The 56342-nt window shown below is 62.9% G+C and carries 53 protein-coding genes, 1 pseudogene and 1 riboswitch (2 of these 55 running past the window's edge); of the genes and pseudogenes, 27 read left to right on the forward strand and 27 right to left on the reverse strand.

Going from position 1 to position 56342, the window contains the following annotated elements; genetic code table 11:
• From NKH38_RS05750 to NKH38_RS05765, 4 genes are all read right to left on the reverse strand, one after another.
• A protein-coding gene (locus tag NKH38_RS05750) for a diacylglycerol kinase catalytic domain-containing protein (protein ID WP_352761519.1) crosses the window boundary here: on the reverse strand, window positions 1-14 show its start. 937 nt of this gene lie to the left of the window's left edge; the window shows 14 of its 951 coding nt (coding positions 1-14); its start codon is at window positions 12-14; its stop codon lies beyond the left edge, outside the window.
• A gap of 13 nt (window positions 15-27) precedes the next feature.
• A complete protein-coding gene (locus NKH38_RS05755; RefSeq protein WP_352761522.1) occupies window positions 28-912 on the reverse strand; it encodes an SPFH domain-containing protein in 885 nt (294 codons plus the stop codon).
• Between the two features lie 34 nt (window positions 913-946).
• Window positions 947-2662 carry an NAD+ synthase gene (locus tag NKH38_RS05760; RefSeq protein ID WP_352761525.1) on the reverse strand — a complete coding sequence of 572 codons (1716 nt, stop codon included), beginning with the start codon at window positions 2660-2662 and terminating at the stop codon, window positions 947-949.
• 62 nt (window positions 2663-2724) lie between these two features.
• Window positions 2725-3441, reverse strand: a complete 717-nt coding sequence (locus NKH38_RS05765; protein WP_023805294.1) for a DNA-3-methyladenine glycosylase I — start codon at window positions 3439-3441, stop codon at window positions 2725-2727.
• Window positions 3442-3532: 91 nt separating this feature from the next.
• Between NKH38_RS05765 and NKH38_RS05770 the strand changes: the two genes are divergently transcribed.
• Window positions 3533-4096 carry a DUF1003 domain-containing protein gene (locus NKH38_RS05770; RefSeq protein WP_023805295.1) on the forward strand — a complete coding sequence of 188 codons (564 nt, stop codon included), beginning with the start codon at window positions 3533-3535 and terminating at the stop codon, window positions 4094-4096.
• Entirely contained in the window at window positions 4093-4701 is a 609-nt protein-coding gene (locus tag NKH38_RS05775) for a DedA family protein (RefSeq protein ID WP_023805296.1), read from the forward strand. Before NKH38_RS05770 ends, NKH38_RS05775 begins: the two co-directional genes overlap by 4 nt.
• A 3-nt stretch (window positions 4702-4704) precedes the next feature.
• Here the strand turns inward: NKH38_RS05775 and NKH38_RS05780 are convergent, their stop codons facing one another.
• From NKH38_RS05780 to NKH38_RS05790, 3 genes are all read right to left on the reverse strand, one after another.
• Window positions 4705-5292 (reverse strand): hemerythrin domain-containing protein, encoded by a 588-nt coding sequence (locus tag NKH38_RS05780; protein WP_023667553.1) that lies wholly within the window; start codon window positions 5290-5292, stop codon window positions 4705-4707.
• A gap of 43 nt (window positions 5293-5335) precedes the next feature.
• Window positions 5336-5695: a diacylglycerol kinase gene (locus NKH38_RS05785; protein WP_023681553.1), complete on the reverse strand. Its 360-nt coding sequence runs from the start codon at window positions 5693-5695 to the stop codon at window positions 5336-5338.
• 75 nt (window positions 5696-5770) lie between these two features.
• On the reverse strand, window positions 5771-6190 hold the full coding sequence (locus NKH38_RS05790) for a GFA family protein (RefSeq protein ID WP_352761529.1): 420 nt from the start codon (window positions 6188-6190) through the stop codon (window positions 5771-5773).
• Window positions 6191-6528: 338 nt separating this feature from the next.
• Here NKH38_RS05790 and NKH38_RS05795 point away from each other — a divergent pair, with 338 nt between their 5' ends.
• The 3 genes from NKH38_RS05795 to NKH38_RS05805 all read left to right on the forward strand — a co-directional run bounded on the left by NKH38_RS05795 (window position 6529) and on the right by NKH38_RS05805 (window position 8833).
• Window positions 6529-7599, forward strand: coding sequence for a GGDEF domain-containing protein (locus NKH38_RS05795; protein WP_023681555.1), 1071 nt, complete (start codon window positions 6529-6531; stop codon window positions 7597-7599).
• Between the two features lie 105 nt (window positions 7600-7704).
• Window positions 7705-8103, forward strand: a complete 399-nt coding sequence (locus NKH38_RS05800) for an MbcA/ParS/Xre antitoxin family protein (protein WP_023681556.1) — start codon at window positions 7705-7707, stop codon at window positions 8101-8103.
• On the forward strand, window positions 8063-8833 hold the full coding sequence (locus NKH38_RS05805; protein WP_352761532.1) for an RES family NAD+ phosphorylase: 771 nt from the start codon (window positions 8063-8065) through the stop codon (window positions 8831-8833). Before NKH38_RS05800 ends, NKH38_RS05805 begins: the two co-directional genes overlap by 41 nt.
• Window positions 8834-8891: 58 nt before the next feature.
• On the opposite strand, the gene NKH38_RS05810 is transcribed toward NKH38_RS05805, so the two are convergent.
• From NKH38_RS05810 to NKH38_RS05830, 5 genes are all read right to left on the reverse strand, one after another.
• On the reverse strand, window positions 8892-10265 hold the full coding sequence (locus NKH38_RS05810; RefSeq protein ID WP_352761534.1) for a class II 3-deoxy-7-phosphoheptulonate synthase: 1374 nt from the start codon (window positions 10263-10265) through the stop codon (window positions 8892-8894).
• 136 nt (window positions 10266-10401) lie between these two features.
• Complete coding sequence (locus tag NKH38_RS05815) at window positions 10402-10836, reverse strand: DUF3995 domain-containing protein (RefSeq protein WP_352761536.1); 435 nt, start codon at window positions 10834-10836, stop codon at window positions 10402-10404.
• 1 nt (window position 10837) lies between these two features.
• A complete protein-coding gene (locus tag NKH38_RS05820; RefSeq protein ID WP_352761539.1) occupies window positions 10838-11170 on the reverse strand; it encodes an Mpo1-like protein in 333 nt (110 codons plus the stop codon).
• A gap of 135 nt (window positions 11171-11305) precedes the next feature.
• Window positions 11306-14803 carry a transcription-repair coupling factor gene (gene mfd / locus NKH38_RS05825; protein WP_352761541.1) on the reverse strand — a complete coding sequence of 1166 codons (3498 nt, stop codon included), beginning with the start codon at window positions 14801-14803 and terminating at the stop codon, window positions 11306-11308.
• A gap of 10 nt (window positions 14804-14813) precedes the next feature.
• Complete coding sequence (locus tag NKH38_RS05830) at window positions 14814-15101, reverse strand: FAD assembly factor SdhE (RefSeq protein WP_023681561.1); 288 nt, start codon at window positions 15099-15101, stop codon at window positions 14814-14816.
• Window positions 15102-15415: 314 nt separating this feature from the next.
• Here NKH38_RS05830 and recG point away from each other — a divergent pair, with 314 nt between their 5' ends.
• The gene (gene recG, locus NKH38_RS05835; protein WP_352761544.1) at window positions 15416-17524 is read left to right on the forward strand and encodes an ATP-dependent DNA helicase RecG; all 2109 of its coding nucleotides are present in this window, start codon (window positions 15416-15418) and stop codon (window positions 17522-17524) included.
• Here recG and NKH38_RS05840 read toward each other — a convergent pair.
• The 4 genes from NKH38_RS05840 to NKH38_RS05855 all read right to left on the reverse strand — a co-directional run bounded on the left by NKH38_RS05840 (window position 17476) and on the right by NKH38_RS05855 (window position 22591).
• Entirely contained in the window at window positions 17476-18234 is a 759-nt protein-coding gene (locus NKH38_RS05840; RefSeq protein ID WP_352761547.1) for a DUF502 domain-containing protein, read from the reverse strand. The two genes, recG and NKH38_RS05840, sit on opposite strands and share 49 nt — an antisense overlap.
• Before the next feature lie 92 nt (window positions 18235-18326).
• Window positions 18327-20150: a glutamine--fructose-6-phosphate transaminase (isomerizing) gene (gene glmS, locus NKH38_RS05845; protein WP_023688321.1), complete on the reverse strand. Its 1824-nt coding sequence runs from the start codon at window positions 20148-20150 to the stop codon at window positions 18327-18329.
• Window positions 20151-20345: 195 nt separating this feature from the next.
• A complete protein-coding gene (glmU, locus tag NKH38_RS05850) occupies window positions 20346-21719 on the reverse strand; it encodes a bifunctional UDP-N-acetylglucosamine diphosphorylase/glucosamine-1-phosphate N-acetyltransferase GlmU (protein WP_352761550.1) in 1374 nt (457 codons plus the stop codon).
• A 122-nt stretch (window positions 21720-21841) separates the two neighbouring features.
• A complete protein-coding gene (locus NKH38_RS05855; protein WP_352761553.1) occupies window positions 21842-22591 on the reverse strand; it encodes a cytochrome c biogenesis CcdA family protein in 750 nt (249 codons plus the stop codon).
• Between the two features lie 218 nt (window positions 22592-22809).
• Here NKH38_RS05855 and NKH38_RS05860 point away from each other — a divergent pair, with 218 nt between their 5' ends.
• The 8 genes from NKH38_RS05860 to rpmG all read left to right on the forward strand — a co-directional run bounded on the left by NKH38_RS05860 (window position 22810) and on the right by rpmG (window position 32174).
• On the forward strand, window positions 22810-23187 hold the full coding sequence (locus NKH38_RS05860) for a COG4315 family predicted lipoprotein (protein ID WP_352761555.1): 378 nt from the start codon (window positions 22810-22812) through the stop codon (window positions 23185-23187).
• 316 nt (window positions 23188-23503) lie between these two features.
• Window positions 23504-26170 carry a type I DNA topoisomerase gene (gene topA / locus NKH38_RS05865; RefSeq protein WP_023821402.1) on the forward strand — a complete coding sequence of 889 codons (2667 nt, stop codon included), beginning with the start codon at window positions 23504-23506 and terminating at the stop codon, window positions 26168-26170.
• Window positions 26171-26174: 4 nt separating this feature from the next.
• Window positions 26175-28481 carry a ribonuclease R gene (rnr, locus tag NKH38_RS05870; RefSeq protein WP_352761558.1) on the forward strand — a complete coding sequence of 769 codons (2307 nt, stop codon included), beginning with the start codon at window positions 26175-26177 and terminating at the stop codon, window positions 28479-28481.
• On the forward strand, window positions 28481-28933 hold the full coding sequence (locus NKH38_RS05875) for a DUF983 domain-containing protein (protein ID WP_352761561.1): 453 nt from the start codon (window positions 28481-28483) through the stop codon (window positions 28931-28933). The genes rnr and NKH38_RS05875 overlap by 1 nt, the downstream gene beginning before the upstream one ends.
• An 87-nt stretch (window positions 28934-29020) precedes the next feature.
• Window positions 29021-29761 (forward strand): NUDIX hydrolase, encoded by a 741-nt coding sequence (locus tag NKH38_RS05880; protein ID WP_023825650.1) that lies wholly within the window; start codon window positions 29021-29023, stop codon window positions 29759-29761.
• Between the two features lie 79 nt (window positions 29762-29840).
• Window positions 29841-31016 (forward strand): MFS transporter, encoded by a 1176-nt coding sequence (locus tag NKH38_RS05885; protein WP_352761565.1) that lies wholly within the window; start codon window positions 29841-29843, stop codon window positions 31014-31016.
• 116 nt (window positions 31017-31132) lie between these two features.
• On the forward strand, window positions 31133-31588 hold the full coding sequence (locus NKH38_RS05890) for a YqfO family protein (protein ID WP_023695428.1): 456 nt from the start codon (window positions 31133-31135) through the stop codon (window positions 31586-31588).
• Between the two features lie 418 nt (window positions 31589-32006).
• The gene (rpmG, locus tag NKH38_RS05895; RefSeq protein ID WP_006201775.1) at window positions 32007-32174 is read left to right on the forward strand and encodes a 50S ribosomal protein L33; all 168 of its coding nucleotides are present in this window, start codon (window positions 32007-32009) and stop codon (window positions 32172-32174) included.
• 409 nt (window positions 32175-32583) lie between these two features.
• On the opposite strand, the gene NKH38_RS05900 is transcribed toward rpmG, so the two are convergent.
• Together NKH38_RS05900 and NKH38_RS05905 are read right to left on the reverse strand one after the other, a co-directional pair.
• Window positions 32584-33957, reverse strand: coding sequence for a PleD family two-component system response regulator (locus NKH38_RS05900; RefSeq protein ID WP_352761568.1), 1374 nt, complete (start codon window positions 33955-33957; stop codon window positions 32584-32586).
• 24 nt (window positions 33958-33981) lie between these two features.
• Window positions 33982-34353, reverse strand: coding sequence for a response regulator (locus NKH38_RS05905; protein ID WP_023667574.1), 372 nt, complete (start codon window positions 34351-34353; stop codon window positions 33982-33984).
• Between the two features lie 240 nt (window positions 34354-34593).
• Between NKH38_RS05905 and NKH38_RS05910 the strand changes: the two genes are divergently transcribed.
• On the forward strand, window positions 34594-34893 hold the full coding sequence (locus NKH38_RS05910) for a DUF3572 domain-containing protein (RefSeq protein WP_352459089.1): 300 nt from the start codon (window positions 34594-34596) through the stop codon (window positions 34891-34893).
• Entirely contained in the window at window positions 34890-35543 is a 654-nt protein-coding gene (locus NKH38_RS05915) for a hypothetical protein (RefSeq protein ID WP_027050372.1), read from the forward strand. The genes NKH38_RS05910 and NKH38_RS05915 overlap by 4 nt, the downstream gene beginning before the upstream one ends.
• A gap of 25 nt (window positions 35544-35568) precedes the next feature.
• Here the strand turns inward: NKH38_RS05915 and NKH38_RS05920 are convergent, their stop codons facing one another.
• The 3 genes from NKH38_RS05920 to NKH38_RS05930 are packed head-to-tail and all read right to left on the reverse strand — an operon-like array spanning window position 35569 to window position 37771.
• Entirely contained in the window at window positions 35569-36063 is a 495-nt protein-coding gene (locus NKH38_RS05920; RefSeq protein ID WP_352761572.1) for a hypothetical protein, read from the reverse strand.
• Window positions 35988-37175 carry a hypothetical protein gene (locus NKH38_RS05925; protein WP_352761574.1) on the reverse strand — a complete coding sequence of 396 codons (1188 nt, stop codon included), beginning with the start codon at window positions 37173-37175 and terminating at the stop codon, window positions 35988-35990. Before NKH38_RS05925 ends, NKH38_RS05920 begins: the two co-directional genes overlap by 76 nt.
• 20 nt (window positions 37176-37195) lie before the next feature.
• The gene (locus NKH38_RS05930; RefSeq protein ID WP_023681576.1) at window positions 37196-37771 is read right to left on the reverse strand and encodes a GNAT family N-acetyltransferase; all 576 of its coding nucleotides are present in this window, start codon (window positions 37769-37771) and stop codon (window positions 37196-37198) included.
• Window positions 37772-37838: 67 nt separating this feature from the next.
• On the opposite strand from NKH38_RS05930, the gene NKH38_RS05935 reads away from it, so the two are divergent.
• Window positions 37839-39167, forward strand: coding sequence for a DNA polymerase IV (locus tag NKH38_RS05935; RefSeq protein ID WP_352761578.1), 1329 nt, complete (start codon window positions 37839-37841; stop codon window positions 39165-39167).
• 6 nt (window positions 39168-39173) lie between these two features.
• Here the strand turns inward: NKH38_RS05935 and NKH38_RS05940 are convergent, their stop codons facing one another.
• Window positions 39174-39680, reverse strand: a complete 507-nt coding sequence (locus NKH38_RS05940; protein ID WP_352904332.1) for a hypothetical protein — start codon at window positions 39678-39680, stop codon at window positions 39174-39176.
• 181 nt (window positions 39681-39861) lie between these two features.
• On the opposite strand from NKH38_RS05940, the pseudogene NKH38_RS05945 reads away from it, so the two are divergent.
• Window positions 39862-40744, forward strand: a pseudogene (locus NKH38_RS05945) (DMT family transporter).
• A gap of 7 nt (window positions 40745-40751) precedes the next feature.
• Here NKH38_RS05945 and NKH38_RS05950 read toward each other — a convergent pair.
• The 4 genes from NKH38_RS05950 to NKH38_RS05965 form a co-directional block, all read right to left on the reverse strand.
• The gene (locus NKH38_RS05950; protein ID WP_023725720.1) at window positions 40752-41555 is read right to left on the reverse strand and encodes a potassium channel family protein; all 804 of its coding nucleotides are present in this window, start codon (window positions 41553-41555) and stop codon (window positions 40752-40754) included.
• Between the two features lie 153 nt (window positions 41556-41708).
• Window positions 41709-42107, reverse strand: a complete 399-nt coding sequence (locus NKH38_RS05955; protein WP_023710634.1) for a nuclear transport factor 2 family protein — start codon at window positions 42105-42107, stop codon at window positions 41709-41711.
• A gap of 169 nt (window positions 42108-42276) precedes the next feature.
• Window positions 42277-45804 carry a DNA polymerase III subunit alpha gene (gene dnaE / locus NKH38_RS05960; RefSeq protein ID WP_352761585.1) on the reverse strand — a complete coding sequence of 1176 codons (3528 nt, stop codon included), beginning with the start codon at window positions 45802-45804 and terminating at the stop codon, window positions 42277-42279.
• 260 nt (window positions 45805-46064) lie between these two features.
• Window positions 46065-48077: an acetyl-CoA carboxylase biotin carboxylase subunit gene (locus NKH38_RS05965; protein WP_352761588.1), complete on the reverse strand. Its 2013-nt coding sequence runs from the start codon at window positions 48075-48077 to the stop codon at window positions 46065-46067.
• Window positions 48078-48313: 236 nt separating this feature from the next.
• On the opposite strand from NKH38_RS05965, the gene NKH38_RS05970 reads away from it, so the two are divergent.
• From NKH38_RS05970 to NKH38_RS05995, 6 genes are all read left to right on the forward strand, one after another.
• Window positions 48314-49441, forward strand: a complete 1128-nt coding sequence (locus tag NKH38_RS05970) for an S-(hydroxymethyl)glutathione dehydrogenase/class III alcohol dehydrogenase (RefSeq protein ID WP_023667586.1) — start codon at window positions 48314-48316, stop codon at window positions 49439-49441.
• Window positions 49442-49563: 122 nt separating this feature from the next.
• On the forward strand, window positions 49564-50133 hold the full coding sequence (gene gfa / locus NKH38_RS05975) for an S-(hydroxymethyl)glutathione synthase (RefSeq protein ID WP_023667587.1): 570 nt from the start codon (window positions 49564-49566) through the stop codon (window positions 50131-50133).
• 64 nt (window positions 50134-50197) lie between these two features.
• The gene (locus NKH38_RS05980; protein WP_023667588.1) at window positions 50198-50671 is read left to right on the forward strand and encodes a YaiI/YqxD family protein; all 474 of its coding nucleotides are present in this window, start codon (window positions 50198-50200) and stop codon (window positions 50669-50671) included.
• 20 nt (window positions 50672-50691) lie between these two features.
• Window positions 50692-51384, forward strand: a complete 693-nt coding sequence (locus tag NKH38_RS05985) for a DUF1345 domain-containing protein (protein WP_023667589.1) — start codon at window positions 50692-50694, stop codon at window positions 51382-51384.
• Between the two features lie 136 nt (window positions 51385-51520).
• Window positions 51521-52396 (forward strand): cytochrome b/b6 domain-containing protein, encoded by an 876-nt coding sequence (locus NKH38_RS05990; RefSeq protein WP_023667590.1) that lies wholly within the window; start codon window positions 51521-51523, stop codon window positions 52394-52396.
• Window position 52397: 1 nt separating this feature from the next.
• Window positions 52398-53189, forward strand: a complete 792-nt coding sequence (locus NKH38_RS05995) for a molybdopterin-binding protein (RefSeq protein ID WP_023667591.1) — start codon at window positions 52398-52400, stop codon at window positions 53187-53189.
• Between the two features lie 151 nt (window positions 53190-53340).
• Here NKH38_RS05995 and NKH38_RS06000 read toward each other — a convergent pair whose 3' ends face one another.
• Window positions 53341-54342, reverse strand: coding sequence for a hypothetical protein (locus NKH38_RS06000; RefSeq protein ID WP_352761593.1), 1002 nt, complete (start codon window positions 54340-54342; stop codon window positions 53341-53343).
• Between the two features lie 199 nt (window positions 54343-54541).
• A riboswitch (glycine riboswitch) is annotated at window positions 54542-54628 on the forward strand.
• 149 nt (window positions 54629-54777) lie between these two features.
• On the opposite strand from NKH38_RS06000, the gene gcvT reads away from it, so the two are divergent.
• The 3 genes in view from gcvT to gcvP are tightly spaced (at most 17 nt apart) and all read left to right on the forward strand, a layout consistent with a single transcriptional unit that may run on beyond the window.
• Window positions 54778-55878: a glycine cleavage system aminomethyltransferase GcvT gene (gene gcvT / locus NKH38_RS06005; protein ID WP_352761596.1), complete on the forward strand. Its 1101-nt coding sequence runs from the start codon at window positions 54778-54780 to the stop codon at window positions 55876-55878.
• Between the two features lie 5 nt (window positions 55879-55883).
• A complete protein-coding gene (gcvH, locus tag NKH38_RS06010; RefSeq protein WP_023681591.1) occupies window positions 55884-56252 on the forward strand; it encodes a glycine cleavage system protein GcvH in 369 nt (122 codons plus the stop codon).
• 17 nt (window positions 56253-56269) lie between these two features.
• Window positions 56270-56342, forward strand: the 5' end (the start) of a protein-coding gene (gene gcvP, locus NKH38_RS06015) for an aminomethyl-transferring glycine dehydrogenase (RefSeq protein ID WP_023729867.1). Its footprint extends 2738 nt past the window's final position; the window shows 73 of its 2811 coding nt (coding positions 1-73); its start codon is at window positions 56270-56272; its stop codon lies beyond the right edge, outside the window.

A 56342-nucleotide genomic window follows, 5' to 3' on the forward strand; every position in this document is an offset into this window, starting at 1 on the left:
TGGTCGCTTGCCACCCGAGCTTGCCTTTCAGGACCCGGCTTTCGGCGTGGAAAGCTGGCTGAGCGCGCTGGTGAGCATATCAGGCGTGATCGACAGATTGCCGACCGAACCGCCCTTTTCCGCCCAGGTCTTGAAAGCCATCGCCGTCAGCACGTGCGCCGGCGCCGACGAATAGACGGTGAGTTCGAGCTGTTGGGCCTTGGCTTGCGCCTCGGCAAGCGTCAGCTTGTTGCGCGCCTCGGTATCGACCAGCAGCTTGTTGCGTTCGGCAAGCTCGATTTCGGTCGCCAACTCGCTCTGCTTGATCTCGCGCTCCTTCTCCACGCCCCAGGCACGGCGCCCATAGATCGCGGCATCGGCCTGGCGCTGCAGCGCCTCGCGATATTCGGTCTGGAGCGCCTTGCGGATCTCCGGCGTCGGCTGGACCGAGGTGATGTGGACCTCCTCGATCGACAGGCCTGCGGTCGCGGCAATCGGATCGTTGCGGAGCAGTTCGGCCAGATTGCCACCGAGCTTGGTCACCTCGGCCAGCGCCTGTTCCAGCGTCATGCTCGAAACCACCGCGCGGGCGCGGCTCTGTATCGCAAGCACCAGGCGCTCGGCGATCTTCTCCCGGCCGTCGCCGACGACGTCGGCACGGCTGAGCTTGGCGCTGAAATCAAAACCTTCGGCTGCCTTGAGTGGATCGATGATGCGGTAGCTGACCGACCCCTGGATTGCCAGATCCTGGAAATTCGCCGTCGTCTCGGTGAAGATGAAGGGGTTATCGAGCGACGTCACCGGCACCATCGCTATCGTGGTGCCGAACGTGCCGTACCAGAAGGAGATGCCGCGCCCCTGCTCCCTGATCTTGCCGTTCTTGAAGCGCAGGATGTGATACTCAGGCGTTCCCTTGAAATAGCTGATAAACATGCGCCCCCCAAGGTTCATTGATTTAATCAGATGTTTAGCCGCGATCCCTGAAACGGTTGGTGATGGGATAGCGGCGGTCGCGGCCAAAATTCTTACGGGTGATCTTCACACCCGGCGCCGCTTGCCGGCGTTTGTACTCGGCAATGTAGAGCAAATGTTCGACGCGCGTCACCGTCGCCCGGTCGTGGCCGCGCGTGACGATGTCGTCGACGCCCATTTCGTTCTCGACCAGGCATTCCAGAATGTCGTCCAGCACCGGATAGGGCGGCAGCGAATCCTGGTCGGTCTGGTTCTCGCGCAATTCCGCCGACGGCGCCTTGTCGATGATATTCCTGGGGATCACCTCGCCTGAGGGGCCGAGCGCGCCCGGCGGCACATGGCTGTTGCGCCAGCGCGACAGCGCATAGACCTGCATCTTGTAGAGGTCTTTTATCGGGTTGAAGCCGCCATTCATGTCGCCATAAAGCGTGGCGTAGCCCACAGACATCTCGCTCTTGTTGCCCGTGGTGACGACCATCGAGCCGAACTTGTTGGAAATCGCCATCAGGATCGTGCCGCGCGCGCGGCTCTGCAAATTTTCCTCGGTAATGCCTTCCTTGGTGCCCTCGAAAAGCTGCGTCAGCGTATGCAGAAAACCCTCGACCGGTTCGAAGATCGGCACGATGTCATAGCGGCAGCCAAGCGCACGGGCGCAATCCTCGGCATCCTTCAGCGAATCCTCCGAGGTATAGCGGTAGGGCATCATCACCGCCCGCAGCCGCTCCTCGCCGAGCGCATCGACGGCCAATGCGGCGCAGATCGCCGAATCGATGCCGCCGGAGAGACCCAGCACGACGTTCTTGAAGCCGTTCTTGTTGACGTAGTCGCGCAGGCCGAGCATGCAGGCGCGATAGTCCGCCTCCTCGCGCTCGGGGATTTTCGACATCGGCCCTTCCGAGCAAACCCAGCCGTCGAACTCTTCTGCGTTTTGCGCGCCTGCGGCGACGCGGTTGCGCTTCCAGGTCGTGACGTCGACAGTTTCCTCGAACTGGCTCATCTGGAAGGCGAGCGTCTTGTCGGCGCCGATGGCAAAAGAGGCGCCGTCGAAGATCAGCTCATCCTGGCCGCCGATCTGATTGGCATAGATCATCGGCAAACCGGTCTCGATGACCTGGCGGATAACGACCTGATGGCGCACGTCCATCTTGGCGCGGTAGTAGGGCGAGCCGTTCGGCACCAGCAGGATTTCCGCGCCGCTCTCGGCCAGGGTTTCACAGATGCCGACGTCGCCCCAGATGTCCTCGCAGATCGGAATTCCGATGCGCACACCGCGGAAGTTGACGGGTCCCTGAGCCTCGGGGCCGGCCTGAAAGACGCGCTTCTCGTCGAACTCGCCATAGTTTGGCAAATCGAGCTTGTAGCGCTCGGCGAGGATCTTGCCGCCATCGGCGACGATGATCGAATTGTGGGTGCCGCTCTTGCGCTTCAGCGGCGTGCCGATGATGACGCCCGGCCCGCCATCGGAGGTATCCGCGGCGAAATCCTGAGCGGCCTTCTCGCAAACCTTGAGGAAGGCCGGCTTCAGCACCAGGTCCTCCGGCGGATAACCGGCAAGGAAAAGCTCGGTGTAGAGCACGATGTCGGCGCCCTGGCGGGCGGCATCCGCCCTCGCCTCGCGCGCCTTGGCAAGGTTGCCGGCGACATCGCCGACCGTCGGGTTGAGCTGGGCAACGGCGATGCGCAGAATATCGGGTGCGGTCTTCTGGGTCATCTGTGCGGTTTAGCGCGGCAGAATTGCCCCGGCAATGGCGTTCGTTTGGACCAATTCGGTGATCAGTCATCGCCCATATATTCGCGCAGCGATTGCGGCGAATGGTTCTCTCCGATCGACATCGCCAGAATGCGCGAGATGTGCCGGCGCGGCAGGCCGGTTTCCTGCGCCCATTTGTTGATCTGCGCCTGAATCCTGTCGAGATCCCTCTTCGACGTCGGACTTTCGGCGATGTCGAGGCCGGCGTCACGCAAAGCCGCGACCATATCGGCCGAGATGACGAAGGCGTCCCAGCCCAGCCAGCGCAGGAAATACTGGCCGGTGTTGCCGCCAAGCCGGCTGCCATGCTTGCCGAGATACGCCATCAGCCCGACCTGGTCGTCGTCAGGCCACTCCGCGAGGAATTTGCCGAAACCGCCATGTTCCTTCGACACACGCTCAACGAAGGCGGCGTTGTCGCGGACGGATTTGATCTTCTGCGGGTTGCGCACAATGCGTTGATCAGCCGTCAGGTCGTGCCAGAAGTCATCAGGTTGAAACAACAGCCGTTTCGGCTGGAAATGGAGAAACGCGTCCTCGAACCCGGGCCATTTCTGTTCAATAACGCGCCAGACGAAGCCGGCGGCAAACACCCGCTCGGCCATCGTCGAGAGGATACGATCGTCCGTAATGTCAGCCACGGCGGCATTTTCAGGCGCCGGCCCGAGCAGCGACATCAGCACCGCGTCGCCGCCTTTGCGTTTTGCAGCACGGGCGCGAATCTTCGCGAAATCGGGCATCCTGCATCCTCGCGCCGCGCTTTTGACGAAACGCCATCTTCCTATATGCAAACGAGGCTGCCAAGCCGACGCTTTTCCTATGGAGACATCCATGCACAAGACCGTGCCAGAACTTGCCAACCGCTGGTTGAGGCGAACGCCTGAAACCCTCAGCGAGCTCGAGCGGCGGGTGTTGCAGAGCACTGTCGACCGCAAGCCCATCTCGCAGGATATCAACGACAGCCTCACCGGCCTTCAGGGCGCCGGCGACCGGATCGCCGATGCCATTGCCCGCATCGGCGGCTCGTGGACGTTCATCCTGTCCTTCATTGCTTTCCTGGTGCTGTGGATCGGCACCAATTGGTGGCTGCTCGGGCGAGACTCGTTCGACCCCTACCCCTTCATCTTCCTCAACCTGGTGCTGTCGATGATCGCCGCCTTGCAGGCGCCGGTGATCATGATGTCGCAGAACCGCCAGGCCGCGCGCGACCGCATCGACGCCGCGCATGACTATGAGGTCAACCTCAAGGCCGAGATCGAGATCATGGCTCTGCATGAAAAGCTGGACGAACTGCGCCACAGCCAGATCATCGGCGTGCGCGAGGACATCGCGCGCCTGGCCGAACAGGTGAACCGCATAGACGAAAAACTGTCGGGCCGGCAAACCTCTCAATGACCGGGATCGTCCATCACCTCATCGAGCAATATGGGTTGATCGCGGTTTTCATGGGCTGTGTCGCCGAAGGCGAAAGTGCGGCCATCCTCGGCGGCTTCTTCGCCCATCAGCATGTCTTCATCCTCTGGAAGGCTTTCCTCACGGCCGCCATTGGCGCCTTCGTCGGCGACACGTTTTTCTTCATTCTCGGCCGCAGCTTTGCCGACCATCCCAGGGTGCTGAAACTGAAGGCGAGGCCCGGCTTCAACCACGCCTACCGTCTCGTCTCGTCCCATCCCAACATATTCGTCCTGTCCAACCGCTACATCTATGGCCTGCGCCTGGTCGGCGGCATCGCGGCCGGTTTCGCCAGCATTTCGGTAGCGCGCTTCGTTATCCTCAACGCGGTGTCGTCGCTGGTCTGGGCGGCTTTGTTCTGCGGCATCGGCTACGTCTTCGGCCTCGAAGCCGAGCAGATGATAGGCAAGGCACTGCTCCATCACGAACGGCTGCTGATCGCGCTTGCCATAGGTCTGGGTGTCGCCATCCTTGCCTGGCTCATCGCCCGCACCGTCGCCGGCAAGGAGCGCGCCAAGGACGCCCGCGACAGCGAAACCACATCGTAAGGTTCAGTCGTCGTCCTCGACCAGAGCCCGGTCGCCGCGATCGAGGATCAGCGGGATGATGAGATCTTCCTCGTCGGCCAGATGCCGCTTCAGCATGGCGATCAGCCGGCTGTTCTCGTCCGCATAGGCGTCGGCGGCGAAGCGCTGCCTGTCCTCGCTCTCCTCGAGCGTGCGGATGAAGGCGTTCGCCGTCTCGGCGTTGCGCTCCAGCCCCTCATGAATGGTGTGATGGTCGGCATCGAGGATTTCGAAGCCGCGCTTCAGGCGCGGCTCCGCCTTGGCGAAAGCCGGGAAATATTGGTAGTCCTCGACATTGTGGTGGCCGTCGAGATTGCCGAGAAAGTGGTTCAGCCGCGGCGCGAACCAGCGCGCGAAATCCGGCGCCGTCAGCCTGCCTTCGCGATAGTCGCCAATGCCGTTGGTGAGCATGCCGCCCAGCTCTCGGAACATGTCGTGCCGCTGCAGCCACATGTTTGCCATGCCGTGGATGTTGGCGTGGCCCTGCCATGTCTCGCGCGGATATTTTTCCGCCAGCCAGCGCAGGTCTTCCGGCAGGCCGGCTCTTTCAAGCAGCAGAAAATTGGCTTCCACGACGTCAGTCTCCTTTGGTGACTAACATATGGGAGCGTTCAGATCAGATCGGTAGTCCCGTGATGCGCTCGATGAGGGCGATTCCCCAGACGCCGGCGACTATAATAACCGAAATCAGCACCGCCAGCGAGCCGCAGTCCTTGGCGAGCTGGATGTCGACGTTGAACTCGCGACTGAAGGCATCGCAGGCTGCCTCGATGCCGGTGTTCAGCACTTCGACCATGATGAGCAGCAGCACCGCGCCGATCAACAGCGCGTAGCCGCGCCACGAGACCGAGACGAACCAGCCGAGCGGCAGCGCCAGCACCAGCAGCATCAGTTCCTGCTGAAATGCCCTTTCGCTGGCGGCGAGCTTGCGAAAGGCTCGCACAGAATTGAAGTAAGCACCGATCAGCCGCTGCATGCCGCATCCCCTTCGAATCACCGGCAGGGGATATCGCAATGGCTGGATCAAGGGAATAAGGCAGCCGCCGCAAAATCACTCCTCCGCAACCTTGATCGTCGGCGTCGACTTCTCGAACTGCGGCAGTCCATCGTCGATCGTATAGTAATCGCCCTTGTCGCCGACAAAGATGTGGCATTGGCCTTCGAGCCCGGTCGGGTTGTCGAACGATCCGGCCAGAACTGAGACATAGGCATCCTGACCCGGCTTCCAGAACAGCACCGAGCCGCAGATCTTGCAAAAGCCGCGCTTGGCAAAGGAAGACGATTCGTACCAGCTGATGTTGTCGGCGCCGGTTATCGTGATGTCGCCGTCGGCGACGTTGGTCGCGGCGTAAAAATGCCCGCTCTGCTTGCGGCACTGCGAACAGTGGCAATAAATGACGCCGCGCACCGGCCCTCGCGTCTGGAAACGCACGGCTCCACACAGGCAAGATCCGCTGTGGTTGTTGCTCATCCCTACCTCCACCAGCCATCGTCCACGGCTTCGCCGCTGGCCGAGAGGATTTCAGTTTTGCCGCAGCCGGGCACCGGCAAATGCGACATGGGGTGGGCGTGTACGGACCTGACCTCAGGATCTTTGCAAACCATTTCTGCAGCCTGCGGTAGAACGGACGCGTTAACTGGCGGCACATTAAGGAAACTTTAGCGCCGGCGCATCTATGGTCGTTGCCAAGCGAATGTCGCGATTGGGGACGTGTCTTTCGCAGGATGATCCGAAATACGGCTGGCACTCTCCGGTCGGCGGCATCTCGCACGGTCTGCGATGGTTCCCAGAGGCAGAGTGAACAGAACATGCAGCCGGCAGCCGTCCAGACCGACCGAAACAGCGACATTGCAACAGCCGTTGTGGCGACCATGCGTCAGCTCGGCGTGCTTGGCCTGCCGCGCAATTACGAAATCTTCTACGAAGCACTGAAAGGCACCAATCGCGAACTCGGCCTGGCCGTCGTCGCGCTCGGCAACCAGCCGACGCAGGACGATCTCGACCGCATCGGCCGCGCTTTCTTTGCCCAGCATCACGGTCCCGGCATTGTCGAGCAGGCGCGCGACGTGCTGGCCAGGGAACTCGAGGACATCGCCTTGCTGCTGCGCAGCGAACGTAGCCATATCGAGAAATACGGCAAGATCCTCGATGAGACATCGAGTGGCCTCGCCAACCGCAGCCTGCTTTCGCAGGATCTGCTGCAGAAGGTCGCCAGCGCCATGGCGGCGGCCACCAACTCGACCCTCGACCACGGCAAGCAGGTTGCAACCACGCTGAGCGACAAGACGGCGGAACTGGAGAGCGTCAAGTCGAAGCTTGAGGAGTACAAGCGGCTCGCCGACACCGACCCCTTGACCCATATCTGGAACCGCCGCGCCTTCGACAAGCAAATCACGGCGATTTACACCTCCAACAAGGGGATCCTGTTCAACGCCCTGATCCTTGCCGACATCGACCATTTCAAGGGTGTCAACGATCGCTACGGCCACCCGGTCGGCGACAAGATCATCCAGATCGTCGCTGAAATCTTCCAGACCAGCATCCGTGAAGACATGTTCGTAGCCCGCACCGGCGGCGAGGAATTCGCGCTGATCGTCGAGGGCGCCAGCGAGGATACCACTTACGAGATCGCCGAACGCATCCGCGTGCTGATCGAACAGACGCCGTTCACCAGCAGCCAGACCGGCGCCAATTACGGCACGGTGACCGTTTCCATGGGCATCTGCATGGCTTCCGAAGCGGAAAGCCCGGAGGATCTCTACACCAAGGCGGACCGGGCGCTCTACCGCTCCAAGGTTGGCGGGCGCAACCGCGTCACCCGGCACTCGACAATGGCCGGCCGCACCGGCAAGAACTGGCTGCTATACAAGAAAGACTGACGCTTCGGCGTGCGGCCAATTCCCGGGCACGGGCAAATTTATCGGATCCCGTCTCTTTCCATATGAATTTTCGTGGGCTATATTTTCCATGGAAAGAGAGAGGCCATGTCTGTTACACAACCCAATGCTGCCGCCCCTGATCTGACCGCGAAGGCGGCCGAAAATGCGGTTCTGACCAAGGCCACGCTGCGCGCCGCCGAACTCTTGGATATAACCGCCAGGGTGCTTGCGTCGATCATCGGCGTCTCGGAAGCCACGGTTTCACGCATGCGCAGGCAGGAATTCCTGCTGGAGCGCGGCACCAAGCCGTTCGAACTCGCGGTGCTGTTCGTGCGGCTGTTCCGTTCGCTCGACGCCATTGTCGGCGGTGACGAGACGATAGCCCGGGCATGGCTGAAGAACGCCAATACCGCGTTCGATGGCAGCCCGCTTGAAAAGATCCTCACCATTACCGGGCTTGTCGATGTCATTGCCTATCTGGACTCCCGACGCGCTCTCGTCTGAAGCCGTCCGGTTCGACGGCAAATACTGGCGCATGGTCGAGGCGCAGCACCGCGTCTCGACGCTGAAGATCGTTGACACGCTGGACGAACAGGCGCTGCTCGAGGATCTGATCGAGGAGACCAAGCCGCAGATCCCCATGGAATGCCGGCATCTCCACTATCTCCTGGCGACGCCCTTCCGCTACGGCTCGATCTATCCCTACGGCTCGCGCTTCCGCCGCGCTGGCCGCACCCTGGGTGTCTACTATGCCGCGGAGACGATCATGACGGCGGTCGCCGAAATGGCCTTCTACCGCTTGTTGTTCTTCGCCGATTCGCCCGACACGCCATGGCCGCACGACGCCGCCGAATACACCGCCTTCGCCGCCGCGATCCGCACCGACAAGGCTGTCGACCTCACGCGGCCGCCACTCGACCGCGATCAGGCTGAGTGGACGCATCCGACCGACTACGCCGCCAGCCAAGCGATTGCCGATGTCGCGCGTGAGGTCGGGCTGGAGGCGATCCGTTACCGTTCGGCGCGCGACCCGAAGGGCGTCAATGTGGCGCTGCTGACATGCCGCGGCTTTACCAAGGCCAAGCCGCTGGAGCCGCACACATGGCACATCCGGCTGGGCTCGTTCGGCGTCCAGGCCATCTCAGGATTTCCGGAGAAGCGGATCGAGTTTTCCAGAACTGCCTTTGCCAACGATCCCCGGCTCAACGGATTGCGCTGGGAACGCGGGCGTTGATCAAAACGAAAAAACGCCGGATCTCTCCGGCGCTTTCCACTTCAATCTGAAAACGGGTTCAGCCGTTGGCAGCCTGCTTGTGCTGCACGGGATGGCTCTTCTTCAACAGGTCGGAGACGAGGAAAGCCAATTCGATCGCCTGGTCGGCGTTGAGGCGCGGGTCGCAATGGGTGTGGTAGCGGTCCTGCAATTCCTCGGCGGTGATGGCGCGGGCGCCGCCGGTGCATTCGGTAACATTCTTGCCGGTCATTTCGACATGGATGCCGCCGGGATGCGTGCCTTCGGCGCGATGCACCTCGAAGAAGGTCTGGACTTCCTTGAGGATGCGGTCGAACGGCCGCGTCTTGTAGCCGGCTGCCTCGATCGTGTTGCCGTGCATCGGATCGGATGACCACACGACGCTGCGGCCTTCCTTCTGCACCGCGCGCACCAGCTTCGGCAGATGGTCGGCGACCTTGTCGGAGCCGAAGCGCGCGATCAGCGTCAGCCGCCCCGGCTCGTTCTCCGGATTGAGCAGGTCGATCAGCTCCAGCAAACCATCCGGCGTCAGCGACGGACCGCATTTGAGGCCGAGCGGGTTCTTGATGCCGCGGCAATATTCGACATGCGCATGGTCGGGCTGTCGGGTGCGGTCGCCGATCCAGATCATGTGGCCCGACGTTGCGTACCAGTCGCCGGAGGTCGAATCGACGCGGGTCAGCGCCTCTTCATAGCCGAGCAGCAGCGCCTCGTGACTGGTGTAAAAGTCGGTCTCGCGCAGCGCGTAGTTGGTCTCCGAGGTGATGCCGACGGCCTTCATGAAGTCCATCGTCTCGGTGATGCGGTTGGCGAGCATGCCATACTTCTCGCCTTGCGGGCTGTCGGAGACGAAACCCAGCATCCAGCTATGCACGTTCTCTAGGCTGGCATAGCCGCCCTGGGCGAAGGCGCGCAACAGGTTGAGCGTCGCCGCCGACTGGCGGTAAGCCATCTCCTGGCGGGCCGGGTCGGGAATGCGCGACTTCGGGTCGAACTCGATGCCATTGATGATGTCGCCACGGTAGCTCGGCAGCGTCACTTCGCCCTTGGTCTCATTGTCGGACGAGCGCGGCTTGGCGAACTGGCCGGCAACACGGCCGACCTTCACCACCGGCTGTGCGCCGGCAAAGGTCAGCACCACCGACATCTGCAGGAAGACGCGGAAGAAGTCGCGGATGTTGTCCGCGCCATGCTCGGCGAAACTCTCGGCGCAATCGCCGCCCTGCAGAAGGAATGCGTCACCGGCAGCGACAGCTGCAAGTTGCTTCTTCAGCTTGCGCGCCTCACCTGCAAAAACCAGCGGCGGAAAGGTGGCGAGCTGGGCTTCCGTGCTCTTCAGCGCGGCAAGGTCCGGATAGGCAGGAACCTGCTTGATCGGCTTCGCTCTCCAAGAATTCGGCGACCATTTCGTCATCGCTGCACCCAAACGCCTTTTCCAGCAGGCTTTTGCCCGCCATTCCCGCCCCACATGGGGATCGCGGCTCCATACACGAAGCCGATTTCCTATTCTAGACCGGAATTCAAGCGCTGGCGAATGGGTGGCTGGCAGTTCACTCTGCCGTCTGTGACAAAGCGAGATAGAAAAGGCCCAGCCCCAGCAGCAGACATGACGGGCTGTAGAACCAGCTGTCATAGCTGGCAAAACGCGTGGTCCTTACCTGCTTGAACAGCCCGAAATATCTCGACCAGCTCAAAGCCCTTACGGTGAAGATAAGCGCCCACAGGATGATGCCCGCCTTCAGCAGTTGTTGGGGCACCGGCAGGCGGATCACATTGGTGAAGCCGAAAATCAGCAGCAGCACCAGCGCCAGGATCAACCCTACCACCATCGCCCCAAAGGCCGTCTCCTTGACGGCGGGAGTGCCGTCCTCGCGTTGCGGCAACGCGACGCCGGCGCCAACACTCCCACCGAGACCCCAATAGAGATGAAAGCCGGCCCCGAGCAGCAGAATGGCCGAACAGAGAGCGACAACCGCTGTCGCCATACTATCGGGCGACCTCGTTCAATCGCCTGAGCTGGCGACCGAGCCCACCTGTCAGATCAAGTGCAAGCATGCGCAGCAAGGCGATGGCGCTCCATAACGGCCGATCCGCAAACGGCTTGTTGCTGTTGTGCTCAAGGAAAGGGTGAGTGAGAAAAGCCGCGACATAGAAGAACGGAATGATGACCAGGAAAGCCCACCAGACGACGAGAAAGGAGGCCGCGATCCCGGCGAGCGGCGCGAAAAACAGGCCGATATAGTGGACAAACCGAGTCGAAGGTTTTGAATGGCCGGCAAGATAACCGAGCCAGTATTCATCGAAGGTCTGCGGGTTCATGGATTTCCCCGTTCAGCGATGAGTTGCAGGATCCATCTGATCCCTTGGGTCAAACTGATCCCTTGGGCCAAAATACTTCAATGGCTCCAATCGTCGCAGACCCAGAAGCGGTCTTTGCTAAGCGAAGTCCCACAACTAGGCGGCCTTGTCCACCAGCCGCGCCAGTTGCGTCATCACGACCGCCGAGCCCGCCAGGCGCTTCTCCGCCGTTGGCCAGTCGCGAATGAAGACCACGCTGTGGTCGGCCCTGATCTTGGCCAGCGAGCCCTGTTCGCCGATGTACTTGACCAGCCCGACCGGGTTGGAAAACTCGCGCTTGCGGAAATGGATGACGACGCCCTTGGGGCCGGCATCGAGCTTTTCGACATTGGCCCTGCGGCAGAGTGCCTTGATGAAGACGATCTTGAGCAGATGCTTCACTTCTTCCGGCAGCGGGCCGAAGCGGTCGATCAGCTCGGCGCCGAAAGCATCGATCTCCTCGGTGTTTTCGAGATCGCCAAGGCGGCGGTAGAGCGCCAGCCTGAGCTGAAGGTCCGGCACGTAGCTTTCCGGGATCATGACAGCCGTGCCGACAGCGATCTGCGGCGACCAGCCGCCGTCCTGGACCTCGCCCGAGTCCTTCACCTCGGCCACCGCCTCTTCCAGCATCTGCTGGTAAAGCTCGAAGCCGACCTCCTTGATGTGTCCGGATTGTTCTTCGCCGAGTAGATTGCCGGCGCCCCTGATGTCGAGGTCGTGGCTGGCGAGCTGGAAGCCGGCGCCAAGCGTGTCCAGCGATTGCAGCACCTTCAGCCGGCGCTCGGCGGTGTCGGTGAGCTTGCGATTGGCCGGCAGCGTGAACAACGCATATGCCCGCACCTTGGAACGGCCGACGCGGCCGCGCAGCTGGTAGAGCTGCGACAGGCCGAACATATCGGCGCGATGGATGATCAGCGTGTTGGCGGTCGGAATGTCGAGCCCGGATTCGACGATGGTGGTCGACAACAGCACGTCGTACTGGCCGTCATAGAAGGCGTTCATGATGTCGTCGAGTTCGCCCGGCGGCATCTGGCCATGGGCCACCGCCACCTTCAGCTCGGGGACGGATTCGCGCAGGAAATCATGGATTTCGGCGAGATCGCTGATGCGCGGAACGACATAGAACGAATGGCCGCCGCGGTAGCGTTCGCGCAGCAGCGTCTCGCGGATGACCAGCGGGTCGAAAGGCGAGATGAAGGTGCGCACCGCCATGCGGTCGACCGGCGGCGTGGCGATCAGCGACAGTTCGCGCACGCCGGTCAAGGCAAGCTGCAGCGTGCGCGGGATCGGCGTCGCCGACAGCGTCAGCACGTGGACGTCGGTCTTGAGGTCCTTCAGCCGTTCCTTGTGCTTGACTCCAAAATGCTGCTCCTCGTCGATGATCAGCAGGCCGAGATTCTTGAACGAGATCGCCGACCCGAGCAGTGCATGGGTGCCGATGACGATGTCGACCTGCCCCTCGGCGATGGCTTTCTTGGTTTCCGCCAGTTCCTTGGCGCCGACCAGCCGCGAGGCCTGGCCGACGCGGATCGGCAGGCCGGAGAAGCGCTGCGAAAAAGTCTTGAAATGCTGGCGCGACAACAGCGTCGTCGGCACCACGACCGCGACCTGGAACCCTTCCATCGCCGCGATGAAGGCGGCGCGCAACGCCACTTCGGTCTTGCCGAAGCCGACATCGCCGCAGATCAGCCGGTCCATCGGCTTGCCGGCGCCGAGATCGTCCACGACGGCATCGATCGCGCCCTGCTGGTCGTCGGTCTCCTCATAGGGAAAGCGCGCCGAGAATTCGCCGTAAAGCCCTTCCGCCGGCACCATGGGCGGCGCGGTACGCATCTGGCGCTCGGCGGCAATGCGGATCAACTGTCCGGCCATGTCGAGCAGGCGCTTCTTCAGCCGCGCCTTGCGCGACTGCCAGGCGCCGCCGCCGAGCTTGTCCAGCGTCGCCTCGGCTGTGTCAGAGCCGTAGCGCGACAGAAGCTCGATGTTTTCCACCGGCAGGAACAGCCGGTCGTCGCCGGCATAGTGGATTTCCAGGCAATCATGCGGCGCACCGACCGCCTCGATGGTGCGCAGGCCGATGAAACGGCCAATGCCGTGATCAGCATGGACGACGATGTCGCCCGCCGACAACGACGACGCCTCGGCGATGAAATCCGACGCGCGCTTCTTGCGCTTCGAGCGCCGGATCAGCCGGTCGCCCAGAATATCCTGTTCGGCGACGACGACCAGTTGTTCGGTCTCGAAGCCGGATTCCAGCGGCAGCACCGCAAGCGCCGCCTGGCCCGGCTCGAGTTTTTCCGCCTCGGCCAACGTCGCCACCGGCACCAGATTGCCGAGATGATGCTCGGCCAGGATCTGGCCGAGCCGATCGAGCGATCCTTCGGTCCAACCGGCGACGATGACCCGCCGGCGTGCCGCGCGCTCGTCGGCAATATGCTTCACCACGACGTCGAAGACGTTGGCGTTGGGGTCGGCACGTTCCTCGGCGAAGCTGCGGCCGTGGCGCGAACCGCCATGGAACACCTTTTTGGCCCCGACATCGGGCGCGTCGAAGGCGGTGAAGTCGATGGCTTCGCGCGGTCCGAGGGACGCTACGAGGTTTTCCGGTGAGAGATAGAGCAGGTCCGGCGCCACCGGCTTGTAGGGCACGGCGTCCTTCAAGGCAGCGTCGGCCTGTTTGCGGCGCGCTTCGTAGTGGTCGAGGATCAGCGTGTGACGCTCAGCCAGCGCTTCGTGCGCCAGATGGTCGAAGATGACAGGCGCATCCGGCAGATAATCAAACACTGTCTCCAGCCGCTCGTAGAACAGCGGCAGCCAGTGCTCCATGCCGGCAAAGCGCCGCCCTTCGCTCACCGCCGCATAAAGGCCGTCGTCGCGCTGCGGCGCGCCAAAGGCTTCGATATAGGAGCGGCGGAAGCGGCTGATGGTTTCGGGGGTCAGCGCCACTTCACTCATCGCCTGCAGCGCCATCGACTTGCGCTGGCCGGTGGTGCGCTGCGTGGCGGCGTCGAAGACGCGGATCGATTCCAGCGTGTCGCCGAAGAAATCGAGCCGCAGTGCTTCCGTCCAGCCGGGTGCGTAGAGGTCGAGGATGCCGCCGCGCACGGCGAATTCGCCGATACCGCGCACCGTCGGCACCCGCTCGAAGCCGGAAATCTCCAGCCGGGACACCAGCGCGTTCATGTCGATCTGGTTGCCGGGCTTTGCGTGGAAAGTCTGCGCTTCGACCAGATCGGCCGGCGGAATGCGCTGCAGCAGCGCATTGGCAGTGGTCAGGATGACCGCGCGATGCGGCTTTTTTGCCAGCGCGATCATCGCCGTCAGGGCGTCGAGCCGCTTGGCAGCGGCATCGGAGCCTGGCGAAACGCGGTCATAGGGCAGGCAATCCCAGGCCGGCAACTCCAGCACCGGCAGGCCGGGGGCGGCAAAGGTCAGCGCCTCGATGATCGACGGCAGGCGCTGGCCGTCGCGCGCCACGAACAGCACCGGTTTGTCAGGCGCAATCTCATGGATCGCCTGCACCAGCGCAAAGGCTTCGTAGCCATCGGCAACGCCGTCGACGATGAACTGGCCGGCACGGCCTTTCGGCAGACCGATTTTGGGAATGAGGCTCATGGTTGCACGTTTAAAATGTCATGGTCCGGCGCGATGCCAGGATCTTTTGCAGGACGGCACAGTCGATATTCCTGGGAACCGGGCGTTCGCCGGTGACCATGGGCAGGAATTCGGTGTCGGGAATGTCGAGCAGCCTTTCATATTGGTCGATTTCATCGCCGGTCAAGGCGCCGATCTCGTTGTCGGCAAACGTACCGAGGATAAGGTCCATCTCGCGCATCCCGCGATGCCAGGAGCGGAACAACAGCTTGCGGCGCCTGATATCCAGCCCCTCGCTTGATCGTTTCGTCCCGGTCATCGTGCCGCATCCTTGCTTGGTGCGGCGCATATAGCGTGGATAGAGGGCGGTGTCAGCCTTGCAACGCACGGGTGGGCGGCTAAACATCCCGGGTGTGAAGAACACTCCTGACAACGCTGGTGCCGGACACCGCCCGCACTTCACCCTCCCCCTTGTGGGGAGGGTCGGCGAGCACGCTTCGCAAAGCGAAGCGGGTGAGACGGGGTGGGGGTGCGGCGCTGACCTACCGACTTCCTCGAAAGTTAGACGCGCACCAACCCCCACCCCGCTCCGCTTCGCGGATCGACCCTCCCCACAGGGGGGAGGGTAAAGGCATGCGCCCCTCCCTCCTCGACCCTCTCTTCGTCCCCATCACTTCGCTTGCCGGCGTCGGCCCCAAGGTTGGCGCTCTGATCGAGAAGGTGGTGGCGGCCGATCTCGGCGAACGGCCGGCGCGCGCGGGCGACCTGTTGTTCGTGCTGCCGCACACCGTCATCGACCGTCGCAATCGTCCCGGCATCGCGCTTGCGCCGGCCGGCGCCATCGTCACGCTCGACGTGCGCATCGACCGCCACCAGCCGCCGCCGCGCGGCAACCGGTCGGTGCCTTACCGCGTCTATGCCCATGACGACACCGGCGAGATCGGCCTGATCTTCTTCCACGCCCATGCCGCCTATCTCGAAAAGGCGATGCCGGTGGGCGAGCATGTCGTCGTCTCCGGCCGCATGGAGTGGTTCAACGGCCGCCCGACCATGGTCCATCCCGACCATATCGCCCTGGTGAGCGAGGCGGAAACACTGCCGCTGGTCGAACCGGTCTATCCGCTGACCGCCGGCCTGTCGGGCAAGGTGCTGCGCCGCGCCATCGGCCAGGCGCTCGGCCGGCTGCCGGAATTGCCGGAATGGCAGGACGGCGCCTTCATGCGCAAGCAGACTTTCCCCGCCTTCGCCGACGCGCTCGCCCGCATCCACTATCCCGCGGACCCGATCGATGTCGCCATCGAGGGGGTGGCATGGCGCCGCCTTGCCTATGACGAGCTTCTCGCCGGCCAGGTCTCGCTGGCATTGGTGCGGGCAAAAGTGCGCCGGCTGTCGGGCCGGCCGCTCATCGGCGACGGTCGCATCGTCGAGAAACTGCGCGCAGCCCTGCCGTATTCATTGACCGGCAGCCAGGAATTCGCGCTTGCCGAAATCAATGCCGATCTGGCCGACCCCGAGCGCATGCTGCGCCTGCTGCAAGGCGATGTCGGCTCCGGCAAGACGGTAGTGGCGCTGCTGGCCATGGGGCGCGCAGTCGAGGCCGGCGGCCAGGCGGCCTTGATGGCGCCGACCGAAATCCTGGCGCGCCAGCATCTGGCTACAATCACGCCGCTGGCCGAACAGGCCGGCCTGCGCGTCGCTATCCTGACCGGCCGCGAAAAGGGCCGCGAACGCACTGAAACGCTATCAGGTCTCGCCAGCGGCGAGATCGACATCGTCGTCGGCACCCATGCGCTGTTCCAGGAAACGGTGACCTATCACGACCTCGTCTTTGCCGTGGTCGACGAGCAACACCGCTTCGGCGTCCACCAGCGGCTTGCCATCACCGCCAAGGGCGACGCCCCCGACATGCTGGTGATGACGGCGACGCCGATCCCGCGCACTCTGGTGCTGACCGCCTTCGGCGACATGGACGCCTCCAAGCTGACGGAAAAACCGATCGGCCGCCAGCCGATCCGCACCGTCACGCTGCCACTGGAACGGCTGGACGAGTTGGTCGGTCGCATGCTGGACGCGGTTGCCGACGGCCAGAAGATCTACTGGATCTGCCCGCTGGTCGAGGAATCCGAAGAGATCAAGCTGATGTCGGCCGAGGACCGTTTTGCCTCGCTGCAGCCCTTGTTCGGCGATCGCATCGGCCTCGTCCATGGCCGCATGAAGGGCGCCGAAAAGGACGAGGCGATGCGCGCCTTCAAGGCCGGCGAAACCCGCATCCTGATCGCCACCACCGTTATCGAGGTCGGCGTCGACGTGCCGGACGCCACGATCATGGTCATCGAGCATGCCGAGCGTTTTGGCCTGGCGCAACTGCACCAGTTGCGCGGCCGCGTCGGCCGCGGCGACAAGCCTTCTTCCTGCGTGCTGCTCTACAAGGACCCGCTCGGCGAAACGGCCAAGCGCCGGCTGTCGGTGATGCGCGAGACCGAGGACGGGTTCCTGATCGCCGAAGAGGATCTGAAGCTGCGCGGCGAAGGCGAATTGCTCGGCACCCGCCAGTCCGGCACGCCGGGCTTCCAGGTGGCGCGCATCGAGGTGCACGCCGACTTGCTCGAAGCAGCCCGCGACGATGCAAGGCTGATCCTGTCGCGTGATCCGGAACTACAGTCTGAGCGCGGCGAGGCGCTGCGGCTGCTGCTCTATTTGTTCGGCCGCGACGAGGCCGTGCGGCTCTTGCGTGCCGGCTGAGCCAAAGCACCAAGCGGCGGGTTGGCGAGATCTCCGTCGATCGGCTGGCCGTTCATCGTCACCATCTTCGGCTTGACTTCGGGCGCCACCAGCCCGGCCGAGACGATCAGCCTGGCGCCATCCTCAATCGTCATGTCGAGCAGCACGACGTCGGATTTCGGCACGTACATCAGGAAACCGGTGGTAGGGTTCGGCGTGCACGGCATGAACACGGCGATCATCGGGTCGCCTGCATGGTCGAGCTTCTGGTTGATCTCGGTTTCCTTTTCACTGGCGACGAACACCAGCGACCAGACGCCTTTTCGCGGATATTCGACCAGCCCGACCTGGCGGAACATATCACCCTTGTTCGAAAGCACCGTCTGGAATATCTGCTTCAGCGAACCGTAGATGCCGCGCACCAGCGGCATACGGCCAAGCAGCCGTTCGCCGAAATTGACGATCGCGCGGCCGACGATGTTGGCGGTCATGAAGCCGATCAGCGTGATCAGCACGAGCGCCACGATCAGGCCGAAGCCGGGCACCGGAAACGGCAAATAGGCGTCGGGGCTGTAGCGCGCCGGAATGTACGGCTTCACCCAGGAATCGACCCAGCCGACGAACGACCAAGCGATATAGGCGGTGATCGCCAGCGGCGCGCAGACGATAAAGCCTGTGAGGAAATAGTTCCTCAGCCGGGTCATGCCGGAAGTTCTGGGAGCATCAGACATGGTTCACCGGGGACGCGGGTTGCAGGGCCACACTAGTGAAGCGAACGGCGCTTTGGAACCGCGAAGTTTTTAAGACCGCCGATGAGCGCCGACTACTCCACGGTCACCGATTTCGCCAGATTGCGCGGCTGGTCGACGTCGGTGCCCATGAAGACGGCGGCGTAGTAGGCCAGCATCTGGATCGGCAGCGCGTAGATGATCGGCGAGATGATTTCCGGCACGTCTGGCAGGATGATCGTCTCCATCGTCTTGACGCTGACCTGCGCCGCGCCCTTGGCGTCGGTGATCAGGATGATCTTGCCGCCGCGCGCCGCCACTTCCTGCATGTTCGACACCGTCTTTTCGAAGATGCGGTCATGCGGCGCGATGACGATGACCGGCATGTTCTCGTCGATCAGCGCGATCGGCCCGTGTTTCAGTTCGCCCGCGGCATAGCCCTCGGCATGGATGTAAGAGATTTCCTTGAGTTTCAGCGCGCCTTCCATGGCCAGCGGGAAATTGGTGTCGCGGCCGAGATAGAGCACGTCCTTGTAGCGCGAGATTTCGCGCGCGATGCGCTCGATCTGCTCCTCGAGCTTGAGCACCTGGTTGGCGTAGCGAGGCGCCTCCGAAAGAGCGCGCACCAGAGTCTTTTCCTCGTCCTTCGAGATCGTGCCGCGGGCCACACCCGCACGCACCGCCAGCGAGGCCAGCACCGAAAGCTGGCAGGTGAAAGCCTTGGTCGAGGCGACGCCGATCTCCGGCCCGGCCAACGTCGGCAGCACGACGTCGGATTCGCGCGCCATGGTCGATTCGCGCACATTGACGATGGCGCCGATCTTCATGCCCGCCTTGCGGCAATAGCGCAGCGAGGCCAGAGTGTCGGCGGTTTCGCCGGACTGCGAGATGAAGAAGGCAGCATCATCAGCCGATAACGGCATTTCGCGATAGCGGAATTCCGAGGCGACATCGATGTCGACCGGCAGCCGCGCATAGCGCTCGAACCAGTATTTGCTGATCAGGCCGGCTAGATAGGCGGTGCCGCAGGCCGAGATCGCCAGCCGGCCGATCTTGGCGAAGTCGAACGGCAGCTCCAGCGGCTTCGACACGCCGGAGACGAAATCGACATAGTGCGCCAGCGTGTGCGAGATCACTTCCGGCTGTTCATGGATTTCCTTTTCCATGAAATGGCGGCGGTTGCCCTTGTCGACCATGAAGCTGGTCGACAGCGATTGCTGGCGCTTGCGGGCAACCTCTTTGCCGTCGATGTCGAAAATGGTGACGCCATCGCGGCGCACCACCGCCCAGTCGCCGTCTTCGAGATAGGTGATGGAATTGGTGAACGGCGCCAGCGCGATGGCGTCGGAGCCCAGAAACATCTCGCCATCGCCATGGCCGACGGCCAGCGGCGGGCCATTGCGGGCGCCGACGATGAGGTCCTCGTCGCCGGTGAACATGATGGCCAGAGCAAAGGCGCCTTCCAGCCGCTTCAGCGCCTGATGCGCCGCCTCGATCGGCTTCAACCCCTTGGCGAGTTCGCGCGCCACCAGATGCGCTACGACCTCGGTGTCGGTCTGCGACGAGAAGGAATAGCCGTCGCGGATCAGCTCATCGCGCAACTCGGCGAAATTCTCGATGATGCCGTTGTGAACGATGGCGACGCCGTTGGAAAAATGCGGATGGGCGTTGGTCTCGTTGGGCACGCCATGCGTGGCCCAGCGCGTGTGGCCGATGCCGATCGTGCCATTGAGCGGCTCGTCCTTCAGCCGGCGTTCGAGGTTGATCAGCTTGCCTTCGGCGCGGCGGCGGCCAAGCCGGCCATGCTCGACCGTGGCGACACCGGCCGAGTCATAGCCGCGATATTCCAGCCGCTTCAGCGCATCGACGATGAGCGGCGCGACCTGGCTCTGGCCGACAATTCCGACGATACCGCACATATGCCTGCCCCCAATTCCCGCTGGAAAACCAGTCCCGATGGAAAACCAGCGCTATCTAGGGATTGCCGGCCCGCCGCGAAAGTCACTTTGCGTTTCGTCTGCTGTAACGGAACGCTTCTCAACCCGATGCACCATGACACACCGCTCTTGCAATCCGGTTACCGCAATTCCTCGGTTGTTCAATTGCTTCGGCGGTTAATGGTCGGTGCCGGCCTTTTTCTTCGCCGCTGCGGCAGACGCGAAGCGCTCGCGCAATTCCTTGCCCTTGCCGGGAATGGTCTTCTGGCGGGCGCGGCCGAAGGCCAGCGCATCGTCCGGCACGCTTTCGGTTATGACGCTACCCGAGGCGATGTAGCCGCCCTTGCCGATCGTAACCGGCGCCACCAGCGACGAGTTCGAACCGATGAAGGCGCCCTCGCCGATGTCGGTGAAAAACTTCGAGTAGCCGTCATAGTTGCAGGTAATGGTGCCGGCGCCGATATTGGCCCCCGCGCCGACGCGGGCATCGCCGATATAAGTCAGATGATTGACCTTGGCGCCCTCCTCGATGACCGCCTGCTTGACCTCGCAGAAATTGCCGACCTTGGCTTTCTCGCGGAGATCGGCGCCTGGCCTGAGCCGTGCGAACGGACCGACGTCGCAATTGGCAGCGACGGTCGCGCCTTCGATGTGGCTGAAGGCGTGGATCTTGGCGCCGCCGGCGATTTTCACGCCCGGGCCGAACCAGACATTGGGCTCGACGATCGTGTCGGCGCCGATTTCGGTGTCGTGCGAGAAATACACCGTCTCCGGCGCGATCAGCGTTACGCCTGACAGCATGGCCTCGTAGCGCCGGCGCACCTGCCAGATGCCTTCCGCCTGCGCCAGCTCGGCCCGGTTGTTGATGCCTAGCGCACTCTCGAAGCTGGTTTCGGTGGCAACGACATCGAGCCCTTTCGCACTGGCGATCTCGACGATGTCGGTGAGATAGAACTCGCCCTTGGCGTTCTTGTTGCCGACCTTGTCGAGCAGTTCGAGCGCATGCTTGCCCGCCACCGCCATCATGCCGGCATTACAGAAGCCGATCTTCTTTTCCTCGGCGGAGCAGTCCTTCTCCTCGCGGATGGCGGTGAGCTTGCCGCCCTTTTCGATCAGCCGGCCATAGTCGGCCGGGCTGGGCGGGCGGAAGCCGATCACCACAACAGCCGCGCCATCGGCAAGCTTTTGCCGCGCGGCCACCAGGGCTTCAGCATCGATCAGCGGCGTGTCGCCGAACATCACGAGAATATCGTCATAATCCTTTGATATCGCATCGCGCGCAGCCAGCACGGCATGCGCAGTGCCGAGCCGCTTCTCCTGCACGAACGTCTCGGCCTTGGGGGCGAACTTCGCCGCAGCCTTGCGCATTTCCTCCGCCCCATGGCCGATCACCAGCGCCTGGCTGGCAGCACCGGCGGCCCCGGCCGCCTTCACAACATGGGCGACCATCGGCAGCCCGGCGATCTGGTGCAGCACCTTGGGCAGAGCGCTCTTCATGCGCGTGCCTTCGCCGGCGGCGAGGATGACGGACAGACAGGATCTCTGGCTCATGGAAGGACAACCATCTGAAAAGGGATCAGGAATCGGAGAGTGGTAGCATCTGGCGCATGCTGCACCAATGCGGTTAAATTCCGGTGAGGTGATGAGGCAGTTCACTCTCGATCAGCGGATCTCTACCCCAGCCGGCCCAGCACCGGAAAGGTCTCCAGCAGCCAATAGGACACCGTCTGCACGCCACCGGTGAGGAAGAACACGCCGGCGATAACCAGCAGCGCGCCGATCGCCTTTTCGACGCGGCCGAGATGGACGCGGAACCTGCCGAGGAAGCGCATGAAGGCGCCGGAGAACAGGGCAGCAATCAGGAACGGAATGCCGAGGCCAAGCGAATAGGCGGCAAGCAGAAGAGCGCCCTCGCCCACCGTCTCGCGGCCGCCGGCCAAGGTCAGGATCGGCCCCAGCACCGGGCCGATGCACGGCGTCCAGCCAAAGGCGAAGGCCAGCCCCATGACATAGGCGGCGACCATGCTGGCAGGCTTGCCCTGCGACTGAAAGCGCGCCTCGCGCGACAGAAGTGGTATGCGCAGGATGCCGAGGAAATTCAGCCCCATCAGGATGATCAGCACCCCGGCCGCCATCGCCAGCGGCTCCTGCCAGACGCGCAGCCAGTGGCCGATGGTCGAGGCGCCGGCGCCAAGCGCCACGAACACGGTGGAGAAACCGAGTACGAAGGCGAGCGAGGAATAGATGAGCGCGCCGCGGGCGCCGGCCTTGGCCGTGACGCCGGCACCGCCACCGCGAAAGTCGTCGACCGACACGCCGGCCATGTAGCAGAGATAGGGCGGCACCAGCGGCAGCACGCAAGGCGACAGGAACGAGATCGCCCCCGCTCCGACCGCGCTGACATAGCCGATGTCCAATGGCATTCCAGAACTCCAGATTCCTTGGCGCCGATATAGCGACGCAAAATCGTGTTCGCCAATCACCATCGTGTGGAATTTGGCTACAGATACGATCCGGCCGGACGAATTGTTGTCGGCCAATCCCAAGTTGACCAAGCCGGGGAAGAAATATCCCTCGCCGAACGTTCACAGAGCGAAGCCGCGATTTCTGCGCGCTTCGTCGGATCACCAGGGAGATTTCCATGAAAACGATCACCGTCGGCCTGGCCGCCCTTCTGCTCAGCACCGCCGCATCCTTCGCCGCCGAAGCGTGGAAGGAAGCCGAAGTCGGTGGCACCAAGATCTACACCGATGCCAATGGCATGACGCTCTATACCTATGACAAGGACGAGAAGGGCAGGACCAACTGCTATGACAAATGCGCCACCAACTGGCCGCCGCTGAAGGCCGAGGATGGCGCCAAGGCGGACGACGAATGGACCATCGTCGAACGCACCGACGGCACCAAGATGTGGGCCTATGACGGCAAGCCGGTCTACACCTTCATCAAGGACAAGAAGGCCGGTGACATCACCGGCGACGGCGTCGGCGAAGTCTGGCACATCGTCAAGGCCGACTGATCGTCCGAACCTCTATCCCGCACCCCATCGGCGGGACTCGGCTGGCCGCCGGCTCCAAGCGACCCGGCGACCAGTTCGGCATTTACGGGCAGCACGAACTGGTCGCGGCGCCTTTCCCGGTGGCTCGAAACACGAACCCTCCCAGACAAAAATTTTGTGATCTTCTCCATACACTCTAAGAGTGTATTGCGGCACACGCCTCCGCATTTTGGCCGCTTGCCCTTGACCGATCGCAAAAGCGCGGCCATGTGAGCGACCAATTGAATGCGTCACGCAGCGGAATTCTTCTGCCGCCCCACAGCTGATATGAGACCTCATGGACGTCGTCGTCGTCGAATCGCCGGCCAAGGCAAAGACAATCAACAAGTATCTCGGCAAGAACTTCAAGGTTCTGGCCTCGTTCGGCCATGTCCGCGATCTGCCGGCCAAGGATGGTTCGGTGCGTCCCGACGAGGATTTCGCCATGTCCTGGGCGGTCGACACCGCGTCCGGAAAGCGTCTCACCGACATCGCCAACGCGGTCAAGGATGCCGATGGCCTGATCCTCGCCACCGATCCGGATCGCGAGGGCGAAGCCATTTCCTGGCACGTGCTGGAGGTGCTCAAGCAGAAGCGCGTGTTGAAGGACAAGCCGGTCAGCCGCGTCGTCTTCAATGCCATAACCAAGTCGTCGGTGCTGGAAGCGATGGCCAATCCGCGCCAGATCGATGCACCATTGGTCGATGCCTATCTGGCTCGCCGCGCACTCGATTATCTCGTCGGCTTCACGCTGTCGCCGGTGCTGTGGCGCAAATTGCCGGGCGCCCGTTCGGCCGGCCGCGTCCAGTCGGTGGCGCTGCGCCTGGTCTGCGACCGCGAATCCGAGATCGAGCGCTTCATCCGCGAGGAATACTGGCAGATCGCTGCCCTCCTCGGCACGCCACGTAACGACAGCTTCGAGGCGCGGCTGACCGCGTTCGAGCGCAAGAAGCTGCAGAAGCTCGACATCGCCAGCAAGGCGCAGGCCGACGATATCAAGGGCATGCTCGAAGGCGCGACCTTCAAGGCTCTGTCGGTGGAAGCCAAACCGACAAGGCGCAATCCTGGCCCGCCCTTCACCACTTCGACGCTGCAGCAGGCGGCATCGTCGGGCCTCGGCTTTTCGGCGACGCGCACCATGCAGGTGGCGCAGCGCCTCTATGAAGGCATGGAGATCGGCGGCGAGACCACCGGCCTGATCACCTATATGCGAACCGACGGCGTGCAGATGGCGCCGGAGGCGATCGACGCCGCCCGCGACACCATCGCCAAGGAATTCGGCCCACGATACCTCCCGGAAAAGCCGCGCCAGTACACAGCCAAGGCTAAGAATGCCCAGGAAGCGCACGAGGCGGTCCGCCCGACCGATTTCATGCGCACGCCGGCTTCGGTCAGGCAGTATCTCGATTCCGACCAGCTGCGGCTTTACGAATTGATCTGGAAGCGCGCCATCGCCAGCCAGATGCAGTCGGCCGAGATCGAGCGTACCACGGTCGAAATCGAGGCGGTCAATGGCGCTCGCACCGCGGAGCTTCGCGCCGTCGGTTCCGTCGTTCGCTTCGACGGCTTCATCGCCGCCTACACCGACCAGAAGGACGACGACGCCGAAGACGAGGAAAACCGTCGTCTGCCCGAGATCCGTGCCGGCGAGCAGCTGGCCCGTCAGGCGATCAATGCCACCCAGCACACCACCGAGCCGCCGCCGCGCTACTCCGAGGCGTCGCTGATCAAGAAGCTGGAAGAGCTCGGCATCGGCCGTCCGTCGACCTACACCGCGATCCTGAAGACGTTGGAAGACCGTGACTACGTCACCATCGACAAGCGCCGGCTGGTGCCGCAGGCCAAGGGCCGGCTGCTGTCGGCTTTCCTCGAAAGCTTCTTCGAGCGCTATGTCGAATATGACTTCACGGCCTCACTCGAGGAAAAGCTTGACGAGATTTCCGACGGCAAGCTCGCCTGGAAGGACGTGCTGCGCGACTTCTGGAAAGATTTTTCCGGCGCCGTCGCCGACATCAAGGAACTGCGCGTCACCGACGTGCTCGATGCGCTGAACGAGGAACTGGCGCCGCTGGTGTTCCCCGCGCGGGAGGATGGCTCGAATCCCCGCATCTGCCCGAAATGCGGCTCCGGCAATCTGTCGCTGAAACTCGGCAAGTTCGGCGCCTTCGTCGGCTGCTCCAACTATCCGGAATGTTCCTTTACCCGCCAACTCGGCGACGCAGCCAACCCGAATGGCGAGAATGGCGGGGGCGAGGACGGCACCAAGGTGCTCGGCAAGGACCCCTACACGGCAGAGGAAATCACGCTGCGCTCAGGCCGCTTCGGTCCTTATATCCAGCGCGGCGACGGCAAGGAAGCCAAGCGCTCCAGCCTGCCCAAGGGCTGGACGCCTGATTCCATCGACCATGAGAAGGCCCTGGCGCTGCTGTCGCTGCCGCGCGACATCGGCAAGCATCCCGAGTCCGGCAAGATGATCTCCGCCGGGCTTGGCCGCTATGGTCCGTTCGTTTTGCACGATGGCACCTACGCCAATGTCGACAGCATCGAGGATGTGTTCTCGATCGGCCTCAACCGCGCTGTCACTGTGATCGCCGAGAAGCAGCTGAAGGGCAAGGGCGGCCGCAATGGCGGCACTGCTGCCGCGCTGAAGGAACTCGGCGACCATCCCGATGGCGGCGGCAAGATCGTCGTGCGCGATGGCAAATACGGGCCCTATGTCAACTACGGCAAGGTCAACGCGACGCTGCCCAAGGGCAAGGATCCGCAGTCGGTGACGGTCGAAGACGCGCTGGCGCTGATCGCCGAGAAGGAAGCCAAGGGCGGCGGCGGCAAGAAGCCGTTCCGCAAGGCGGCAGCCGCCAAGGCCCCCGCAGCCAAGACAACCACTGGCAAGACAACCACTGGCAAGAAAACCACAGCCAAGAAGTCGGCGACCAAGAAGCCGGCGGCGAAGAAAAAGGGATAGCAGCGTGGCGCGCAGGATCACCGGTAGAAGCCACGGCGATCCGCGCACCGCCGACACGAGGGCCAAGGTCAAGGACGACTACAGGCCCTCGCGTGACGAAATCCTGCGCTACATCGCCGAGAACCCCGACCGCGCGGGAAAACGCGACATCGCCAAGGCGTTTGCCTTGCGCGGCGACGACCGCATCTGGCTGAAGGACATTCTGCGCGACCTGCAGGACGAAGGCATCCTGACCAAGGAGCGCAAACGGCTGGCCCGTGTCGGCGCCCTGCCCCATGTCGCCGTGCTCGACATTTTCGGCCGCGACGGCGACGGTATTCTGCTGGCGCATCCGGCGGAGGCCGTCGGCACCGGCGAACCGCCGGTGATCTCGATCCGCGTCTCCCGCGGCGGCAATGGCCCGCAGCCTGGCATTGGCGACCGTGTGCTGGCCAAGACCTTCCCGACCGACGAGGCGACCGGGCCTGCCTATACGGGCCGCGTAATGAAGATTTTCGAGAAGCGGACAGATGCCGTGCTGGGCGTCTTCCGGATCCTGAGGGACGGCACCTTCCGCATCGAGCCGGTCGAACGTCGCCAGCCCGAACTGATCGTCGACAAGGAATTCCAGAACGGCGCCAGGAACGGCGACCTTGTCGAGGTCGAGCCCGCGCGGGCCTCCCGGTATGGTTTGCCGCGCGCAAAAGTGCTGGCGGTGCTGGGCTCGCTGACCAGCGAAAAGGCGGTCTCGATGATCGCCATCCACGCGCACGACATTCCGCATATCTTCCCGGCCGACGTCATCGCCGAATCCGAGGCGGTAAAACCGGCGACGCTTGCTCACCGCGAGGACTGGCGCGACCTGCCGCTGGTGACCATCGACCCGGCCGACGCCAAGGACCATGACGACGCCGTCTTCGCCACGCCCGACCTCGACGAGAAGAACCCCGGCGGCGTGATCGCCACGGTGGCGATCGCCGATGTTGCAGCCTATGTCCGCTATGGCACCGCACTCGATCGCGAGGCGCTGAAACGCGGCAATTCTGTCTATTTCCCCGACCGCGTCGTGCCGATGCTGCCAGAGCGCATCTCCAACGACCTGTGCTCGCTGCGCGAAGGCCAGGACCGTCCCGCGCTTGCCGTGCGCATGATTTTTGCCGCCGATGGCCGCAAGCTGCGTCACACCTTCCACCGCGTCATGATGAAATCGGCGGCAAAGCTCGCCTATCCGCAGGCCCAGGCCGCGATAGACGGCCTTCCTGACGACAAGACCGGCCCGATCCTCTATACGGTGCTGAAGCCGCTGTGGGACGCCTACGCCATCCTGAAGCGCGGCCGCGATGGCCGCCAGCCGCTCGAGCTTGATCTGCCGGAGCGCAAGATCCTGCTCAAGCCGGACGGCACCGTCGACCGCGTCATCGTCCCGGAGCGGCTCGACGCCCACAAGCTGATCGAAGAATTCATGATCCAGGCCAATGTCGCCGCCGCCGAAACGCTGGAAGCGAAGAAGCAGGCGCTGGTCTACCGGGTCCACGATGCGCCGTCGCTGGCCAAGCAGGAATCGCTGCGCGAGTTCCTGCAGACGCTCGGCCTGTCGCTGGCGCGTGGCGCGCAGATGCGGCCCGCCCAGTTCAACGGCATTCTCGAGCGCGTGCGTGGCGCCGACAACGAGGGGCTGGTCAACGAAGTGGTGCTGCGCTCGCAGAGTCAGGCCGAATATTCGCCCAAGAACATCGGCCATTTCGGCCTCAACCTGAAGCGCTACGCGCATTTCACCTCGCCGATCCGCCGCTATGCCGATCTGATCGTGCATCGCGGGCTGATTGCCGCACTTGGGCTCGGCCCTGGCGGGCTGACGCAGGACGAAGAGACGCGGCTGGAAGACTTCGCGGTGCTGATCTCGGGCACCGAGCGCCGCGCCATGGCGGCCGAGCGCGACACCGTCGACCGGCTGATCGCCGCCTACCTCGCCGAGCGCATCGACGACCGCTTCGACGCCCGCATTTCGGGCGTCACCAAATCGGGACTATTTGTCCAATTGCCGCAGTTTGGCGCAGATGGCTTCATCCCGGTGTCAAGCCTGGATGGCGATTACTATATATATGACGAAACCGCGCGATCGCTGTTCGGAGAACGCACCGGCAAGGGCTATCAGCTTGCCGACCGCGTCGAGGTTCGCCTGATCGAGGTGGCGCCTATGGCCGGCGCGATGCGTTTCGAGATGCTGACCGACCCGAAGCCCCTGCCCGGCTCCAAACGGTCGTTTCACAAGGCAAAAGGCCGCGCCCGCGCGTCGCAATCGCGCCCGGGGTCGCGCGGCAGGAGACGATAATGGCAAGCGAAATGGGAATCCAGAAGCAGATTTTCGGCGGCGAACATCATTCGGGCCGAGTCGCCCGCCCGCTGTGGACGGCGATGAAGCGCGGCGCCCTTGGCCGCTGCCCGCATTGCGGCGAAGGCAGGTTGTTCGCCGGCTTCACCAAGAGCGTCGACAAATGCGCCGTGTGCGGTGAGGAGTTCCACCACCACCGTGCCGACGACCTGCCCGCTTATCTCGTCATCGTCATTGTCGGCCACATCGTTCTCGGCGCCTTCATGGGCGTCGAGGCGACCTCGACGCTCTCCATGTGGCAGCACATCGCCATTTGGGTGCCGTTGACCATCGTGCTGTCGGTCGCTCTGCTGCAACCGGTCAAGGGCGCCGTCATCGGACTGCAATGGGCGCTCTATATGCACGGCTTCGGCGGCGAAAAAGACGGCACCGAGCCGCATCCCGGAACCTAGTTTGCGTCAGGGCAATGTCGCCTGGCGCAACATGCCGACCGTGAAAGGCCACTTTCGTTTGCCAGAAGTTTCCGCTAGGTCCTGCGCATGGAAGGTATGACCAAGGCGGAAGTCAGCAGGATGGACCGTGGCGCAGCCGCCCACAGCGGCCTGCCCATACGCCCGCGCGATGCCGCCACCCTGATCCTGCTCGACCGCGAGGACGACGAGATTCTGGTGCTGATGGGCCGGCGCCATGCAGGCCACGCCTTCATGCCCGGCAAGTTCGTCTTTCCCGGCGGCCGCACCGATTCGGCCGACAGCCGCATTGCCGTTGCCACCCCATTGCTTCCGGAGGAAGAAGCCAGGCTGACCGCCGGCGTCGGCCGCATCAGCCCGTCGCGGGCCCGTGCCATCGCGCTCTCGGCCATCCGCGAGACTTATGAGGAAGCCGGCCTGCTCATCGGCCGCAAAGGCTCGTTCGCAACCGACAAACGCGACTGGCAGGGCTTTGTCGAGCACGGCGTCCAGCCTTCGCTGGCGCCGCTGCGCTTCATTGCCCGCGCCATCACCCCGCCCAATCGCGTGCGTCGTTTCGACACCCGCTTCTTCAGCGCCTGGCGCAGCGATGTCGCCGTGGAACTGCCGGGTGGCGGCCCGACCAATGAGCTGGAAGAACTGGTCTGGCTGCCGCTCGCCAAGGCCAGAGAGGCCGATATCCCCGACATCACCCGAACGATCTTGCAGGAGCTGGAGACGCGGCTTGCCGGCGATCCGCGCCTGCGACCCGGTGGGTCCGTGCCGTTCTACCGGCTTGTCCGCAACCGCTTCGTTCGCGAAATTCTTTAGAGCAATTCCAGGAAAAGTGTGACGCGGTTTTCCGTCCGGAATTGCGCAATATCAAACAGACAGAGTATTCAGGCATCACATGACGGTCGATACCCAGCAAGAGGGCGACGAGCGCGTACATTGGCTACCGATGATCGCCGCGATCTCGTCGATCAGCGTCGTCGGCATCGCCATAGGCCTCGGCATGCCGCTGCTCAGCGTTATTCTCGAGAGCCGCGGCCACTCGGCATCGATGATCGGCCTCAACACCGCGGTCGCCGGCCTCGCCTCGATCGCCGGCGCCCCGCTGGCCACGCCGCTGGCGATGCGCTTCGGCGTCGCCTGGACGATGATCGCCATGATCGCCGCCGGCGCGCTCGCCTTTGTCGGCTTCCACTTCGCGCCGGACTTCTGGATGTGGTTCCCACTACGCATCGTGCTGCACATCGCGCTGACGGTGCTGTTCATCCTGTCGGAATTCTGGATCAGCACCTCGGCCCCGCCGCGCCGGCGCGGCCTGGTGCTCGGCATCTACGCCACCGTGCTGTCGCTCGGCTTCGCCGCCGGGCCATGGATCTTCGCCCATATCGGCAGCACCGGCTTCTTGCCGTTTGGCGTCATCATCGTCCTGGTCGCGCTGGCCGCAATCCCGGTGCTGGCCGCACGGAATGAAAGTCCCACAATCGTGGTTGACGGCGAAACCAGCAACTTCCTGCGCTATATCTGGCTGGTGCCGACAGCGACCGCCGCCGTGCTGGTGTTCGGCGCCGTCGAGACCGGCGGCTTTGCGCTGTTCCCCGTCTATGGCAACCGCATCGGCTATTCCGAGGCGGATGCAGCCCTCCTGCTCACCATGATCGGCCTCGGCAACGTGCTGATGCAGATCCCTATCGGCATGATCAGCGACCGCGTCTCAGACCGCCGCTATCTGCTGTTGGCCTGTGCCACCGTCGGACTTGCCGGCACCATCTTCATGCCGTTCTTCGCCGGCAATTGGCACCTGATGGCGGCGCTTCTGTTCGTCTGGGGCGGCGTGGTGGCCGCCATGTACACGATCGGCCTTGCCCATCTGGGCTCGCAGCTCTCCGGCCATGAACTGGCCTCGGCCAACGCCGCCTTCGTGCTCTGCTACGGCGTCGGCATGGTGCTTGGCCCGCAGGCGATCGGCATCGGCATGGATGCCTTCGGGCCCTCCGGCTTCGGCTGGTCGCTCGGCCTGTTCTTTGCCGCCTATATCGCCTTGGTCAGCGCCAGGCTGGTCCGCAAGATCTGGTAGCCTGTCCGTCGCCAGCCTGCGCAATCCTGACGGGATGTCGCCGCTGCTGACAGAACCGTGTCAGGAGACCTCAGCTAAAAGGGTGTCCCAAAAAACCCGAGTTTGAGGATACGGCGATGATCGACAGCGGCTTTGAAACCACATCTCTGCGCATGACGCTTCTGCTGCTTGTCAGCTTCCAGGCCCCGGCAGCCGATGTCGACCGCATCATGGACGCCGTGGTCGCGATCGCGCCGCTGGCAATGGGCAAATACGACCGCAACGCCTATCAAACGGCGCACGGCATCGAACGCTACCGACCGCTGGAAGGTGCAGCCGCCGGCGTCGAAACCGAACTGCGCCGCCGCCCCGGCACCGTCGAGGTCTCGTTCGAGTTGCCCGACGACCAGTCGCTCGCCGCCCGCGTCGTCGAGGCGATTTTCCAGGCGCATTCCTACCAGGAGCCGGTGATCCGCATCCAGCCGATCCTCGCCAGCCGCTCCAAGGGCCTGGACGACCGCGCCAATCCGAATCGCTGGTGGAACACCACTGGGGACTGGAAGAAAGCGCTTCCAGTTAAGGAAGAAGCCTAGAAATCCGGCCCCGCTGAGGGGAAGCAGCGGCTTTACCTTCTCCGTTGTGAGGTGAGAAGCGGTCCGAAGCGGACGAAAAGCCAATTGCTTGGTTTTCGAGATTCGAACGCCCTGAGCCTGCGAAGAGTTGGTCGGGGTGACCAATCCACCCTGCCGAACCCCGCCGCTTCGCAGCGTCCCGGCATTCGCCGGCCTATAGCCATGCTGTCCGTCTCATCCTCAGCCTCCATCGGGCCGATGATAAAACCGGACAACTCATGGGCTCCTAATCCGGACAACTCATGTGCTTACGACACAGGCAAGGCGTCGGGCTTGACTTTCCGGGCACGTTCTTTATGTGTCGCGCCAAGTTTCCCGCGTCCGGGTGTTTTCCCCCGCTCCAGCGGCCAAAACCCCACGAACATAACGGACTGATACAATGGCCAAAGCCGCAAACATCAAGATCAAGCTTCTGTCGACCGCCGACACCGGTTTCTTCTACGTGACCAGCAAGAACAGCCGTACCAAGACCGACAAGCTGTCGTTCCGCAAATACGACCCGGTCGCCAAGAAGCATGTCGAGTTCAAGGAAACCAAGATCAAGTAATCTGGTTTTCATACGCTCTGTCAAAAGCGCCGCCCCTTCGGGCGGCGTTTTTGATTCAAGGCCCCGAAAAGCCAGAACCCTCCGCTGTTTGGCGCGAAGTGCTCATCTCATTTTTTGGCAAAAAAGGGGGCCGGTCGGCGTATGGCAGCGGTACGAGGAGGCCACTATGTGCCAGCGCCGGCCGGCCGACCCCACGGACCCAGGAGATGCGGCGGACCTGAGCATCATGGGGTATTCGGCGAAGCGATGCGGCTGTCTACCCTCGTGCCCGCATCGCCCTTGTTCTTGCACCGCACATTTGCGCAACAATGTTTGAAAATCAATAGTTTCTTAACCAAGCCTGCCGAATCGCTTGGATTAAGGTAAATTCCTAACCCTGTCCGATTGACTGCATAATCAGTGGTCTAGCCTACGCTGCCTTGGCGACGACCCGGTTGCGGCCGCCACTTTTGGCTTCGTAGAGCGCCACGTCGGCACGTTTCATCAACGCCGCGACCGTGTCCGCGCCCTTCAGAACCGATGACACGCCGACGCTGACCGTGACTTCGATCGCCTTGCCTTCAGGGCCGATGGCAAACGGCAGCTGGGCGATTTCGGCGCGAATGCGCTCGGCAACCTTCTCCGCCACCGCGCCGTCCGTGTCCGGCATCACAACGACGAATTCCTCGCCGCCGAAGCGGCAGGCAAGGTCGATGCCCCTGACGTTCTTGCGCAGCCGCCTTGCGAACTCGCGCAGCACATCGTCGCCGCCATCATGGCCATGCGAGTCATTGACGGTCTTGAAGCGGTCGAGATCGGTGATCATCACCGACAGAGGCCGCCGCCGCGCCACGGCGCGGTCGAACAGCGTCTGCAGATGACTGTCGAGGTAGCGGCGGTTGTGCAGCCCGGTCAATGCGTCGGTCACCGCCATCTCGATGGTCTGGGCGACGCTGGCGCGCAGCTGATCGTTATAGCGCTTGCGCCGCACCTGGGTACGCAGCCGCGCCGTCAGCTCCTGCTGGTCGATCGGCCGCATCAGATAGTCGTTGATGCCGAGTTCGAGGCCTCTGATGATGCGGCCCTCCTCGCCTTCGTCGGCAATCAGGATGATCGGCAGGAAGCGGGTGCGGTCGAGCGAACGCAATTGCGAACACAACCGCAGCGGATCGAAATCGGTAAAACCGGTCGAGATCAGCACGCACTCATAGGGCGCCTCGGCGGCCTGGAAGAAGCCGGCATGCGGATCGGTGGCAATGTCGAGCTCGGCGCTGCCGCGCAGCATGTTCTGGATGCGCTCAACCGACGATTTGCGCTCGTCGATCAACAGCACCTTCGGCGTGGCGTCCTCCGACGCGAAGCTGCGGCTCAACAGCGCCTCGATGCCGATGTTGCGGGTGGTCGATGCGCGCAGCAGCAGCTCGTCGGTCAGCGACTTCAGCCTGACCAGGCTCTTCACCCGCGTCATCAGTTGCAGATCGTTGACCGGCTTGGTGAGAAAGTCGTCGGCGCCTGCCTCGAGGCCGCGCACCCGGTCGGCAACATGGCCCAGCGCGGTCACCATGACCACCGGTATATGCGCGGTCGCCGGATCGCTTTTCAGCCGCTTGCAGACCTCGAACCCGTCCATGCCGGGCATCATCACGTCGAGCAGCACGACATCGACCTTGCCGTTTTCGCAGGTCTCGATCGCGTCCGGCCCGTTGGAGGCCGTCAACACCTCGAAATATTCGGCCAGCAGCCGAACCTCGAGAAGTTTGACATTGGCAGGGATGTCGTCGACGACGAGGATCCGCGCGGTCATGTCACAAGGCTCCGGCTGAAGGCATCAGGCATCACCGAGATAGGATTTGATGGTCTCGATGAAACGCGGCACCGAGATCGGCTTGGAGATGTAGGCCTCGCAACCGCCCTGGCGAATGCGTTCCTCGTCGCCCTTCATGGCGAAGGCGGTGACGGCGATGACCGGAATGGAATGGAGGTCGTCGTCCTCCTTCAGCCATTTCGTCACTTCCAGCCCCGACACTTCGGGCAGCTGGATGTCCATCAGGATCAGGTCGGGCCTGTGCTGGCGCGCCAGATCGAGCGCCTCGAGCCCGTTGCGCGTGCGCACCGTTTCATAACCGCTGGCTTCGATGAGGTCGCGAAAGAGCTTCATATTGAGCTCGTTGTCCTCGACGATCATGACCTTCTTAGGCATCGATTTTCCCGTCCCGGCCAGGCTTCTGCCCGAAGCCCTGCCGCTATGCGCCCTTTTCGAAGCACACCAAACCCTCGCCCACTCTTAAGGCAATATGATTGACGAAATGGAAACCCGAAGCGGCAAAAGCCATTCGGATTCCACCTCGAAAACCACATTGGATCGGGGCTGTGGCTTGCCGCAGGCGACGCTTGCGATTACTGCGGAAAAGAGACTCATTTCCGCAACGAGAAAGTAGTGATGGCAAACGCAGCGTCAATGCGCGAGGAAGCGGAAACCATTGCCGTGAAGGCACTGGGCTTCGTCGCCGCCGACCCCGAACTCCTGCCGCGCTTCCTGGCCATCACCGGCATCGAGGCGTCCGCCATCCGGCGCGCCGCGGCCGAACCGGGATTCCTGGCCGGAGTGCTGCAGTTCATCCTTGCCCACGAGCCGACCTTGCTGCGCTTTGCCGAGCAAACCGGCACCCCCCCGGCCGCCATCGGCAAGGCGTTGCGCGCGCTGCCTCTTGGCGGCGACGACCATGAGCATTCGATATGAGCGACGATCCCGAGACGGCACGCCAGATCGCCGAACTTGCAGCCGACGACCGGCCTCTGCTGATCCTCGATGTCGACGATGTCGTGCTCGAATTCATCCGGCCGTTTCCGCATTTCCTGAAATCGCGCGGCTTCGGCCTGACCCTGGCCTCCTTCCGTCTCACCGGCAACATTGCCGAAACGGCGAGCGGCCGGCTGATCGAACAGCCGGAGGTGACGGCACTTCTCGGAGATTTCTTCGATACGCAGGCCGACTGGCAGAGCGTTACCGACGGTGCCGAACAAGCGCTTGCCAGCCTCAGCGACCGCGTCGAGATCGTCCTTTTGACCGCCATGCCGCACCGGCATCGCGCTGCGCGCCGCGCCCATCTCGATGCGCTCGGGCTGCCCTATCCGCTGTTGACCACCGAGATGGCCAAGGGACCGGCGGTGGCGAAACTGCGCGGCAAGAACGGCCGGCCGGTGGCCTTTGTCGACGACCAGCCCGCCAATCTTATCTCGGCGCGCAATTCCGTCGCCGACGCCCATCTCTTCCACCTGATGGCCGACAATTCGCTGCGCGCCTTCCTGCCGCCGGTGCCGGACGACATCATCTCCGTCGAGGACTGGCACGAGGCCGCGCCGAAGATCGCGAGCGCGCTCGGGCTTTAAGCCCAAGCGCCTCCAAGCTTGGCGATCAAGGCTGCAGCTTCGCCCCTGCTCCGCCATTGTTGCCCTCGCCAGGGATCGCATCCTGATCGGTGTTGTCTTCCACGACCGGATCCGGCCCCTTCAGCATGGCGCCGTTGACCGTCACCGACCCATCGTGCCTGGCGTTGATCACCCATTCGATACGGCCATCCGGCAGCGTCTTGGCAAATCCCTTGATGGCCAAGGCGCCGGTAAAAGCCTGTGAGGCCTGCGGGTCGGTCTTCGCCGCCTCCTGCAGGCTTGCCACGATCTTGTCGTAGCCGGTCACGTCGATCCTCACGTTTGCATCGGGCTTCTCGCCATCGGGAAACCTCATATCGCCCTCCAGCCCGACTTCGGCACCGCTGCCCTTGACCGTGCTGTGGCCGATGAGGATCTTGGGGCCGTTCGCCAGAAAATCTTTCTTCACGCCGTCGCCGAAATCCGCCGAAAGCGGCGGGCTGTTGTTGAGATCGAAGGCCTCGATAGCCTTCTTGGCCATTGTATCGAGATCGATGTTGGCCCCACCGAAATTGAGTTGATGTCGGTGGGCAACAGCGCGACGCTCCAGGCTGGAACAAGATTTTGCGGTATCGAGAGCCCAGACGCTTTGATCCCGTAGCTGATCGTTCCGTTGCGCGAGACACCGTCCATGCCGAAGGCGATGCCGAGTGTTGCTGCGCCGAAACTGCCGATCGGGCTGCCGACGCTGAAATCCTTGAGACTGTAAGCCCCATCAATCCGCTCCCATATCGGCAGCGCGGTCAGAAGATGCGACTTGAGCTCCGCCTGATTGGCTTTCAGTTTCGCCTCGTCCTCATTGGCCACGGCGAAAGCCAACAGGTCCAGAATAGGCTTCGTGCGCAGCCCCTTGCCTTTCGCGTCGACCGAAAATTCGGGCGACTTGACCGTCAGCGGGATTTTCTGCCCGCTGTTGGGGTTGTCGATCGTGATGACCTCTGCAAAATCGGCAATCGTCTGAACCATGCTAAAATCGACACCGCCATTCGCGCCCTTGTTAGCGCTCATTGTGGCGGTTCCAGCACCAGAACTCATCTCCGTGCGCTGCCTGGCGTCCTGCGACGTCATATTCATGCCTTCAAGTGACGACGTGGCGCTGCTGAAAGCCGCCAACTCGGGATGGTAGACACCAACGAACTTCCCGCCCTTGATAGACATCTTCATGCTTTGCGGCCCCTGAGGGCCGTTGAACTCCATCGACCCTTCCGGCGCCAGATTGCCTGAGACATCCCACGCGCCATCGCTGCGTGGTTTGGTCAACAGCGTATAAGGGGTGAGATCGAGCTTCAGGCCATCCTGTTTTGCCAAGAGTTCCACGACGGGCTTGAAATCGAATGCGAGCTTGTAGGCGTCGCCTTCGACCGAGACCTTCAGAAATCCGATCTCGAACGGCTTCTTGCTGAAATAGCGCGCCAGATTGTCGGTAAGCTGCTTGGCGCCCTCGCTGTCGACCGTCTGCCCAAGCGCCGGCGCACTGCAGGCTAGAAGCAAAGCGAATGGCAAAACGCGCTTCATATCGATCCTCCACTTTATTGCAGTCGTCAAAACCGCTTCTACCACTGGTAGGAAAATACCATCACAGCCGCAAGACAAGACCTATGGATTGCTGCCGCCTACAACACCAGCCGCATCAGCGGCCGTCCGGCCTTGCGTTCGACAAGCCGCTCGAAGCCGGCCTTTTCAAACACACGCGACGAGCCGACGAACAGCCCGATCGAACGCGAATCGCGCGACACGTCGATCGGACACGCCTCGACCAGCCGCGCCTTGTTCTGGCGGGCAAAAGCGATGCCGCCCTCGACCAGGCGGTGGCTGACGCCCCGGCCGCGCGCGCTGGCGCGGATGAAGAAGCAGGAGATGGCCCAGACGCCGGGATCTACGGCGTCGGTTGGATCGACCGGCGCCGAGCCCCGGCCCCGATTGTTCCATTCGGGCACGTCGGCGCGTGGACCGATCTGCATCCAGCCGACCGCCTGGCCGTCCTCGAAGGCCAAAAGCCCCGGCGGCGGCCCGGCCTCGATACGCGCCTTGATATGATCCTTGTTGCGCTGCTTGTCGCTGGCCCGTCGGACCGCCGGCGCCATCCGGAAATGCGTGCACCAGCAGCCGTAACAGGCGCCCTGCTTGCCGAAAAGATCCTCGAAATCCGCCCATAGGTCAGGCGCCAGCGGCGCTATGGTGGTGCTCATGAGTTCTCTCCCGGCTAACCGCTTGTGGCGGCTTCCGTCCTGACGTACCATTGCATCTGTTCTCTTTATGTTCGCAGCGATGGCGGCCCCTGTCAACAATCCCGAGCACGGTTTTTGCCGCGACTGCCTGACCCTTCAGCGCAGCGATACCAGGCGCTGTGAGCGTTGCGGCAGCCCTCGACTCACCCGCCATCCCGAGCTCTACCAGCTGCATCTGGCGCATATCGATTGCGACGCCTTCTATGCGGCGATCGAAAAGCGCGACAATCCGGCGCTGAAGGACAAGCCGCTGATCATCGGCGGCGGCAAGCGCGGCGTCGTCTCCACCGCCTGCTACATCGCCCGCATCAAGGGGGTGCGCTCGGCAATGCCGATGTTCAAGGCGCTCGAAGCCTGTCCGGAAGCGATCGTCATCCCGCCCAATATGGAGAAATACGTCCGCGTCGGCCGCGAGGTCCGCGCGCTGATGCAGGCGCTGACGCCGCTGGTCGAGCCACTCTCCATCGACGAGGCGTTTCTCGACCTCGCCGGCACCGAGCGCCTGCACGGCATGCCGCCGGCAGTGGTGCTGGCACGCTTTGCGCAGACCGTCGAAAAGGAAATCGGCATCACCGTTTCGGCCGGCCTTTCCTACTGCAAGTTCCTGGCCAAGGTTGCCTCCGATTTCCGCAAGCCGCGCGGCTTTTCGGTGATCGGCGAAGCCGAGGCGCTGGGTTTCCTGGCCGAACAGCCGGTGACGTTGATCTGGGGCGTCGGCAAGGCTTTTGCCGCAACGCTCGAACGCGACGGCATCCGCAGCATCGCCCAGTTGCAGCGCATGGAGCGCGCCGATCTTATGCGCCGCTATGGCGTGATGGGCACCCGGCTCTACCATCTCTCGCGCGGCCAGGACGACCGCCGTGTCGATCCCGACCAGGATGCGAAAAGTGTGTCGGCCGAAACCACTTTCGACACCGACATAGCTGAAATGGGCGAACTGGTTCCAGTGCTGAGGGGATTGTCGGAAAAGGTCTCGGCGCGGCTGAAGAAGTCAGGCATTGCCGGGCGCACCGTGGTGCTGAAGCTGAAGACGCAGGATTTCAAGCTGCGCACCCGCAACCGCCAGCTCGGCGACCCGACAAGGCTGGCCGACCGTATTTTCCAGACCGGGCTCGAGCTGTTGCGCAAGGAGGCGGACGGGACAAAGTACCGGCTGCTCGGCATCGGTGTCAGCGATCTCTCGGATGACGAGAAGGCCGATCCGCCCGATCTCGTCGACGTCGGCTCGCGCAAGCGCGCCATGGCCGAAAGCGCCGTCGATACGCTGCGCGACAAGTTCGGCAAGAAGGCAGTGGAAACCGGCTACACCTTCGGCAAAGGCCGCAACGCCAACCCGCCGGAGCCGATCGAGGAGTGAGACGGCTTAGATACGCTTGAGATCGATGCGGCTCGTCACCACGTTCTTGCCGGTTTTCGGATCGACGTCGGTAACGGTCAACCGCATTCCGTCGCCGCTGGTTTTCTCGACCGTCAACCGCGCCTTGCGATCGCCATTGACCTCCGCCGCCCAGCGAATGCCGAGACTGATCGCGTTCCCGGAACGGCTGCCGGCGAGCTGCGCGGGCCCGGTGCGCGATCCGACATAGACGCCGGTGTATTTCGCCCCGCTGGCTTTCAGATCCGCGCTGATCGCGCGCGTCACCACGATCAGACCGCGGCAGTTGCCGTCAAGCGACAATGATGTCGACGTCGCGTCGGAATTGAAAGTACAGGAGACGTTCACCGTCGGCGCGTCGGTGGTGACCTGGACTGTCCCTTTGCCGGAGAAACTGCCTTGTAGCGAGCTGAGAAAATCCGCCTCGTCGGCACGGGCCGCGCCGCTCGCAGTTAGCAGGCAGCCGGCTAGCAGAAACCGCGCGAATGATTTCATCGGAATCTCTCCCCCGTTGATGTTGAACGAACAATGCGTCCAGGAATTGGCCTACCGGGAAGCAACGCCTGCCGTCGCGTCAGGTTCCACTTCCAGCATGGCTGTTTTGCAACGGGTCTGGCCCAGTCGAATGCGTCGCCTAGCGGTTGCGATGGAAGCCCCGGCTTGCGACATAGCGCCTATGGCACCTTCCCCATCGATCCCCAAAGCCGCGTTCTGGATGGCGCTGTCGATCGCCTCGTTCCTGGCGATGTCGGTCGCTGGCCGCGCAACCACCGCCGAGCTCAACGTCTTCCAGGTGCTGGAACTGCGCTCGGTGATCGGCTTCTTCATTCTGTTGCCGCTGGTGACGATGAGCGGCGGATTCGCCGCAATGCGCACGCAGCGCCCGTTGGCCCATATCGCTCGCAATGTCATCCACTATACGGGCCAGGCGGCATGGCTCTATGCGCTGACGCTGATCCCGCTTGCGGTGCTCATATCGATCGAATTCACCACGCCGATCTGGACCGCGATCCTGGCGGTGGCGTTTCTTGGCGAAAGGCTCTCCCGCCCGAAAATTGCGGCGGTCGTGCTTGGCCTGATCGGCGTGGTGGTCATCGTTCGCCCCGGCGTCGGCTCCATGGATCCGGGTCACCTCGTCGTTCTCGGCGCGGCCGTGTGCTTTGGCGTATCGGTGGTGTTGGTCAAGTCGCTGACCCGCACGGACAGTGTCGTGCGCATCATCTTCTGGATGCTGATCATCCAGTCGGTGGTCGGCCTGATCCCGGCGCTTTATGAATGGCGCAACCCACCGCTCGAACTCTGGCCATGGATCCTGCTGATTGCCTTCACCGGCATGTCGTCGCATTTCTGCATGGCGCGTGCCCTCACCTATGCCGACGCTACGGTGATTTCACCGATGGATTTCCTGCGCGTGCCACTGTCGGCGCTGATCGGCTGGCTGCTCTACAGCGAACAGATCGACATCTTTACAGCCGGCGGCGCCCTGCTGATCCTGATGGGCAACCTTGCTCAACCTGCAGCGCAAGGCGCCAAAGCCGGCCGAGGTCGCGGCCTCGTAGCGGTCGGTCAATTCCCCTCATCCGGTATGTTGAGAAGATGCCCGCAGGCCTTGCAGTGCACGGCGTCCGGCTCATGCCGTTGCAGTCCGCACTGCGGACAGGGAAAGAACACCTTGGCGGGTCGAAAAATCGCCGTCGCCAGTCTGACGAACAGCGAGATGCCGATGATCATGGTGGCGATCGCGGTCAGCTTGCCGGCGATCCCCGGCAGCACGATGTCGCCGAAACCGGTCGTCGTCACCGTGGCAACGGTGAAATACAGCGCATCAATGTAGTTTTCGAGGCCGGCGCCGGTGCGGAAGAAGAAGGTGTAGACGAAGCCGGTGATGACGAACAGGAACGTCAACAGGTTGATGACCGCGTGGCTCGCCTCGCGCCAGGGCCTCAAGCCACGCATTTCGAAATGCCGCCACAGCGACCCGCTGCGCGACAGCGACCATAGCCGCAGGATGCGCAGGAACGCCAGATTTGCCAGCGCCGTCGGCATCAGCAGCGTCAAAAGGATGAAGACATCGACCCAGGATGTCGGCTGTTTCATCAGCCGCAACATGTCGTTGGAGGCTAACAGTCGGGCAATCAGGTCGGCGGCGACCAGCGCCGCGACGGTATAGTCGAGCCACAGGAATGACGGCTTGTCCTGGAGCACCGGCGTGGCAACGAAGAAGGCGATGATGGCGAGGTCGATGATGACCGCCACCAGTTGAAACCGGAACGCCGCCGGCGTGCGTCCGTGATAGAGCTTGCGCAGCCTGTCACGCAGCCGCGCCATCGCTGAGCTTTGCTGCAATCCGTCCTTCTCGGCTGCTTTCATCACCAAGTGCGTAACGGTCCCAGCCGGGGTCGTCTAGAGCATGATCCCAAAAAGTGGGTGCCGGTTTGCGGAAAAGATCATGCTCCAACAAAGGGTTAGATCATGATGAGATTTCAACCAAATCTCATCATGATCTAGTGGCCCCGGTGATCGTCAGCCCTCCACCACCTTGCCGTCCGGCCCCACGAGGCGCCAGGCCGAGGCGGTGTCGTAGACGAACCGCTCCTCCGCAATCCGGTCACCACGCCAGCGCTGCAGGGCCACCTCTTCCAGCCGGCGCACGGTGCCGGCCTTGTCGATACGGTCGAAGGTCCAGCGGATGGCGACATTGTCGCCATCGACCAGGAATGTCTGGACAGGATGGGTGTGCATCTTCTCGATCCGGTCGAGTGCTGCCTGCTCATGCGCCATCAGTGTTTCCTTGCCGCGCCGCGGGACGCCGAGATTTTCCTGCATGGTGGCATCGTCATGGTAGAAGTCGGCGATCGCCTTGACGTGGCTGCCTTCGACCACCTCCTTGAGGAAGGCTTCGACGCGTTCGCGGCTGGGCATGATTGTGCGTTCCTGTGAAGTTTCTGCTCAACGCATGTGGTTCAAAGGAAGGTCAGTTCAACCACGCCCCGCACGCTGGCCCTATCGGCTGCAATGTCAGGCCCAGAGCATTCTTAGGCCGTCATGCACTGGCCGACGTCGATGCGACTGCCGTGTATATCAGGGCAGCCTAGACGAGCTCGACTTCGACCACCCCCGGCACCGCGCGCATGGCCGACGCGATCTGCGGCGAGATGCGGTAGCGATTGGGCAATTCGATCTCGATCTCACCTTGCCCGGCCTCCTTGATCAGCACGAAGCTGACCTGGCCCTCGCCCTTCACCGCAAGCTGGCCGGCCAGCATGCCGATCGGAGCCGCATCGCGCACGAAGATGCGCAGCGCCTTCTGGATGCGGCTGGCCTCATCCTCCAGCGACTGCACCGTCTGGATGCGCAGATTGACCCCTTCGGGCCTATCCTCGGCCGAAACGGTGATCACCACCGAACGTCCAGGCTCGAGCAGATCGCGATACTGCGCCAACCCTTCCGAAAACAGCACGGCTTCATACTGGCCAGAAGTGTCGGAAAAGGCGATGACGCCCATCTTGTTGCCGGTGCGGGTCTTGCGTTCCTGCTTGGTGGTGACCGTGCCGGCCAGCCGGCCGGCGGCGGCGCCACGCTTGACCGCGGCCGAGAACTCTCCCCAGTTCTGCACCCGCATCTTCTGCAGGGCCGCCTTGTACTCGTCGAGCGGATGCGCCGAGAGATAGAAGCCGACGACCTGGAATTCGCGGTGCAGCCGGTCGGCGGCAAGCCACGGATCGGTCTGCGGCAAATTGAGCGCCTGCTGCTGCGCGCCGAGCGACGCGCCGAAAATGTCGTGCTGGCCCGAAATGGCATTCTGCTGCGCCAGCGAAGCCAGCCCCATCATCCGTTCGACGCCGGCCATCATCTGGGCGCGGTCGTGGCCGAAGCAGTCGAGCGCGCCGGCCATGATCAGGCTTTCGAAGACGCGCTTGCCGACGATCTTGGGATCGACCCTTTCACAGAAATCGGCGAGATTCTTGAACGGCTTTTCGCCGCGCATGGCGACGATGTGCTCGACCGCAGCGTCGCCGACGCCCTTGAGGGCCGCCAGCGAATAGTAAATGCGGTTCTCGCCGACCTCGAAATTGCGGAAGCTGGTCATCACCGACGGCGCCACCACCTCGATGCCGAGACGCAGCGCATCCTGGCGGAAATCGGCGAGTTTGTCGGTATTGCCCATGTCGAGCGTCATCGACGCCGCCAGGAACTCGACGGGGTAATGCGCCTTGAGATAGGCGGTCTGGTAGGACACGACGGCGTAGGCGGCCGCGTGCGATTTGTTGAAGCCGTAGTCGGCGAACTTGGCCAGAAGGTCGAAGATGAAGTCGGCCTGCGGCTTGCCGACGCCGCGTTCGACCGCACCGGTGACGAAACGCTCGCGCTGCTTGTCCATTTCGGCGCGGATCTTCTTGCCCATCGCGCGACGCAGCAGATCGGCTTCGCCGAGCGAATAGCCCGACAGTTCCTGCGCGATCTGCATCACCTGTTCCTGGTAGACGATGACGCCTTGCGTCTCCTTCACCAGATGGTCGATCTTGGGATGGATCGATGCCATCTCCTCTTCGCCATGCTTTCTGGCGTTGTAGGTCGGGATGTTCTCCATCGGGCCGGGACGGTAGAGCGCCACCAGCGCGATGATGTCCTCGATGCAGTCGGGCCGCATGCCGATCAGCGCCTTGCGCATGCCGGCACTTTCCACCTGGAACACACCGACCACTTCGCCGCGCGACAGCATGGCGTAGGTTTCAGGATCGTCGAGCGGGATCGTCGCCAGGTCGATCTCGATGCCGCGCCGGCGGATCAGCTTCACCGCCGTCTCCAGCACCGTCAGCGTCTTCAGGCCGAGGAAGTCGAATTTTACCAGCCCGGCCTGCTCGACATATTTCATGTTAAACTGGGTGACCGGCATGTCGGAGCGCGGATCGCGGTACATCGGCACCAGTTCCGACAAGGGCCGGTCGCCGATGACGATGCCGGCGGCGTGCGTCGAAGCGTGGCGGTAGAGCCCTTCCAGCTTTTGCGCCATATCGAGCAGCGTCTGCACGATCGGCTCCTTCTCGGCCTCCTCGGCAAAGCGCGGCTCGTTGGCGATGGCATCCGCCAGCTTGACCGGATTGGCGGGGTTCTGCGGCACCATTTTGGAGAGCTTGTCGACTTGGCCGTAAGGCATTTGCAGCACGCGGCCGACGTCGCGCAGCACCGCGCGCGCCTGCAGCGTACCGAAGGTGATGATCTGCCCAACCTGGTCGCGGCCATATTTCTGCTGGACGTAGCGGATGACCTCTTCGCGCCGGTCCTGGCAGAAGTCGATGTCGAAGTCGGGCATCGACACGCGGTCGGGATTGAGGAAGCGCTCGAACAGCAGCGAGAAGCGCAGCGGATCGATGTCGGTGATGGTCGTGGAATAAGCGACCAGCGATCCGGCGCCCGAGCCACGGCCCGGCCCGACCGGAATGCCTTGCGCCTTGGCCCATTTGATGAAGTCGGCGACGATCAGGAAATAGCCGGGAAACTTCATCTTCTCGATGATGGAGAGTTCGAAATCGAGCCGCTCGCGGTATTGTTCGACCGTGTAGCCGGAAGTGGGCCCATGCGCAGCCAGCCGCGCCTCCAGCCCCTCATGCGCCTGCCGGCGTAGCTCATCGGCCTCCGCTTTCAGCGCCACCTCATTGTCGGCGACATCGCCGCCGGTAAAGCGTGGCAGGATCGGATTGCGGGTCTTGGGATAATAGGAACAGCGCAGCGCGATCTCGACGGTGTTGTCGATCGCTTCCGGCAGGTCGGCGAACAGCCGCGCCATATCGGCCTGGCTGCGCAGGAAATTGTCCGATGTCAGGCGGCGGCGGTTGTCGGCGGCAACGACGGACCCTTCGGCAATGGCGATCAGCGCGTCATGCGCTTCATAGTCGTCGCGGGCGGCGAAGAACGCCTCATTGGTGGCGACCAGCGGCAGATCATGGATATAGGCAAGGTCGACCGATGATTTCTCGATAGCGCGGTCATAACCGGAAACACGGTCCAGTTCGACATAGAGCCGGTCGCCGAACAGCGCCTTGAGTGCCAAAAGCCGCGTCTCGGCAAGATCTCGGCGATCCTCCTTCAGCGCCCGGCCGATCGGGCCGCGCGGCCCGCCGCTGAGGCAGATCAGGCCATCGCTATGGCCTTCCAGCATTGCTGACGTCAGATGCACGGGCTCGCCCGGCGGCGTCTCCAGATAGACCTGGCTGACCAGCCTGACCAGGTTGCTATAGCCAACCTCGGTGGCGGCGAGCAGCACCACGGCGTTCATCTCCGGCCCGTGGCGGCGGCGGTCGCGCTGTGCGTCACTGGTCTCGCCTGAAAAGGCGAGATCGATCTGGCAGCCGATGATCGGCTGGATGCCCTCTTTCACCGCTTTCTGGGCAAATTCCAGCGCGCCGAACAGATTGTTGGTGTCGGTGACGGCGATTGCCGGGCACTCGTCCTTGACGGCATGGGCGACGACAGCGGCGACCTGCAAGGCGCCCTCGAGCAGCGAATACGCCGAATGCACGCGCAGATGGATGAACGGCCGCGCCGGCGCCTCCGGGCGCGCAGCAGCGAGCGCTGCTTCGCGCCTCAGGGGATCGCGTGGAAGTTTGTCATCCGCCATGATGTTTCAAATTGCTCGAAGGGCTTTGAGTCGATGGAGATGTATTGTCCCGGACCGGGCGATGCCAGTCCAGCACAATTGACCACCGACCACAGGCTTCCGTACCCAGCCGCACGGCTCAGAGATTGTTCGAAATTCGCTCTGGCGAGTCATATGATGGTGGTTTCGAGAACCGGAGCGCAGCGGCCATTGGTCCGTGAGCACGGAAAGCGCAGAAACCGCCTTCAGATGGCCGCCGGAGTAGAATTTCCAAACAATCTCTAGGCGAACTCCATGATCACCGCATCCACAGCCAGGCTGTCACCCGGCTTGGCGTTGAGCTTCGACACGACAAGATCGCGGTCGGCGCGCAACACGTTTTCCATCTTCATCGCCTCGACCACGGCCAGCGTCTCGCCGGCCTTGACCTCCTGCCCCTCGGCAACCGCGATCGACACGACCAGGCCCGGCATCGGGCAAAGCAGCATCTTGGACGTGTCCGGCGCCACCTTTTCCGGCATCAGCCTTTCCAGTTCAGCCGTGCGCGGCAGCATGGCGCGCGCCGTCACCGACATGCCTTTCCAGGCAATGCGCAGGCCGTTCGGCGCCGGCCTGATCTGCGCCGTGACCTTGCGGGCACCGACAGTGCCGCGCCAGATGAGGTCGCCCGGCCGCCAGTCGGACGCCACGGTCAGCGCTTTGCCGCCATCGACCGACAGATCGATTTCCATCGGAATGGAGATCATGCCCTCGATGATCGAAGCCTGGAGATAGTCGTCGCCGAGCTTCACCACCCAATCGCGCTTGAGTGCGCCCGAATGCGGCGCCAGCCGCCCGCCCAGCCGGTCGAGTCGGTCGCGGCGCAGAAGCTCGACCGCGGTGGCGATCGCCGCCAGCACTGCCTTTTCATCGCCATTGGGCACGATCGGCGCGAAGCCGTCAGGATATTCCTCGGCGATGAAGCCCGTCGATATCCGCCCCTCGCGCCAGCGCGGATGCTGCATCAGCGCCGCCAGGAACGGGATGTTGTGCTCGATGCCGTCGACGACGAAACTGTCCAGCGCTTCCGACATGGCATCGATTGCCGCCAGCCGCGTCGGCGCCCAGGTGCAGAGTTTTGCCACCATCGGATCATAGAACATCGAAATCTCGGAGCCTTCGGTGACGCCGGTGTCGTTGCGGATGACAACATCGCCGAACGCGCCCTCCTCCGGCGGCCGGTAGCGCGTCAACCGGCCGATCGAGGGCAGGAAATTGCGATAGGGATCCTCGGCATAGAGCCGGCTTTCCACCGCCCAGCCGTTTAGCGTGACGTCGCTTTGCTTGATCGCCAGCTTCTCGCCGGCGGCGACACGGATCATCTGCTCGACCAGGTCGATGCCGGTAACAAGCTCCGTCACCGGATGCTCGACCTGCAATCGTGTATTCATTTCAAGGAAATAGAAGTTCTTTTCAGCATCGACGATGAACTCCACGGTGCCGGCGCTCTGGTAGTCGACCGCCTTGGCCAGCGCCACGGCCTGCTCGCCCATGGCCTTGCGCGTCCTGGCATCGAGGAATGGCGACGGCGCCTCTTCCGCCACCTTCTGGTTCCGACGCTGGATCGAGCATTCGCGCTCGCCGAGATAGAGGGCGGTGCCATGCGCATCGGCCAGCACCTGGATTTCGATATGACGCGGATCGACGACGAACTTTTCGATGAAGACGCGGTCGTCGCCGAACGAGCTTTTGGCCTCCGAACGCGCCCGGTCAAAGCCGTCGCGCACTTCCGACTGGCTCCAGGCGATGCGCATGCCCTTGCCGCCGCCGCCGGCCGACGCCTTGATCATCACGGGATAACCGATCTCGCCGGCGATCGTTTCGGCATGGTCGCCGTTTTCGATGACGCCGAGCCAGCCTGGCACGGTCGAAACCTTGGCCGCGTTGGCGAACTTCTTCGATTCGATCTTGTCGCCCATCGCCTTGATTGCCTTGGGTTTTGGACCGATGAAGATAATGCCTTCGGCCTCCAGCGCCTCGCAGAAGGCGGCGCGTTCGGAGAGAAAACCATAACCCGGATGCACGGCCTGCGCGCCCGTCTCTTTGCAGGCGGCGATAATCTTCTCGGGCAGGAGGTAGCTCTGCGCGGCAGGCGATGGGCCGATATGCACGGCCTCCTCGGCCATTTCGACATGCACGGCGTCGCGATCGGCGTCGGAATAGACCGCGACGGTGGCAATCGCCATCCTGCGCGCCGTCTTGATGACGCGGCAAGCAATCTCGCCGCGATTGGCGATCAGGATTTTCGTGAACATCGAAGGCGTTTCCTCGGTCTTTCGTCCTTCTTATGGGCTTCGGCAGCCGGGCTCAAGCACCGCCGGCAGCGCACCCATCAAGACACTCCCTGCCCGCCAGGCCCGTGCCGAGGGGCGAAGGTTGGGCTCGCCGACGACTGGGCCAAGATTTGCGCCATATTTGGTCGCCAAATCGTGTTGAAACAGTATAAAAACCTGAAAGCCTGAAGACCAATCGCCTTGGGAGGAATTGCCTGATGAAAACCCGCGCCGCTGTCGCTGTCGCCGCCGGAAAGCCGTTGGAAATCATGGAGGTCGACCTCGACGGACCGCGCGAAGGCGAGGTGCTGGTCGAGATCAAGGCGACCGGCATCTGCCACACCGACGAGTTCACTTTGTCGGGCGCCGATCCCGAAGGTCTGTTTCCGGCAATCCTCGGCCATGAAGGCGCTGGCGTTGTCGTCGATGTCGGCAAGGGCGTCACCTCGGTCAAGAAGGGCGACCACGTCATCCCGCTCTACACGCCGGAATGCCGGCAGTGCCCGTCCTGCCTGTCGCGCAAGACCAATTTGTGCACCGCCATCCGCGCCACGCAGGGCCAGGGCCTGATGCCGGACGGCTCGTCGCGCTTCTCGATCGGCAAGGACAAGATCTTCCACTATATGGGCTGTTCGACCTTCTCCAATTTCACCGTTTTGCCCGAGATCGCCGTCGCCAAGGTCAACCCGGACGCGCCCTTCGACAAGATCTGCTACATTGGTTGCGGCGTCACCACCGGCATCGGCGCGGTCATCAACACCGCGAAGGTCGAGCAAGGCGCGACTGCTGTCGTCTTTGGTCTCGGTGGCATCGGCCTCAACGTCATCCAGGGCCTGAAACTCGCCGGCGCCGACATGATCATCGGTGTCGACCTCAACAACGACAAGAAGGCATGGGGCGAGCGCTTCGGCATGACGCATTTCGTCAATCCGAAGGAGATCGACGGCGACATCGTTCCTCACCTCGTCAACCTGACCAAGCGCGGCGCCGACCAGATCGGCGGCGCCGACTACACATTCGACTGCACCGGCAACACCAAGGTGATGCGCCAGGCGCTGGAAGCCTCGCATCGCGGCTGGGGCAAGTCGGTTATCATCGGCGTGGCCGGCGCCGGCCAGGAGATTTCGACCCGGCCGTTCCAGCTGGTCACCGGCCGCACCTGGATGGGCACCGCCTTCGGCGGCGCGCGCGGCCGCACCGACGTGCCGAAAATCGTCGACTGGTACATGGACGGCAAGATCCAGATCGACCCGATGATCACCCATTTGCTGAAGCTTGAGGACATCAACAAGGGTTTTGATCTCATGCATGAGGGCAAGTCGATCAGGAGCGTCGTCGTTTACTAAGTGCGATCAGCAAAAGTGGCGCCCGGTTTTGCGTCCGATCGCACACCAAACGGAGGAAGAACAAGCCGCCGACCGAAGGGCCAGCGACTGAAGTTGCACAGGTTCAACAAGGGAGGAAGACAATGCCTGAGAAACTGCATCCCAAAATCGACAATGGCTTGCCAAAGGAGAGCGCAAGCTTTGCCGGCGGCACGCTGGTCTGCGCCTGCACCAGCAAGCCGGTGAAGGTGACGGTCAAGGGCCAGATCGCCCACAACCATGCCTGCGGCTGCACCAAATGCTGGAAACCGGACGGCGCGGTGTTCTCGGTCGTGGCGGTCGCCGGCACTGGCGACGTCACCGTCACCGAGAATGGCGACAAGCTGAAGGTGGTCGATCCGGCAGCGTTGATCCAGCGTCATGCCTGCACCGGTTGCGGCGTCCACATGCACGGCCCGGTCGAGCGCGACCATCCGTTCAAGGGTCTGTCCTTCATCCATCCCGAGCGCTTCCAGGAAGACGGCTGGTCACCGCCGGGCTTCACCGCTTTCGTTTCGTCGATCATCGAATCCGGTGTCGACCCCAAGCGCATGGACGGCATCCGCGGCCAGTTGAAGTCGATCGGCCTCGAACCCTATGACTGTCTCAACCCCGGCCTGATGGATTACATAGCCACCTGGACGGCGAAGAAGTCGGGCGCGCTGCCGGCCTGACAGTACGAGATTTCTGGCATGGGGCCGGGTAACATGCCGGCCCCATGTCCGTTTTGGAGAGATAATGCCCGCACCCGCCATCTACGTCGACGCCGACGCCTGCCCGGTGAAAGCCGAGGTCGAGAAGGTCGCCGAGCGCCATGGCGTGGTCGTCACCTACGTCTCCAATGGCGGGCTGCGTCCGTCGCGCGATCCTATGATCCGCAACGTCGTCGTCTCTAAAAGCGCCGATGCCGCTGACGATTGGATCGTCGGGAACGCAAAACCCAACGACATCGTGATCACCGCCGACATCCCGCTTGCCGCTCGCACCGTGGCGCTCGGCGCGCATGTGCTTGGGCCAACCGGCCGGCCGTTCACGCCGGAGACCATCGGCATGGCGGTTGCAATGCGCGATTTGAAGCAGCATCTGCGCGAAACCGGCGAGAGCAAGGGCTACAATGCCAGCTTTGCGCCACAGGATCGCTCGCGTTTCCTGGGTGAGCTCGACCGTATCTTGCGGCGCGCCCTGAAATCCGTCACACCCGACCAGACGTGAAGCACCATCCGAGGTCGGGTATGGCCGACATATCGCCGAATATCCCCTTGCAGCGGCACAAGCAGTTCTTTGTGTCGCTAGCCGTCGGTCTGGTCGTATTTGCCGCGGTATTCCCTTTGATTGGATCGCTCCCCGTCTCCACGCGGCTTGCTTATTCGATCTCGATTGCCGCCGATTCCTTCTTCGTCGTCTTCATCGCGCTCGTCATCGCCAAGATGCCGCTGCTGTCCGGCCGCTATCTCAGCAAGAACGCGCGCGAACTGGACCTCCCAGTGCTGGGCATCTTTGCCATCACGCTCGGCATCGTCGCCATGGCCATCGTCCTGCTGTTCCTTTTGATCAATCACAAGGATCGCGACCCCATCGAACTCGGCTTCGCCATGCTGTCGATCCCGCTTGGCTGGTTCACCATCCATGCCATGGCCGCCCTCCACTATGCGCATGTCTACTGGATGGACGGCGACGCGATCGATACCGAAACCAAGAAGAAGATACCGGTCGGCGGCCTCGATTTTCCCGGCAGCAAACGGCCGGACGGTTGGGACTTTCTCTATTTCGCGACGGTGATCGGCATGACCGCGCAGACCGCCGACACCGCGATCACGACCTCGCATATGCGCCGCGTGGTGCTTGTCCATTCGATCCTGTCGTTCTTCTTCAACGCCGTCATCGTCGCCGCCGTCGTCAATCTCGCGGTGAGCCTCGGCAATTGAGTATCCGTGCCCGCGATAAACCCGTGCCCGTAATAAAAACGTGACCGCATGAAACATCGCTTTCGATAGCGACGTATTGGGAGGACAAGGACGAGCGCGGCCATCCCAGGATCGCGCAGCCGGAGGCGAGGAAAAGATGGAAACCATTACCATGAGTCAGCCCGGCGCAGGCGTCGATGCCGCCTCAACGAAGGATGCGACGCTGATCTACCGGCAATCGCGCTGGACCCGCCTGACTCACTGGCTGTGGGCGATCTCGCTGTTCTTCATGCTTTTGTCCGGCCTGCAGATCTTCAATGCCCGGCCGCAGCTCTACATCGGCAAGCAATCCGGCTTCGAGTACAACAACACCGTCTTTGCCATCGGCGCCGAAAACACCGCCACCGGCCCGCGCGGCTATACCGAAATCTTCGGCCATCGCTTCGACACCACAGGCGTGCTCGGCTGGTCGGGCCCGGCCCGGCAGCAAACGTCGCGTGCCTTCCCGTCCTGGGCGACAATCCCGTCCTATTACGATCTCGGCACCGCCCGCGTTGTGCATTTCTTCTTCGCCTGGATACTGACAACCACCTTGGTCGTCTGGCTGGTCGCCAGCCTGGTCAACGGCCATCTGCGCCGCGATCTGGCGCCGCGCCTTGACGATCTCAAGCGGCTGCCGCAGGACATCATCGAGCACGCCAAGCTCAGGTTCCACCACACACGCGAATACAACACGCTGCAGAAAATGGCCTATGGCGGCGTACTGTTCGTGCTGTTGCCACTCATGATCATCACCGGCCTTGCCATGTCGCCGAGCATGAACTCGGTGCTGCCCTGGCTCAACGAACTGCTCGGCGGAAGGCAGACGGCGCGCACCATCCATTTCACGGTGATGGTGCTGCTGGTCGGCTTTTTCATCGTCCATATGATGATGATCCTCGCCGCCGGCCCGATCAACGAACTGCGCTCGATCATCACCGGCTGGTACCGCACCGATCCGCCAAGGCATGGCGACACCGAGAGGAGTGCGTGAGATGGCCAAATTCCAGATCAGCCGCCGAAAGTTCCTGACGGGCGCCGGCCTCGGCGTTTCCGGCATCATGTTGTCGGGCTGCGATGCCTTCGACAGCCAGCTCGGCATGGGCGACGGCCTGCGCAGTTTCCTCGAAAACGCCAATGGCCTGACCTACCGCGCGCAACGCTGGCTTGCCGGCCGCGATGCTCTGGCGCCGGAATTCACCGAGGCCGACATCCGCCAGCCGCAGCGGCCGAACGGCGTCACCGCGCCCGACGATGACACCTACAAGGGCCTGCTCGCCAACAATTTCGCCGACTGGCGGCTGGAGGTAACGGGCCTGGTCGAAAAGCCGCTGTCGCTCAGCCGCGAGCAGTTGGAGAACATGCCGAGCCGCACGCAGATCACCCGCCACGACTGTGTCGAAGGCTGGAGCTGCATCGCCAAATGGACCGGCACCCCGCTGTCGCTGGTGCTCGACCAGGCTGTGGTCAAGCCGCAGGCCCGCTATGTCATGTTCCACTGCCTCGATACGATCGATCGCAGCCTCTCCGGGGAAATCAAATATTACGGCACCATCGACCTGATCGATGCCCGCCACCCGCAGACGATCCTCGCCTACGGCCTCAACGGCAAGCCGCTGCCGGTCGAAAACGGCGCGCCGCTGCGCGTGCGCGTCGAACGACAGCTCGGCTACAAGATGCCGAAGTATCTCTACAAGATCGAGCTCGTCGACAGTTTTGCCAATATCGGCGGCAGCCGCGGCGGCTATTGGGAAGACAATGGCTATGACTGGTATGGCGGGATTTGATGGCCTCGCATTCTGACCGAGCACGATCTGACTCCGGCCGAACCGAGCTTGCCTGAGGAAGCCGGTTTCGAGCGCGTGGCCGAACTTGGCGATTGGCCTGAAGACACTCCAATATCGTCCTCTGCAAAACGGTCGCAGAAAACGGCGCGGCTTAAGCAACCTTGTCGAGCAGTGGCTTGAGCGCCGGATGTATCTCCGGCGAGGCGAGTTTGATCAGCGTCAGCAGCGCGCGTTCATTGTCACGCAGCGGGCGGTCGGTGCCGATGCGATCGGCCAGCCATTTCGCCTCGCTGGCGTCGATCGTCTCGGCGCGGCGCGCGAGTGCCTCGGCGGCACGGTTCTTCGACTCCCATTCGGCCTCGATATCGCCGGGCGAACGATAGGCTTCCATGATGCCGGCCAGGCCGCCCGACACCATGCGGCTGAAGAAGCCACCAATTTCGGGCTCGACCTGGTCCAAGAAACTGTCACGACGCAGCGCCACATCGCGCGTCGGCGCTTGGTAGCCGGCCGAACACATGACGAAATTGGCGAGCGCCTTGACGAACAGGTCGTTCCAGGACGGGTCGTTGTGGGCCGCTGCGGTCTGCTCGTTGATCTGGAACAGCACCTCGGCCTCAACCCGTGTGATGGCGATGTTACCGTCGCCGCCATAGGCATGGAGAATGCGGCGCAACAGATCGACCTCTGCCTTGGCGACCAGCCCGGGAACCAGCGCGCCGCCGAGCATCAGTGGTCCCTTGCCGTCGACCACCGCGTTGGCGACCTGCTCGAGCGCATAGGCGGAGAGCCGGCCGGGCGATGATTTCGCCCTTTCCAGCACATGCACCAGCAGCTCCAGTTCGGTCACACTGTCGACCATTCCGTCGCGCGAGATGGTCTGGATCAGCCAACCGGCATTGTCTTCAGAGATATAGCCTGCCGGCTTTTCCTGGTGGACGATGTAGTCGGTAACGGCCTCGACGAAGAATTCAGGCCATTGCGGGCATTTGTCCGTCGCTGTCGCATCGAGCGCGAACAGTGCTTCAGCCTCGCCGCGCGTCACCACGCCGTCGGCGAACACTTCGCGACGCAGCATGACGACATCTTCCGCCGTGATGCGGTCCTTCGAGGCCAGCCCCGCCACCGGCGCGCTCCCGATCCGTTCGCCCATCTGTCAATCCCCATCCGCCGTGCCCAACGCAATTGCCGGCCAAACCGTCAGCCCAGAATATCGCCATTGTCTTGAAAAACCGGCAAACGGCGTGGTTAGCGAAGACTGTAAAGACGACGCGCTTTACGTGTCGCTGGCAGGTGACAAGGTGTCGCCGACAAGCTATGGATGGCGCGTCGAGGGCTTAAGTTTTGAGTCCTACCTGTTTGCGGGAGAGAGCAGCGCGAGCTGCCGCCGAAGGGGAAATCGCCCGAAATCTCTCAGGCAAAAGAACCGTAGACGGGAAAGACACTCTGGAAAGTCGGGGCTTGCCCCCGCGCCGAAGGTGTAAGCGTCGCCGACAGAGTTCCGGTTGCGCGAGTCTCTCAGGCTTCAGACAGAGGGGCACGGACTGGTCGCCAGCAGCGGCCGATTGCGTGCGACTCTGGAGATGACATGACGGGCGACGACACCAAACACCTTCCTCTCGAAGATCTGCACACCGCCGCCGGCGCACGCTTTGGCGCCTTTGCGGGCTGGTCGATGCCGCTGACCTATCCGGCCGGCGTGATGAAGGAGCACCTTCACACCCGCGAACATGCCGGCCTGTTCGACATTTCGCATATGAAGCTGTTCGAGATCAGCGGACCGGGCGCTGCGGCACTGCTCAACCGCGCCAGTCCGCTCGATGCCGGCGCGCTTGAGATTTCACAGTCCAAATATACCTTCTTCCTCAACGAGGCCGCCGGGATCATCGACGATCTGATCGTCACCCGGCTCGGCGCCGAGCGCTTCATGGTGGTCGCCAACGCCGGGAATGCGGTCGAGGACGAGAAGCATTTGCGTGCGCTGGCGACCGATTTCGACGTGAAGGTCGATGCGCTCGATCGCGTCTTCCTGGCGATCCAGGGGCCCGAAGCCTGGGCTGCCTTGTCCCGCGCCGGCATCGAGACCGGCTCGCTCTTGTTCATGCATGGCATCGAGCCGAAGCAAAACTGGTTCATTAGCCGCTCCGGCTACACCGGCGAGGACGGCTTCGAGATCGGCCTGCCGGAGGCGGATGCGCGCGCTCTGGCCACGAAACTGATCGAGGACGAGCGTGTGTTGTGGATCGGCCTTGCTGCCCGCGACTCGCTGCGGTTGGAGGCCGGCCTGTGCCTGCACGGCCAGGACATCACGCCGGAGATCGATCCGGCGAGTGCCGGCCTGATGTGGGCGATCCCCAAAGATCTCCGCGCCGGCGGATCCTTCATCGGCGCCGATGCGCTGCGGTCCATCCTGGAGCGCGGGTCGTCGCAAAAGCGCGTCGGCCTGAAGCCGGACGGCCGCCAGCCGGTGCGCGCCGGCGCTGCTTTGTTCGATGCCGACGGCAATCCGGCCGGCCACGTGACATCAGGCGGCTTCGGCCCCTCGGCCGGCCATCCCGTCGCCATGGGCTATGTGTCAACGGCCTTGGCCAAGCCGGGCACAAAACTCTTCGCCGATGTTCGCGGGACGAAAATCTCGGTCGATATCAGTTCCTTGCCCTTCACTCCTCATCGCTACCGCAAAGGATAATTCCGATGGCAAAAACCTATTTCACACAAGATCACGAATGGCTGAGCGTCGAGGGAGGCATCGCCACCGTCGGGATAACCGACTATGCGCAGGAACAGCTTGGCGATCTCGTCTTCGTCGAACTGCCTCAAATCGGCACCAAACTCAGTAAGGGCGACACCGCCGTGGTCGTCGAATCCGTCAAGGCGGCATCCGATGTTTATGCGCCGGTTGATGGCGAGATCACCGACGCCAACGGCGCGCTGTCCTCGGACCCGTCGCTGGTCAACTCCGCTGCGACCGGCGACGGCTGGCTGTGGAAGATGAAGCTCGCCGACGAAGGCCAACTCGCAGGCCTCATGAATGAGGCCGCCTACAAAGCCCATATCGGTTGACATCAGGACCTATTGCCATGAGCGCAGCACTTACCCCCTTCTCGGCCCGCCACATCGGTCCTGATGTAAACGACGTCAGAGCCATGCTTG

The organism is Mesorhizobium sp. M1078 (genome assembly GCF_040318615.1).
Taxonomy (GTDB): domain Bacteria; phylum Pseudomonadota; class Alphaproteobacteria; order Rhizobiales; family Rhizobiaceae; genus Mesorhizobium.

Excerpts from the sequence above, each read along its gene's own strand:
- NKH38_RS05755 (WP_352761522.1), bottom strand. The coding sequence starts at position 912 with ATGTTTATCAGCTATTTCAAGGGAACGCCTGAGTATCACATCCTGCGC.
- NKH38_RS05760 (WP_352761525.1), bottom strand. The coding sequence starts at position 2,662 with ATGACCCAGAAGACCGCACCCGATATTCTGCGCATCGCCGTTGCCCAG.
- NKH38_RS05765 (WP_023805294.1), bottom strand. The coding sequence starts at position 3,441 with ATGCCCGATTTCGCGAAGATTCGCGCCCGTGCTGCAAAACGCAAAGGC.
- NKH38_RS05770 (WP_023805295.1), top strand. The coding sequence starts at position 3,533 with ATGCACAAGACCGTGCCAGAACTTGCCAACCGCTGGTTGAGGCGAACG.
- NKH38_RS05775 (WP_023805296.1), top strand. The coding sequence starts at position 4,093 with ATGACCGGGATCGTCCATCACCTCATCGAGCAATATGGGTTGATCGCG.
- NKH38_RS05785 (WP_023681553.1), bottom strand. The coding sequence starts at position 5,695 with ATGCAGCGGCTGATCGGTGCTTACTTCAATTCTGTGCGAGCCTTTCGC.
- NKH38_RS05790 (WP_352761529.1), bottom strand. The coding sequence starts at position 6,190 with ATGAGCAACAACCACAGCGGATCTTGCCTGTGTGGAGCCGTGCGTTTC.
- NKH38_RS05795 (WP_023681555.1), top strand. The coding sequence starts at position 6,529 with ATGCAGCCGGCAGCCGTCCAGACCGACCGAAACAGCGACATTGCAACA.
- NKH38_RS05800 (WP_023681556.1), top strand. The coding sequence starts at position 7,705 with ATGTCTGTTACACAACCCAATGCTGCCGCCCCTGATCTGACCGCGAAG.
- NKH38_RS05805 (WP_352761532.1), top strand. The coding sequence starts at position 8,063 with ATGTCATTGCCTATCTGGACTCCCGACGCGCTCTCGTCTGAAGCCGTC.
- NKH38_RS05810 (WP_352761534.1), bottom strand. The coding sequence starts at position 10,265 with ATGACGAAATGGTCGCCGAATTCTTGGAGAGCGAAGCCGATCAAGCAG.
- NKH38_RS05815 (WP_352761536.1), bottom strand. The coding sequence starts at position 10,836 with ATGGCGACAGCGGTTGTCGCTCTCTGTTCGGCCATTCTGCTGCTCGGG.
- NKH38_RS05820 (WP_352761539.1), bottom strand. The coding sequence starts at position 11,170 with ATGAACCCGCAGACCTTCGATGAATACTGGCTCGGTTATCTTGCCGGC.
- mfd (WP_352761541.1), bottom strand. The coding sequence starts at position 14,803 with ATGAGCCTCATTCCCAAAATCGGTCTGCCGAAAGGCCGTGCCGGCCAG.
- NKH38_RS05830 (WP_023681561.1), bottom strand. The coding sequence starts at position 15,101 with ATGACCGGGACGAAACGATCAAGCGAGGGGCTGGATATCAGGCGCCGC.
- recG (WP_352761544.1), top strand. The coding sequence starts at position 15,416 with ATGCGCCCCTCCCTCCTCGACCCTCTCTTCGTCCCCATCACTTCGCTT.
- NKH38_RS05840 (WP_352761547.1), bottom strand. The coding sequence starts at position 18,234 with ATGTCTGATGCTCCCAGAACTTCCGGCATGACCCGGCTGAGGAACTAT.
- glmS (WP_023688321.1), bottom strand. The coding sequence starts at position 20,150 with ATGTGCGGTATCGTCGGAATTGTCGGCCAGAGCCAGGTCGCGCCGCTC.
- glmU (WP_352761550.1), bottom strand. The coding sequence starts at position 21,719 with ATGAGCCAGAGATCCTGTCTGTCCGTCATCCTCGCCGCCGGCGAAGGC.
- NKH38_RS05855 (WP_352761553.1), bottom strand. The coding sequence starts at position 22,591 with ATGCCATTGGACATCGGCTATGTCAGCGCGGTCGGAGCGGGGGCGATC.
- NKH38_RS05860 (WP_352761555.1), top strand. The coding sequence starts at position 22,810 with ATGAAAACGATCACCGTCGGCCTGGCCGCCCTTCTGCTCAGCACCGCC.
- topA (WP_023821402.1), top strand. The coding sequence starts at position 23,504 with ATGGACGTCGTCGTCGTCGAATCGCCGGCCAAGGCAAAGACAATCAAC.
- NKH38_RS05875 (WP_352761561.1), top strand. The coding sequence starts at position 28,481 with ATGGCAAGCGAAATGGGAATCCAGAAGCAGATTTTCGGCGGCGAACAT.
- NKH38_RS05880 (WP_023825650.1), top strand. The coding sequence starts at position 29,021 with ATGGAAGGTATGACCAAGGCGGAAGTCAGCAGGATGGACCGTGGCGCA.
- NKH38_RS05885 (WP_352761565.1), top strand. The coding sequence starts at position 29,841 with ATGACGGTCGATACCCAGCAAGAGGGCGACGAGCGCGTACATTGGCTA.
- NKH38_RS05890 (WP_023695428.1), top strand. The coding sequence starts at position 31,133 with ATGATCGACAGCGGCTTTGAAACCACATCTCTGCGCATGACGCTTCTG.
- rpmG (WP_006201775.1), top strand. The coding sequence starts at position 32,007 with ATGGCCAAAGCCGCAAACATCAAGATCAAGCTTCTGTCGACCGCCGAC.
- NKH38_RS05900 (WP_352761568.1), bottom strand. The coding sequence starts at position 33,957 with ATGACCGCGCGGATCCTCGTCGTCGACGACATCCCTGCCAATGTCAAA.
- NKH38_RS05905 (WP_023667574.1), bottom strand. The coding sequence starts at position 34,353 with ATGCCTAAGAAGGTCATGATCGTCGAGGACAACGAGCTCAATATGAAG.
- NKH38_RS05910 (WP_352459089.1), top strand. The coding sequence starts at position 34,594 with ATGGCAAACGCAGCGTCAATGCGCGAGGAAGCGGAAACCATTGCCGTG.
- NKH38_RS05915 (WP_027050372.1), top strand. The coding sequence starts at position 34,890 with ATGAGCGACGATCCCGAGACGGCACGCCAGATCGCCGAACTTGCAGCC.
- NKH38_RS05920 (WP_352761572.1), bottom strand. The coding sequence starts at position 36,063 with ATGGCCAAGAAGGCTATCGAGGCCTTCGATCTCAACAACAGCCCGCCG.
- NKH38_RS05930 (WP_023681576.1), bottom strand. The coding sequence starts at position 37,771 with ATGAGCACCACCATAGCGCCGCTGGCGCCTGACCTATGGGCGGATTTC.
- NKH38_RS05935 (WP_352761578.1), top strand. The coding sequence starts at position 37,839 with ATGTTCGCAGCGATGGCGGCCCCTGTCAACAATCCCGAGCACGGTTTT.
- NKH38_RS05940 (WP_352904332.1), bottom strand. The coding sequence starts at position 39,680 with ATGAAATCATTCGCGCGGTTTCTGCTAGCCGGCTGCCTGCTAACTGCG.
- NKH38_RS05950 (WP_023725720.1), bottom strand. The coding sequence starts at position 41,555 with ATGAAAGCAGCCGAGAAGGACGGATTGCAGCAAAGCTCAGCGATGGCG.
- NKH38_RS05955 (WP_023710634.1), bottom strand. The coding sequence starts at position 42,107 with ATGCCCAGCCGCGAACGCGTCGAAGCCTTCCTCAAGGAGGTGGTCGAA.
- dnaE (WP_352761585.1), bottom strand. The coding sequence starts at position 45,804 with ATGGCGGATGACAAACTTCCACGCGATCCCCTGAGGCGCGAAGCAGCG.
- NKH38_RS05965 (WP_352761588.1), bottom strand. The coding sequence starts at position 48,077 with ATGTTCACGAAAATCCTGATCGCCAATCGCGGCGAGATTGCTTGCCGC.
- NKH38_RS05970 (WP_023667586.1), top strand. The coding sequence starts at position 48,314 with ATGAAAACCCGCGCCGCTGTCGCTGTCGCCGCCGGAAAGCCGTTGGAA.
- gfa (WP_023667587.1), top strand. The coding sequence starts at position 49,564 with ATGCCTGAGAAACTGCATCCCAAAATCGACAATGGCTTGCCAAAGGAG.
- NKH38_RS05980 (WP_023667588.1), top strand. The coding sequence starts at position 50,198 with ATGCCCGCACCCGCCATCTACGTCGACGCCGACGCCTGCCCGGTGAAA.
- NKH38_RS05985 (WP_023667589.1), top strand. The coding sequence starts at position 50,692 with ATGGCCGACATATCGCCGAATATCCCCTTGCAGCGGCACAAGCAGTTC.
- NKH38_RS05990 (WP_023667590.1), top strand. The coding sequence starts at position 51,521 with ATGGAAACCATTACCATGAGTCAGCCCGGCGCAGGCGTCGATGCCGCC.
- NKH38_RS05995 (WP_023667591.1), top strand. The coding sequence starts at position 52,398 with ATGGCCAAATTCCAGATCAGCCGCCGAAAGTTCCTGACGGGCGCCGGC.
- NKH38_RS06000 (WP_352761593.1), bottom strand. The coding sequence starts at position 54,342 with ATGGGCGAACGGATCGGGAGCGCGCCGGTGGCGGGGCTGGCCTCGAAG.
- gcvT (WP_352761596.1), top strand. The coding sequence starts at position 54,778 with ATGACGGGCGACGACACCAAACACCTTCCTCTCGAAGATCTGCACACC.
- gcvH (WP_023681591.1), top strand. The coding sequence starts at position 55,884 with ATGGCAAAAACCTATTTCACACAAGATCACGAATGGCTGAGCGTCGAG.